The organism is Kluyvera fluvialis, from assembly GCF_059725275.1.
The window spans coordinates 2,069,966-2,127,305 of sequence record NZ_AP046142.1; the positions used below are offsets into that span (position 1 = coordinate 2,069,966).

54 protein-coding genes, 1 pseudogene and 1 riboswitch (2 of these 56 cut by a window edge) are annotated in these 57,340 nt (G+C 52.8%); of the genes and pseudogenes, 30 read left to right on the forward strand and 25 right to left on the reverse strand.

The annotated features are described in order from the left end of the window. Together pyk and AC6I4B_RS09860 are read right to left on the reverse strand one after the other, a co-directional pair. On the reverse strand, positions 1-1,056 hold the 5' portion of the coding sequence (gene pyk / locus AC6I4B_RS09855) for a pyruvate kinase (RefSeq protein WP_497771336.1). Its footprint begins 387 nt before the window's first position; 1,056 of the gene's 1,443 nt are visible here — the first part of the coding sequence; its start codon is at positions 1,054-1,056; its stop codon lies beyond the left edge, outside the window. A gap of 111 nt (positions 1,057-1,167) precedes the next feature. After that, entirely contained in the window at positions 1,168-2,037 is an 870-nt protein-coding gene (locus tag AC6I4B_RS09860) for a MurR/RpiR family transcriptional regulator (RefSeq protein WP_497771337.1), read from the reverse strand. A 455-nt stretch (positions 2,038-2,492) separates the two neighbouring features. On the opposite strand from AC6I4B_RS09860, the gene zwf reads away from it, so the two are divergent. The 3 genes from zwf to AC6I4B_RS09875 all read left to right on the forward strand — a co-directional run bounded on the left by zwf (position 2,493) and on the right by AC6I4B_RS09875 (position 6,694). Continuing rightward, a complete protein-coding gene (gene zwf, locus AC6I4B_RS09865) occupies positions 2,493-3,968 on the forward strand; it encodes a glucose-6-phosphate dehydrogenase (RefSeq protein WP_497771339.1) in 1,476 nt (491 codons plus the stop codon). Positions 3,969-4,201: 233 nt separating this feature from the next. Beyond that, positions 4,202-6,013: a phosphogluconate dehydratase gene (gene edd / locus AC6I4B_RS09870; protein ID WP_497771340.1), complete on the forward strand. Its 1,812-nt coding sequence runs from the start codon at positions 4,202-4,204 to the stop codon at positions 6,011-6,013. 39 nt (positions 6,014-6,052) lie between these two features. After that, positions 6,053-6,694, forward strand: a complete 642-nt coding sequence (locus tag AC6I4B_RS09875) for a bifunctional 4-hydroxy-2-oxoglutarate aldolase/2-dehydro-3-deoxy-phosphogluconate aldolase (protein WP_497771342.1) — start codon at positions 6,053-6,055, stop codon at positions 6,692-6,694. 96 nt (positions 6,695-6,790) lie between these two features. Here the strand turns inward: AC6I4B_RS09875 and purT are convergent, their stop codons facing one another. Beyond that, positions 6,791-7,969 (reverse strand): formate-dependent phosphoribosylglycinamide formyltransferase, encoded by a 1,179-nt coding sequence (gene purT, locus AC6I4B_RS09880; protein ID WP_497771343.1) that lies wholly within the window; start codon positions 7,967-7,969, stop codon positions 6,791-6,793. A 181-nt stretch (positions 7,970-8,150) separates the two neighbouring features. Here purT and AC6I4B_RS09885 point away from each other — a divergent pair, with 181 nt between their 5' ends. Beyond that, positions 8,151-8,792: a tellurite resistance TerB family protein gene (locus AC6I4B_RS09885; RefSeq protein WP_497771345.1), complete on the forward strand. Its 642-nt coding sequence runs from the start codon at positions 8,151-8,153 to the stop codon at positions 8,790-8,792. Positions 8,793-8,874: 82 nt separating this feature from the next. After that, positions 8,875-10,926, forward strand: coding sequence for an oligopeptidase B (gene ptrB, locus AC6I4B_RS09890; protein WP_497771346.1), 2,052 nt, complete (start codon positions 8,875-8,877; stop codon positions 10,924-10,926). Here ptrB and exoX read toward each other — a convergent pair whose 3' ends face one another. From exoX to AC6I4B_RS09905, 3 genes are all read right to left on the reverse strand, one after another. Beyond that, on the reverse strand, positions 10,927-11,586 hold the full coding sequence (gene exoX / locus AC6I4B_RS09895; protein ID WP_497771348.1) for an exodeoxyribonuclease X: 660 nt from the start codon (positions 11,584-11,586) through the stop codon (positions 10,927-10,929). It abuts the gene before it with no gap. Positions 11,587-11,608: 22 nt separating this feature from the next. Then, the gene (locus tag AC6I4B_RS09900) at positions 11,609-12,277 is read right to left on the reverse strand and encodes a carbon-nitrogen hydrolase family protein (RefSeq protein WP_497771350.1); all 669 of its coding nucleotides are present in this window, start codon (positions 12,275-12,277) and stop codon (positions 11,609-11,611) included. 89 nt (positions 12,278-12,366) lie between these two features. Next, positions 12,367-12,597 carry a DNA polymerase III subunit theta gene (locus AC6I4B_RS09905; protein WP_497771351.1) on the reverse strand — a complete coding sequence of 77 codons (231 nt, stop codon included), beginning with the start codon at positions 12,595-12,597 and terminating at the stop codon, positions 12,367-12,369. Between the two features lie 137 nt (positions 12,598-12,734). On the opposite strand from AC6I4B_RS09905, the gene yobA reads away from it, so the two are divergent. The 3 genes from yobA to AC6I4B_RS09920 are packed head-to-tail and all read left to right on the forward strand — an operon-like array spanning position 12,735 to position 14,333. Beyond that, the gene (yobA, locus tag AC6I4B_RS09910) at positions 12,735-13,109 is read left to right on the forward strand and encodes a CopC domain-containing protein YobA (RefSeq protein WP_497771353.1); all 375 of its coding nucleotides are present in this window, start codon (positions 12,735-12,737) and stop codon (positions 13,107-13,109) included. Between the two features lie 2 nt (positions 13,110-13,111). Continuing rightward, complete coding sequence (copD, locus tag AC6I4B_RS09915) at positions 13,112-13,981, forward strand: copper homeostasis membrane protein CopD (protein ID WP_497771354.1); 870 nt, start codon at positions 13,112-13,114, stop codon at positions 13,979-13,981. A gap of 13 nt (positions 13,982-13,994) precedes the next feature. Continuing rightward, a complete protein-coding gene (locus AC6I4B_RS09920) occupies positions 13,995-14,333 on the forward strand; it encodes a YebY family protein (protein WP_497772090.1) in 339 nt (112 codons plus the stop codon). 523 nt (positions 14,334-14,856) lie between these two features. Here AC6I4B_RS09920 and AC6I4B_RS09925 read toward each other — a convergent pair. Then, entirely contained in the window at positions 14,857-16,317 is a 1,461-nt protein-coding gene (locus tag AC6I4B_RS09925; RefSeq protein ID WP_497771356.1) for an SH3 domain-containing protein, read from the reverse strand. 664 nt (positions 16,318-16,981) lie between these two features. Here AC6I4B_RS09925 and lpxP point away from each other — a divergent pair. Next, on the forward strand, positions 16,982-17,917 hold the full coding sequence (gene lpxP / locus AC6I4B_RS09930) for a kdo(2)-lipid IV(A) palmitoleoyltransferase (protein WP_497772092.1): 936 nt from the start codon (positions 16,982-16,984) through the stop codon (positions 17,915-17,917). A 34-nt stretch (positions 17,918-17,951) separates the two neighbouring features. On the opposite strand, the gene AC6I4B_RS09935 is transcribed toward lpxP, so the two are convergent. The 4 genes from AC6I4B_RS09935 to yebS form a co-directional block, all read right to left on the reverse strand. Beyond that, positions 17,952-18,191, reverse strand: a complete 240-nt coding sequence (locus AC6I4B_RS09935) for a YebV family protein (protein ID WP_497771357.1) — start codon at positions 18,189-18,191, stop codon at positions 17,952-17,954. Positions 18,192-18,304: 113 nt separating this feature from the next. Then, a complete protein-coding gene (gene rsmF, locus AC6I4B_RS09940) occupies positions 18,305-19,744 on the reverse strand; it encodes a 16S rRNA (cytosine(1407)-C(5))-methyltransferase RsmF (protein ID WP_497771359.1) in 1,440 nt (479 codons plus the stop codon). 78 nt (positions 19,745-19,822) lie between these two features. Further along, positions 19,823-22,456, reverse strand: a complete 2,634-nt coding sequence (locus AC6I4B_RS09945; RefSeq protein ID WP_497771360.1) for a PqiB family protein — start codon at positions 22,454-22,456, stop codon at positions 19,823-19,825. Continuing rightward, entirely contained in the window at positions 22,425-23,708 is a 1,284-nt protein-coding gene (gene yebS / locus AC6I4B_RS09950) for a membrane integrity lipid transport subunit YebS (RefSeq protein ID WP_497771362.1), read from the reverse strand. Before yebS ends, AC6I4B_RS09945 begins: the two co-directional genes overlap by 32 nt. A gap of 143 nt (positions 23,709-23,851) precedes the next feature. Here yebS and AC6I4B_RS09955 point away from each other — a divergent pair, with 143 nt between their 5' ends. From AC6I4B_RS09955 to htpX, 4 genes are all read left to right on the forward strand, one after another. Further along, complete coding sequence (locus tag AC6I4B_RS09955) at positions 23,852-24,349, forward strand: GAF domain-containing protein (RefSeq protein WP_497771363.1); 498 nt, start codon at positions 23,852-23,854, stop codon at positions 24,347-24,349. A gap of 97 nt (positions 24,350-24,446) precedes the next feature. Beyond that, entirely contained in the window at positions 24,447-25,139 is a 693-nt protein-coding gene (proQ, locus tag AC6I4B_RS09960; protein WP_497771365.1) for an RNA chaperone ProQ, read from the forward strand. Positions 25,140-25,158: 19 nt separating this feature from the next. Continuing rightward, entirely contained in the window at positions 25,159-27,207 is a 2,049-nt protein-coding gene (gene prc / locus AC6I4B_RS09965; protein ID WP_497771366.1) for a carboxy terminal-processing peptidase, read from the forward strand. A 195-nt stretch (positions 27,208-27,402) separates the two neighbouring features. Beyond that, a complete protein-coding gene (gene htpX / locus AC6I4B_RS09970; protein WP_497771368.1) occupies positions 27,403-28,287 on the forward strand; it encodes a protease HtpX in 885 nt (294 codons plus the stop codon). A 49-nt stretch (positions 28,288-28,336) separates the two neighbouring features. Here htpX and AC6I4B_RS09975 read toward each other — a convergent pair whose 3' ends face one another. Continuing rightward, a complete protein-coding gene (locus AC6I4B_RS09975; RefSeq protein ID WP_497771370.1) occupies positions 28,337-29,710 on the reverse strand; it encodes an MFS transporter in 1,374 nt (457 codons plus the stop codon). 178 nt (positions 29,711-29,888) lie between these two features. Here AC6I4B_RS09975 and kdgR point away from each other — a divergent pair, with 178 nt between their 5' ends. Beyond that, positions 29,889-30,680, forward strand: coding sequence for a DNA-binding transcriptional regulator KdgR (gene kdgR, locus AC6I4B_RS09980; protein ID WP_497771371.1), 792 nt, complete (start codon positions 29,889-29,891; stop codon positions 30,678-30,680). Between the two features lie 51 nt (positions 30,681-30,731). Here kdgR and AC6I4B_RS09985 read toward each other — a convergent pair whose 3' ends face one another. Further along, positions 30,732-30,971 (reverse strand): YobH family protein, encoded by a 240-nt coding sequence (locus tag AC6I4B_RS09985; protein ID WP_497771373.1) that lies wholly within the window; start codon positions 30,969-30,971, stop codon positions 30,732-30,734. Positions 30,972-31,139: 168 nt separating this feature from the next. On the opposite strand from AC6I4B_RS09985, the gene mgrB reads away from it, so the two are divergent. The 5 genes and pseudogenes from mgrB (at position 31,140) to rlmA (ending at position 33,736) form a co-directional block, all read left to right on the forward strand. Then, complete coding sequence (gene mgrB / locus AC6I4B_RS09990; RefSeq protein WP_497771374.1) at positions 31,140-31,283, forward strand: PhoP/PhoQ regulatory lipoprotein MgrB; 144 nt, start codon at positions 31,140-31,142, stop codon at positions 31,281-31,283. 73 nt (positions 31,284-31,356) lie between these two features. Then, positions 31,357-31,650, forward strand: coding sequence for a YebO family protein (locus tag AC6I4B_RS09995; RefSeq protein ID WP_497771376.1), 294 nt, complete (start codon positions 31,357-31,359; stop codon positions 31,648-31,650). Positions 31,651-32,400: 750 nt separating this feature from the next. Further along, a pseudogene (locus AC6I4B_RS10000) lies at positions 32,401-32,544 on the forward strand (DUF2627 domain-containing protein). 12 nt (positions 32,545-32,556) lie between these two features. Next, positions 32,557-32,766, forward strand: coding sequence for a transcription antiterminator/RNA stability regulator CspE (gene cspE, locus AC6I4B_RS10005; protein WP_001062678.1), 210 nt, complete (start codon positions 32,557-32,559; stop codon positions 32,764-32,766). 172 nt (positions 32,767-32,938) lie between these two features. Next, the gene (gene rlmA / locus AC6I4B_RS10010; protein WP_497771377.1) at positions 32,939-33,736 is read left to right on the forward strand and encodes a 23S rRNA (guanine(745)-N(1))-methyltransferase; all 798 of its coding nucleotides are present in this window, start codon (positions 32,939-32,941) and stop codon (positions 33,734-33,736) included. Here the strand turns inward: rlmA and mntP are convergent. The 5 genes from mntP to manX all read right to left on the reverse strand — a co-directional run bounded on the left by mntP (position 33,733) and on the right by manX (position 37,884). Continuing rightward, positions 33,733-34,302, reverse strand: a complete 570-nt coding sequence (gene mntP, locus AC6I4B_RS10015; RefSeq protein WP_497771379.1) for a manganese efflux pump MntP — start codon at positions 34,300-34,302, stop codon at positions 33,733-33,735. The genes rlmA and mntP overlap by 4 nt on opposite strands. A 1-nt stretch (position 34,303) precedes the next feature. Further along, positions 34,304-34,483: riboswitch (yybP-ykoY riboswitch) on the reverse strand. 198 nt (positions 34,484-34,681) lie between these two features. After that, entirely contained in the window at positions 34,682-35,140 is a 459-nt protein-coding gene (locus AC6I4B_RS10020; protein WP_497771380.1) for a DUF986 family protein, read from the reverse strand. Between the two features lie 54 nt (positions 35,141-35,194). Further along, positions 35,195-36,046: a PTS mannose transporter subunit IID gene (locus AC6I4B_RS10025; RefSeq protein ID WP_497771382.1), complete on the reverse strand. Its 852-nt coding sequence runs from the start codon at positions 36,044-36,046 to the stop codon at positions 35,195-35,197. A gap of 12 nt (positions 36,047-36,058) precedes the next feature. Then, complete coding sequence (locus AC6I4B_RS10030; RefSeq protein ID WP_497771383.1) at positions 36,059-36,859, reverse strand: PTS mannose/fructose/sorbose transporter subunit IIC; 801 nt, start codon at positions 36,857-36,859, stop codon at positions 36,059-36,061. A 62-nt stretch (positions 36,860-36,921) separates the two neighbouring features. Then, entirely contained in the window at positions 36,922-37,884 is a 963-nt protein-coding gene (gene manX, locus AC6I4B_RS10035; RefSeq protein ID WP_497771385.1) for a PTS mannose transporter subunit IIAB, read from the reverse strand. A 455-nt stretch (positions 37,885-38,339) separates the two neighbouring features. Here manX and yoaE point away from each other — a divergent pair, with 455 nt between their 5' ends. After that, positions 38,340-39,902 (forward strand): CNNM family cation transport protein YoaE, encoded by a 1,563-nt coding sequence (gene yoaE / locus AC6I4B_RS10040; protein ID WP_497771386.1) that lies wholly within the window; start codon positions 38,340-38,342, stop codon positions 39,900-39,902. An 8-nt stretch (positions 39,903-39,910) separates the two neighbouring features. On the opposite strand, the gene pdeD is transcribed toward yoaE, so the two are convergent. The 4 genes from pdeD to pabB form a co-directional block, all read right to left on the reverse strand. Next, on the reverse strand, positions 39,911-41,479 hold the full coding sequence (gene pdeD / locus AC6I4B_RS10045) for a cyclic di-3',5'-guanosine monophosphate phosphodiesterase PdeD (protein WP_497771388.1): 1,569 nt from the start codon (positions 41,477-41,479) through the stop codon (positions 39,911-39,913). A 136-nt stretch (positions 41,480-41,615) separates the two neighbouring features. Continuing rightward, positions 41,616-42,980, reverse strand: coding sequence for an L-serine ammonia-lyase (sdaA, locus tag AC6I4B_RS10050; protein ID WP_497771389.1), 1,365 nt, complete (start codon positions 42,978-42,980; stop codon positions 41,616-41,618). Between the two features lie 164 nt (positions 42,981-43,144). Then, a complete protein-coding gene (locus AC6I4B_RS10055) occupies positions 43,145-43,723 on the reverse strand; it encodes a CoA pyrophosphatase (RefSeq protein ID WP_497771391.1) in 579 nt (192 codons plus the stop codon). 2 nt (positions 43,724-43,725) lie between these two features. Next, positions 43,726-45,081, reverse strand: coding sequence for an aminodeoxychorismate synthase component 1 (pabB, locus tag AC6I4B_RS10060; protein WP_497771392.1), 1,356 nt, complete (start codon positions 45,079-45,081; stop codon positions 43,726-43,728). A 134-nt stretch (positions 45,082-45,215) separates the two neighbouring features. On the opposite strand from pabB, the gene AC6I4B_RS10065 reads away from it, so the two are divergent. Both AC6I4B_RS10065 and AC6I4B_RS10070 read left to right on the forward strand, forming a co-directional pair. Continuing rightward, positions 45,216-45,395 (forward strand): YoaH family protein, encoded by a 180-nt coding sequence (locus AC6I4B_RS10065; protein ID WP_497772093.1) that lies wholly within the window; start codon positions 45,216-45,218, stop codon positions 45,393-45,395. 4 nt (positions 45,396-45,399) lie between these two features. Further along, entirely contained in the window at positions 45,400-46,128 is a 729-nt protein-coding gene (locus AC6I4B_RS10070) for a phosphodiester glycosidase family protein (RefSeq protein ID WP_497771394.1), read from the forward strand. A 30-nt stretch (positions 46,129-46,158) separates the two neighbouring features. On the opposite strand, the gene AC6I4B_RS10075 is transcribed toward AC6I4B_RS10070, so the two are convergent. Both AC6I4B_RS10075 and AC6I4B_RS10080 read right to left on the reverse strand, forming a co-directional pair. Continuing rightward, positions 46,159-48,156, reverse strand: coding sequence for a heparinase II/III domain-containing protein (locus tag AC6I4B_RS10075; RefSeq protein WP_497771396.1), 1,998 nt, complete (start codon positions 48,154-48,156; stop codon positions 46,159-46,161). After that, entirely contained in the window at positions 48,156-49,394 is a 1,239-nt protein-coding gene (locus tag AC6I4B_RS10080; protein WP_497771397.1) for an alginate lyase family protein, read from the reverse strand. The genes AC6I4B_RS10075 and AC6I4B_RS10080 overlap by 1 nt, the downstream gene beginning before the upstream one ends. A 526-nt stretch (positions 49,395-49,920) precedes the next feature. On the opposite strand from AC6I4B_RS10080, the gene AC6I4B_RS10085 reads away from it, so the two are divergent. The 7 genes from AC6I4B_RS10085 to AC6I4B_RS10115 are packed head-to-tail and all read left to right on the forward strand — an operon-like array spanning position 49,921 to position 55,687. Continuing rightward, positions 49,921-51,210, forward strand: coding sequence for an ABC transporter substrate-binding protein (locus AC6I4B_RS10085; RefSeq protein ID WP_497771399.1), 1,290 nt, complete (start codon positions 49,921-49,923; stop codon positions 51,208-51,210). An 11-nt stretch (positions 51,211-51,221) separates the two neighbouring features. Continuing rightward, positions 51,222-52,163 (forward strand): carbohydrate ABC transporter permease, encoded by a 942-nt coding sequence (locus tag AC6I4B_RS10090; RefSeq protein WP_497771401.1) that lies wholly within the window; start codon positions 51,222-51,224, stop codon positions 52,161-52,163. Between the two features lie 9 nt (positions 52,164-52,172). After that, positions 52,173-53,012: a carbohydrate ABC transporter permease gene (locus AC6I4B_RS10095; RefSeq protein WP_497772095.1), complete on the forward strand. Its 840-nt coding sequence runs from the start codon at positions 52,173-52,175 to the stop codon at positions 53,010-53,012. 10 nt (positions 53,013-53,022) lie between these two features. Next, a complete protein-coding gene (locus AC6I4B_RS10100; protein ID WP_497771403.1) occupies positions 53,023-54,117 on the forward strand; it encodes an ABC transporter ATP-binding protein in 1,095 nt (364 codons plus the stop codon). A 7-nt stretch (positions 54,118-54,124) separates the two neighbouring features. Continuing rightward, positions 54,125-55,264, forward strand: a complete 1,140-nt coding sequence (locus tag AC6I4B_RS10105) for an alginate lyase family protein (protein WP_497771404.1) — start codon at positions 54,125-54,127, stop codon at positions 55,262-55,264. 21 nt (positions 55,265-55,285) lie between these two features. Further along, complete coding sequence (locus tag AC6I4B_RS10110) at positions 55,286-55,420, forward strand: hypothetical protein (RefSeq protein WP_497771406.1); 135 nt, start codon at positions 55,286-55,288, stop codon at positions 55,418-55,420. Between the two features lie 27 nt (positions 55,421-55,447). After that, positions 55,448-55,687, forward strand: a complete 240-nt coding sequence (locus tag AC6I4B_RS10115; RefSeq protein WP_497771407.1) for a hypothetical protein — start codon at positions 55,448-55,450, stop codon at positions 55,685-55,687. Here the strand turns inward: AC6I4B_RS10115 and AC6I4B_RS10120 are convergent. Further along, positions 55,651-55,995, reverse strand: a complete 345-nt coding sequence (locus AC6I4B_RS10120; protein WP_497771409.1) for a RidA family protein — start codon at positions 55,993-55,995, stop codon at positions 55,651-55,653. The genes AC6I4B_RS10115 and AC6I4B_RS10120 overlap by 37 nt on opposite strands. A 128-nt stretch (positions 55,996-56,123) precedes the next feature. Between AC6I4B_RS10120 and yoaA the strand changes: the two genes are divergently transcribed. After that, on the forward strand, positions 56,124-57,340 hold the 5' portion of the coding sequence (gene yoaA, locus AC6I4B_RS10125; protein WP_497771410.1) for a DNA repair helicase YoaA. The gene runs 694 nt beyond the window's last position; only the first 1,217 of its 1,911 coding nucleotides appear in the window; its start codon is at positions 56,124-56,126; its stop codon lies beyond the right edge, outside the window.

Sequence of the window (57,340 nt, forward strand, 5' to 3'; positions counted from 1 at the left end):
GTGCTTAGAGACGTTGATGCTAGGGATTTTTTCCGCACCCAGACAAACGCGCGCCATCGCCGCGACGGTTTCAGACGGATATTGACCGGCCGCAGTTTCCGCAGACAACATCACCGCGTCAGTCCCATCCAGCACGGCGTTCGCCACGTCCATGACTTCTGCACGGGTTGGCATTGGGTTGGTTATCATTGACTCCATCATCTGAGTCGCGGTGATAACCGAACGGTTCAACTGACGCGCGCGGCGGATCAGCGCTTTTTGGATACCGACCAGCTCAGGGTCGCCAATTTCTACGCCCAGGTCGCCACGGGCAACCATCACCACGTCAGAGGCGAGGATAATATCGTCCATCGCATCCTGGCTGCATACCGCTTCCGCACGCTCAACTTTAGCCACGATTTTGGCATCGCAGCCAGCTTCGCGCGCCAGACGACGGGCGTAGTTGAGATCTTCACCGCAGCGCGGGAAAGAGACGGCCAGGTAATCAACGCCGATTTTTGCAGCCGTCAGGATGTCGGCTTTGTCTTTCTCGGTCAGGGCTTCTGCGGAGAGACCGCCGCCTAACTTGTTGATGCCTTTATTGTTGGACAGCGGGCCACCGACGGTCACTTCGGTGAACACTTTCATGCCCTGAACTTCCAGCACTTTTAACTGCACGCGGCCATCGTCGAGCAGCAGGATATCGCCCGGGACAACGTCAGCAGGCAGTCCTTTGTAGTCGATACCGACTTTCTCTTTGTCGCCTTCACCTTTACCCAGGTTGGCATCCAACAGGAATTTGTCGCCGATATTGAGGAAAACCTTGCCTTCTTTGAAGGTTGATACGCGAATTTTGGGTCCTTGCAAATCGCCAAGGATGGCTACATGACGCCCCAGTTTTGCTGCAATTTCGCGGACTTTGTCGGCGCGCAACTGATGATCTTCAGGCGAGCCGTGAGAAAAGTTCATTCGTACGACGTTAGCCCCTGCGGAAATAACCTTCTCAAGGTTGTTATCGCGATCGGTTGCTGGGCCTAACGTGGTGACGATCTTGGTTCTGCGAAGCCTTCTGGACATGTAATACTCCGTTGACTAGTACAACTCAGGTGTTGCGTGAACAGGAATTCGGCAATGTCGCCTGCGTGGCGTTACCGAATGCTTTAATTGGTGACGCTATAATTATCGCTTTTAGTGATTATCGCTGTGTGTCGATAATTCTTTATCAAACCGCGATTCCTTTAATGCTTCTTTGACTCGCTTCAAGTTATCCCTGAATTTTGCCCCTCGACGCAGGGTAAAGCCAGTTGCGAGGACGTCAATTACGGTTAGCTGGGCTAATCGGGAAACCATTGGCATATAAATGTCGGTATCTTCGGGGACGTCAAGTGTGATGGCGAGGGTGGCTTCTCGCGCCAGCGGTGTCCCGGCGGAGGTAATGGCGATAACCATGGCATCGTTTTCGCGCGCGACCTGGGCGATTTCGACCAAACTTTTGGTTCTGCCGGTATGGGAAATCAGCACCACCACATCATCGTCGCTGCAATTCATACAGCTCATTCGTTGCAAAACGATGTCATCAGAATAGATGACTGGCACGTTAAAGCGGAAAAACTTGTTCATGGCATCGTGCGCCACGGCGGCGGAAGAACCCAAACCAAAAAAGGCAATTTTTTTTGCCTGAGTGAGCAGATCTACCGCGCGGTTAACGGCCGACATATCTAAAGATTGGCGAACGTGTGCCAGGCTTGCCATCGCCGATTCGAATATTTTCGCCGTGTAGGCTTCTACGCTGTCATCTTCATCAACATTACGATTAACATACGGTGTACCGTTGGCGAGGCTTTGGGCAAGATGCAATTTGAAGTCAGGGAAACCACGCGTTTCCAGGCTACGGCAAAAACGGTTGACGGTCGGTTCGCTAACATCAGCCTCCAGGGCGAGCGCCGCAATACTGGAATGAATGGCCTGTTCGGGAGCCGCGAGGATGACCTCCGCGACTTTTCGCTCGGATTTGCTAAGGTTTTCCAGTTGGGACTGGATTTTTTCCAGCATGTTCATCGTGACATAGCGCTCATAGAGTGAAGCTCGTCATTATTCAGATGTGGCTGCGTTCCAACCACTCGAATAATGTAGAGTAGAAGCGATTCCATTAATGGATGAAATCTGTTGGCGTTTTAGCAAGAATATACGCCTGAAGTCAGGTGAAGGGTGGATAGTAACAGCAAAAAATGTTGTTTTTTTTCATAACATGATCAACGTCGTATTTTAACAGACGTTGTTCAGGCGAGAGAACGAATAAAACTGGCTGATTGCCCCATATTGCGGCAGCAATGGTTCCGATTTGTGCGATCGGTAGCCGATAGGGGCGTTAAAGGCTTTCGGCAATTTCGTAAACACAGTACAGTGCATCGTAAGAAAATTACAATGATACTCGTCGTTTTTTAGGAAAAACCGGAGAGGCGACGGGTATATAGCCTGGCATAGAACCAGGATCTTTAACTGAGGAGAATGACATGGCGGTAACGCAAACGGCCCAGGCATGTGATCTGGTCATTTTCGGCGCAAAGGGCGATTTAGCTCGTCGAAAACTGCTGCCTTCCCTGTATCAGCTTGAAAAAGCCGGCCAGATCAATCCAGACACCCGGATTATCGGCGTAGGTCGTGCCGACTGGGACAAAGCAACCTACACTAAAGTTGTCCGCGAAGCGCTTGAAACCTTCATGAAAGAGAAAATTGATGAAGATTTGTGGGACACCCTCAGCGCGCGCCTGGATTTCTGCAATCTGGACGTTAACGACACCGGTGCATTCTCGAGCTTAGGTGAAATGCTCGATCAGCAAAATCGCGTCACCATCAACTATTTTGCCATGCCGCCAAGCACCTTTGGGGCTATCTGCCGTGGTCTGGGCGAAGCGAAGCTCAACGCCAAACCGGCGCGCGTAGTGATGGAAAAACCGCTGGGTACGTCGCTTGAAACCTCGCGTGAAATTAACGACCAGGTGGGCGAATACTTTGAAGAGTGCCAGGTCTATCGTATTGACCATTATCTGGGCAAAGAAACGGTTCTGAACCTGCTGGCGCTGCGATTTGCTAACTCCCTGTTTGTTAATAACTGGGATAATCGCACTATCGATCATGTCGAAATTACCGTCGCAGAAGAAGTGGGCATTGAAGGCCGCTGGGGTTACTTTGACCAGGCGGGACAGATGCGCGATATGATTCAAAACCACCTGCTGCAAATTCTCTGTATGATTGCGATGTCGCCGCCGTCAGACCTGACCGCCGACAGCATTCGTGACGAAAAAGTGAAAGTGCTGAAGTCCTTGCGCCGGATCGATCGCAGCAATGTGCGTGAAAAAACCGTGCGCGGCCAGTATACCGCTGGTTTTGCCCAGGGGCAGAAAGTTCCAGGCTACCTGGAAGAAGAGGGCGCGAACAAGTCCAGCAGCACCGAAACCTTCGTCGCTATCCGTGTGGATATCGACAACTGGCGTTGGGCGGGCGTACCGTTCTACCTGCGTACCGGTAAACGTCTGCCGACTAAATGTTCTGAAGTCGTGGTGTATTTCAAAAACCCAGAGCTGAACCTGTTCAAAGAAACGTGGCCAGAACTGCCGCAAAACAAACTGACCATCCGTTTGCAGCCGGACGAAGGCGTTGATATTCAGATCCTGAATAAAGTTCCGGGTCTTGATCACAAGCACAACCTTCAGGTGACGAAGCTTGATCTGAGCTATTCCGAAACCTTTAATCAAACGCATCTCGCCGATGCTTATGAACGCCTGCTGCTGGAAACCATGCGGGGCATCCAGGCGCTGTTCGTGCGTCGCGATGAAGTTGAAGAAGCGTGGAAGTGGGTTGACTCCATTACTGAAGCGTGGGCAAGCGATAAAGATGCGCCGAAACCTTACCAGGCTGGCACCTGGGGGCCGGTGGCTTCCGTGGCGATGATCACCCGTGATGGCCGCTCCTGGAACGAGTTTGAGTAAATAACGGCGTTAATCCAGAAGGGTTATTTTACCGGTAACATGATCTAACACAGCATGTCGCGTTATTTTTACGCATTTAAGCCCCGGGTGGATTCACCACCGGGGCTTTTTTTATTACACTATCGGTAGACACTTGCCCCTGCGCTGCGCCATACGGGCATTTCCAATCAGTCAGATGAATGTGAATGCGGTATTAGGCTGTGGCCTGGACAGAAAAATTTTAAGGAGCCTTTATGAACTCTGTAATGTTACGCGTAACAAATCGCATTATTGAACGCTCTCGCGATACGCGCGCTGCTTACCTGGAACGTATTAATCGGGCAAAAGCTGAAACGGTTCACCGCTCACAGCTTGCCTGCGGTAATCTGGCGCACGGTTTTGCCGCTTGTCAGCCAGAGGATAAAGCGTCGCTGAAAAGTATGCTGCGTAACAATATCGCGATCATAACCTCCTATAACGACATGCTTTCTGCCCATCAGCCTTACGAGTATTACCCGGATCAAATCCGTAAAGCGCTGCACAGCGTTAACGCGGTAGGTCAGGTTGCTGGTGGCGTTCCGGCCATGTGCGATGGCGTGACTCAAGGTCAGGATGGGATGGAGTTGTCCCTGCTGAGCCGTGAAGTGATTGCAATGTCGGCGGCGGTTGGCCTGTCTCATAACATGTTTGACGGCGCCCTGTATCTCGGCGTGTGTGACAAAATTGTCCCAGGGCTTGCGATGGCTGCGCTCTCCTTCGGCCATCTGCCGTCCGTATTTATCCCATCAGGCCCGATGGCGAGCGGCCTGCCGAATAAAGAAAAAGTCCGTATTCGCCAGCTGTATGCGGAAGGTAAGGTGGATCGTAACGCGCTGCTGGAATCTGAAGCCGCGTCTTACCACGCACCGGGGACTTGTACTTTCTACGGTACGGCAAACACCAACCAAATGGTGATTGAATTCATGGGGATGCAGTTGCCAGGTTCTTCATTCGTACATCCAGATGCGCCGCTGCGCGCAGAACTGACCGCCGCTGCTGCGCGTCAGGTTACACGAATGACCGGTAACGGTAACGAGTGGATGCCGCTGGGTAAAATGATCGACGAAAAAGTGGTCGTGAACGGTATCGTCGCACTGCTGGCAACCGGTGGTTCAACCAACCACACCATGCACCTGGTCGCGATGGCTCGCGCGGCGGGCATTATCATCAACTGGGATGATTTCTCCGAACTATCTGACGTTGTGCCGCTGATGGCGCGCCTGTACCCGAATGGCCCTGCCGATATCAACCACTTCCAGGCGGCAGGCGGCGTACCGGTGCTGGTGCGTGAACTGCTGAACGCTGGCCTGCTGCACGAAGACGTGAACACGGTTGCTGGTTTCGGTCTGTCTCACTACACCATGGAACCGTGGCTGAACGAAGGCAAGCTGGACTGGCGTGAAGGGGCAAGCGCATCGCTGGATAGCGACATCATTGCTACCTTCGACAAACCGTTCTCCAAACACGGCGGTACTAAAGTGCTGAGCGGTAACCTGGGTCGTGCGGTAATGAAAACCTCCGCAGTGCCAAAGGAAAACCAGGTTATCGAAGCCCCAGCGGTGGTATTTGAAAGCCAGCACGATGTACTACCGGCGTTTGAAGCAGGCTTACTGGATAAAGATTGCGTGGTTGTTGTGCGCCATCAAGGGCCTAAAGCGAACGGGATGCCAGAATTACATAAACTTATGCCGCCACTTGGTGTATTATTGGACCGTTGTTTCAAAATTGCGTTGGTCACTGATGGACGTCTGTCCGGTGCATCCGGTAAAGTACCATCAGCTATCCACGTAACCCCTGAAGCCTATGACGGTGGGCTGCTGGCGAAAGTCCGTGACGGCGACATGATCCGCGTCAATGGCCAAACTGGCGAACTGACACTGCTGGTCGATGAAGCTGAACTGGCTGCGCGTCAACCGCATATTCCTGATCTGAGCGCTTCGCGCGTAGGGACAGGCCGCGAGCTGTTTAGTGCATTACGGGAAAAACTGTCCGGTGCAGAGCAGGGCGCAACCTGTATTACCTTTTAAGATGACACGATTTGTAGATCTGGCGAGAGAAAATTTCTGATGAAAAACTGGAAAACAACTGCTGAAGCAATCCTGACCACTGGCCCGGTAGTACCGGTTATCGTGGTGAACAAACTTGAGCACGCAGTACCGATGGCAAAAGCACTGGTTGCAGGTGGTGTACGCGTTCTGGAAGTTACGCTGCGTACCGACTGCGCAATGGATGCTATCCGCGCTATCGCCAAAGAAGTCCCGGATGCTATCGTCGGCGCGGGTACTGTGACCAACGCTCAGCAGCTGAAAGAGGTTACTGACGCGGGTGCGCAGTTTGCTATCAGCCCAGGTCTGACTGACGATCTGCTGACAGCGGCGACCGCAGGCACTATCCCGCTGATCCCTGGTATTAGCTCTGTGTCTGAACTGATGCTGGGTATGCAGCACGGTCTGAAAGAATTCAAATTCTTCCCGGCTGAAGCTAACGGTGGCGTGAAAGCGCTGCAAGCCATTGCTGGCCCGTTCTCCCACATCCGTTTCTGCCCAACTGGCGGTATCTCTCTGAAAAACTGCCGCGACTACCTGGCGCTGAAAAGCGTTCTGTGTGTGGGTGGTTCATGGCTGGTTCCAGCAGACGCGCTGGAAGCGGGCGACTACGACCGCATCACTAAACTGGCTCGCGAAGCTGTAGAAACGGCGACCCTGTAAGGTGTCGGCGCTATCCGGTGTCATTGCCGGATAACGAAAAAAGCGGATTGCGCAAGCAACCCGCTTTTTTTTATCGCTAAGCATTGCCTCCTGGCGTTACCCTCGAACAATCACCGAGGCTGCCGCGCTTTTTGCCCGTTCTACCGCTTGCTCAACGCTTTCTGCGGTTGCCAGCGCAACGCCCATCCGGCGCGAACCGTCAATCTCCGGCTTAGCAAACAGGCGCAACTGTACACCCGAACCCAGCGCATGTTGGACGTTATCAAAGGTGACGTTATTGCTGGTTAACTGTGGCAGCAGCACCGCAGACGCCGATGGGCCATACTGGCGAATCGCGCCAACAGGCAGCCCTAAAAACGCGCGAACGTGCAGGGCAAACTCGGAAACGTCCTGTGAAATGAGCGTCACCATGCCGGTATCGTGCGGGCGTGGCGACACCTCGCTGAATACCACATCATCGCCGCAAACAAACAGTTCTACGCCAAACAGGCCGTAACCACCCAGCGCCAGAACCACGTCGCGGGCAATATTCTGGGCGCGCGACAGCGCCAGATCACTCATCTGCTGCGGCTGCCAGGACTCACGATAATCGCCATCTTCCTGGCGATGGCCCACGGGGGCGCAGAAGTGAACGCCATCGACGGCATTCACGGTGAGTAGCGTAATCTCAAAATCAAAATTCACCACGCCTTCAACAATCACGCGACCCGCGCCCGCACGGCCACCCTGTTGGGCGTATTGCCACGCCTGCGTCAGTTGATCCTGATGGCGAATAAACGTCTGCCCTTTACCCGATGAACTCATGACAGGCTTGATGATGCACGGCAGACCGATATCCGCTACCGCCTGACGGAATTGCGCTTCACTATCGGCAAAATAGTAGGCGGAGGTTGGCAGCTTGAGCGTTTCTGCCGCCAGACGACGGATCCCTTCACGGTTCATGGTCAACTGCGTGGCGCGAGCGCACGGCACAACGTGCTGGCCCGCTTGCTCCAGTTCAACCAGCATGTCGGTAGCGATAGCCTCGATTTCCGGTACTATATAATGCGGTTTTTCCCGCTCAACCAGCGCTTTTAGCGCAGAGCCATCCTGCATATTAATGACATAGGAGCGGTGCGCGACGTGCATCGCTGGTGCGTCGGCGTAACGATCGACGGCGATCACTTCTACCCCTAAACGCTGGCATTCGATTGCCACCTCTTTGCCTAACTCACCTGAACCCAGAAGCATTACGCGCGTCGCCGCAGGACGCAGAGCTGTGCCTAATAACGTCATGACCTATTCCACCGTCTAACCAAAGTTTGGCGCATTATAAACGAAAACGTTTGCGTCTGTCTTGTTGTCGAAAACTGAGTGACGTTATCGTCTTAAATTTGCGCATCTTTATACGGAGCAGACATATTCTGACATCGCCTCGCTTAGTCTGAATAATTAACGTATTTCTACCGGAGGACATATGTCAGGCTGGCTTAATCAACTGCAATCACTGCTTGGGCAAAAATCGGGTGAGGGGAAAAATGAACTTAGCAAAATGCTGGTGCCAGGTGCATTAGGCGGTCTTGCTGGGTTGCTGCTCGCCAGTAAGTCGTCACGCAAAATCCTGGCGAAGTATGGCACTGGCGCACTGCTGGTGGGCGGCGGTGCGGTCGCTGGTAGCGTGTTATGGAACAAGTATAAAGATAAACTGCGCGGCAATCCGCAAACGGAAATGAAATACGGCGAGCCTCCGGCGCCCGTGGATGTGCGTACCGAGCGCCTGATCCTGGCGCTGGTTTTCGCGGCGAAGAGTGACGGGCACATTGATGCCCAAGAACAGGCCGCCATTGAACAACATCTACGCGAGGCGGGTGTAGAAGAGCAGGGGCGTGCGCTTATTGCGCAGGCTATTGAACAGCCGCTCGATCCACTGCGTTTGGCGCGCGATATTCATAATGAAGAAGAGGCGCTGGAACTCTATTTTGTCAGCTGTGCCGCGATTGATATCGATCACTTTATGGAACGTAGCTATTTGAATGCGCTGGGTGAGGCATTGAAGCTGCCACTGGAGGTGCGTGAAAGCATCGAACAGGATTTACGCCAGCAAAAACAGCAACTTTAAACACTTTATTAAAGGTTTTACTTGCATCGTCGTTTATTTTGTCCACCCTTATAGGGAGTGACTATTACGGAAGAATAACGAGATGCCACCTAAAGCAAAACGGATCCCCCACACCATGACAGTGCATGGTGATACGCGCATTGATAACTACTATTGGCTGCGCGATGACACACGTTCAAAACCTGCGGTGCTCGACTATTTACAGCAAGAGAACGCCTATGGCCGCCAGGCGATGTCATCGCAAAAGAGCCTGCAGGATCGTGTGCTGAAAGAGATTGTAGACCGCATTCCTCCACGCGAGGTTTCTGCGCCGTATATCAAAAATGGCTACCGCTATCGCCAGGTGTACGAGCCGGGGCGCGAGTACGCGATTTATCAGCGCCAGGCGCTGGGTGAGGAGCAGTGGTCGCTACTGATTGATGAAAACAAACGCGCTGCGCACAGTGAGTTTTATACCCTGGGCGGCCTCAACGTCGCGCCGGATAATAATCTATTGGCGGTAACCGAAGATTTTCTCTCGCGCCGCCAATACGGCCTGCGCATTCGCCACCTGGAAAATGAAACGTGGCTGCCGGAAGTGATTGAAAATGTCTCGCCGGGCGTCGTATGGGCCAATGACTCGCGCGCGCTGTACTATGTTCGCCAGCACCCAACCACGCTGCTGCCGTGGCAGGTTTGGCGGCATCAGGTCGGTGCTCCGGCAACGCAGGACGAGCTTATCTATGAAGAAGCGGATGAAACCTTCTACGTAAGCCTGCACAAAACCTCGTCGCGCCAATATGTGGTGATTGCGCTTTCCAGCGCGACAACCAGTGAAATGCTATTGTTGGATGCCGACCAACCGGACGCCAGGCCGCGCGCCTATCTACCACGCCGTAAAGATCACGAATACAGCCTCGATCACTATCAACAGCAGTTTTATCTGCGCTCTAACCGTGATGGGAAAAACTTCGGCCTGTACCGCAGCGCCGGATGGGAGGAAAGCGAGTGGCAGACGCTGATTGCCCCGCGCAGCGACGTGATGCTGGAAGATTTCACCCTGTTCCGTGATTGGCTGGTGGTGGAAGAACGTGAGCGTGGTTTAACCCGATTGCGGCAAATTCACCGTCATCGCCAGCAGGAAACGGCAATCGCTTTCGATGATCCGGCGTACGTCACCTGGATTGCCCATAATCCGGAACCTGAAACTGCCTGTTTGCGTTACGGATATTCGTCAATGACCACGCCAGATACGTTGTTTGAACTGGATATGGACAGCGGAGAGCGCCGGGTACTAAAGCAGCAAGAAGTTAAAGGCTTTGACGCCAGCCGCTATCGTAGCGAACGTTTTTGGATAACTGCTCGCGATGGCGTCGAAGTGCCAGTCTCGCTGGTGTATCGTCATGAACATTTCCGTCGTGGTAAAAACCCGCTGTTGGTTTACGGTTACGGCTCTTACGGCGCCAGTATGGACGCCGATTTCAGCAGTAGCCGTTTGAGCCTGCTCGATCGCGGGTTTGTCTTTGCCATTGCCCATATACGCGGCGGCGGGGAGTTAGGGCAGCAGTGGTATGAAGACGGGAAATTCTTGAAAAAGAAAAATACCTTCAATGACTATCTCGATGTTTGCGATGCGCTGCTGGAAAAAGGTTACGGCGACCCTGCGCTCTGTTATGGCATGGGCGGCAGTGCTGGGGGGATGCTGATGGGCACGGTCATTAACGAACGCCCGGAACTGTTTCATGGCGTGGTCGCGCAAGTGCCGTTTGTCGATGTGGTCACGACCATGCTTGATGAATCCATCCCGCTAACGACCGGTGAATTTGAAGAGTGGGGCAACCCGCAGGACCAAACGTACTATCGCTATATGAAGTCCTACAGCCCGTATGACAACGTTCGACCTCAGGCTTACCCGCATTTACTGGTGACGACCGGCTTGCACGACTCACAGGTGCAATACTGGGAACCGGCGAAATGGGTGGCAAAACTGCGTGAGCTGAAGGTGGATGATAACCTGTTGCTACTGTGTGCCGACATGGACTCAGGGCACGGCGGGAAATCCGGGCGTTACAAAAGCTATGAAGGCGTTGCGCTTGAGTTCGCATTCCTGATTGCCTTGGCGCAGGGAACTCTGCCAGGGTGTACTGAACGCTAGTTACTTATCGAGGTAGTGTTTGAGCGTAAGGCGAAGTTCCGGGCTCATGCGGTCGAGGTTATTAAACAGCCACCGCAGATAGCCCGGGTCGTTCTTCGCCACCTCGGAGACTTCCTGCCCACGGTATTTGCCGAAGGTAAAGGTGCGTAGCAACGCTGGGCGGCCTGTTACCTCAACCATTTGCTCCGCCGTCCAGCCAGAGGTTTGCATAATATCAATCAACAGCGCGGCGGTAATGTAGCAGTCATACAGCGCTCGGTGGTGATGCAGCCCCGGCGGTGTCGCCACGCTGAGCTTGCGTGATTTATACAGCGCCATATTGCTGTATTTTATGCCGGGCCACAGGCGGCGCGCCATTTTCATGGTGCAAATCCATTCGCCGTCCATTTCGGGCAGTACTCGGCGGTCAAAGCTGGCGTTATGCGCGACATACCACGGGCTACCCTGGTAAAAAGGCACGACGTCCTCAATCCACGGTTTATCGGCGACCATCTCTTCGGTAATGCGATGAATAGCCATTGCCTGCGCGCTGATGGGGCGGTCGGGGCGAACCAAATGGCTCATGGGGTTGACTATCTGACCGTCAATAACATCAACGGAGGCTATCTCAACGACGCCTCCTTGTAGATCGCAGGTTTCGGTATCTATTACGCGCAGCATGGCAGGCTCCCAGCCAAAACGACTAGCGTAATGGAATGATCTCACCTTGCCAACCCTGAGCGCTTTTTCTGCCGGTCAACAGCAGTTCACCGCTGTCGGCGCGCACGATGAGCTGGCCGTTTTCATCCCATAATGCACTGCCACCGGAAAAACGTCCGCTGGCGTAGTTCGACTTTAATACGGCAATGGCGTACTTGTGGGCAAAACGCTGCAACCGCTGGGTGATGCGCTGCTGCTGAGGCTCCGCCATCCCGCTTACTGTCGCCAGTAGCGAGGCCTGCGCAGACAGTTCGCAGCCGTCCGCGTTTAGCTCAAAGACACTGACCTGATCCGATTCTGGTGCCAGGCACGTTCCGTGGCCTTGCTGATGCTTAACCGGCTTGTCGCTGGAGGGGGCAAAAATCACGATACCTTTGATGCGTTTGCCGCCGCTTTCGACCGGCAGCCCGGCAATAATGGTCATTTGATGACGCTGGGCGGCATCGCTTAACGGTTGAAGCTGGTTATCACACGGCGGCGCGGGCAGCGTCTGCTCATCGTCAGGGCCTGTCAGCGATAGTTCAGGGAAGATTAATACCTTGCACGCCTGTTCGGCAGCGGCATCAATAAAACGGAGGTGGTGGGCGATATTTTCGGCAACATCTCCCTTGCGTGGCGCATATTGCGCTGCTGCTACAGTCCATGTCAGCATAGTTGCATCCTTCAACACGTTGTCAGTGGGCTTTTATTCTGTGTCATGCTATCAAACTGGACGTAAGGAACTGTCACTAAAGGTAAGCATTATTTGCTTTTTGGCTCATACGGCAGACGAGAGAGGTTGACCGACGCCAGGCGATGGGCAATCAGACGCTCGCGGAACCAATCGCGCAGATGGGCGGGTTGTTCACGTTCAACCACTTCGGCAATGACCGGCATGTTATAGCGTTCTTTGAAGGCAACGCCTGCGGCGGCAAGATCGACGTTCACTTTGTCCATCTCTTGTTGAGGTAAGGCAGCCAGATTGATTTGCATGATTTTCTCCTTGGTATAGCGCACAAAAGTTACTAAGAGTATCGCAAAATGGCAAGTCCAGGGGGCGCTCATCTCGACTCGAACATTATACAGCGTTATTCTTTGGGTTATATAGATAACAAAAAGGAATGATGGAAATGAAATTCACCGCACCCCGCGCGTTCTGCGCCACGCTGTTTCTGCTCGGCTCTTTCGTCGCATCGCCTGTCTGGGCGCACGCTCATCTGCAACAGCAAACACCGGCTGCCAACTCAGAGGTCAGCCCTGCGCCACAAACAATCACGCTGACCTTCACTGAAGGTGTCGAAGCGAATTTCAGTGGTATTACCCTTAAAGGCCCGACCCAGCAGACGTTAGCCACCGGCAAGGTAACCCGCGCCGCGAATGACAAAACGCAGCTTATCGTGCCGATAAGCGAAACGCTGGCGTCCGGGTTGTATACCGTCGAATGGCACGTTGTTTCCGTCGATGGACACAAAACCAAAGGTCAGTATCAATTTAGCGTTAAATAATCATGCTGACGGCACTTTATATCGGGCTGCGATTTGCCCACTTTGCCTCGCTGATGGTGGCCTTTGGCTGCACGTTATACGCGGGTTGGTGGTCACCGCTGGCGCTACGCCGACTGTTGATACAGCGCTTTTCTCATCTGTTACGCGGCGCATTAGTGCTGAATGTGCTGACGGCCATGCTGATGCTGATGGCGCAAGGTGGCCTGATGGGCGATGGTTGGGGAGATGCCTTGCAGCCTGACGTCTGGCTGGCGGTGTTGCAAACCCAGTTCGGCGGCGTTTGGCTGTGGCAGATTGTGTTGGCGTGGGTGGCGCTGGGGGTTGTGTTGGTGCAGCCACGGCAAATGATGCGCCTGCTTTTGCTTCTCAGTGCCGCGCAGTTTATTCTGCTGGCCGGAGTGGGACATGCGGCGATGTCCGACGGTGCGGTAGGGGCGTTGCAGCGCATTAACCATGCGGTGCACCTTCTCTGTGCTGGCGCGTGGGTTGGCGGGTTGATACCGTTTCTCTACTGCTTACGCCTGGCAAACGGGCGCTGGCGTCAATTGGCTATCACCACCATGATGCGTTTTTCACGCTATGGACATTTGGCAGTCGCCGGAGTTATTGCCACTGGGATTATCAATAGCGGGCTGATTCAGGGCGGTTTCACCACCACTACGCCATACGGTGTGGCGGTGTGGCTGAAAGGTGGACTCGTCGCGCTGATGGTGCTGATTGCACTCGTAAACCGCTATTTATTGGTGCCAAGAATGTCGGCAAACCTGGCGCAGACTCAGCGCTTTTTTGTCCGCACGACGCAGGCTGAAATTATTTTAGGGGCACTGGTGCTGGCAGCGGTAAGTCTGTTTGCCACCTGGGAGCCTTTTTGATTAAACGAGCGAAATTATGAAAAAAATCATTCTCTCTTTGTTGTTATTAACGGCTTCTGGCTCAGCGTTGGCGGCACAAATCATTACTGTCAGCCGTTTTGAAATGGGTAAAGATAAGTGGGCGTTTAATCGTGAAGAGGTGATGCTGACCTGTCGGCCTGATAACGCGCTGTATGTCATTAACCCGAGCACGCTGGTGCAATACCCGTTAAACGATGTGGCTGAAAAGCAGGTGAAAGAGGGGAAAACGCAGGCGCAGCCGCTGAGTATTATTCAGGTCGATGACCCGCATAAATCGGGTGAAAAAATGAGTTTGGCGCCGTTTATCGAACGAGCACAGAAACTCTGCTAATCAGCAGAATATCTGTTTAATAATCAATAAAAAACCGCAATCATTCTCGCGGAATGGCTGCGGTTTTTTTTATCTTATGCCGTTTCTTCGACGAAAATTTTCAGCTCACAGTGGATGCGGACTGGAAAACCTGTCACGGTCATCTATTCTTATAAAGCAAGGCGACTTAGCCTGCATTAATGCCAACTTTTAGCGCACGGCTCTCTCCCAAGAGCCATTTCCCTGGACCGAATACAGGACTCGTATTCGGTCTCTTTTTATCTATGCAATTCTATGGGGTATTTCGGTTATCACACTAACTTCCCCGAAAATCCGCCGAAACATCCATATCGTCGCTAAACCATACCATACTCCGCACTACGTGCGTCCAGATAAATTTGCGTTATTGTTAAAATTTTGTGTGTTGACGGCGGCGTGTTTGGCTATATTGCTATTTTCATCAAACCCATATGGGCCATGACGGAAATTTCGTGAGTGCGCTTGAACCCACAAACGGCTGGCTCAAGCGCGTGGTGCTGGCCCGCTATTCAATAAATCCTAGCTTAAATTGCTCTTTAGCAGCCAGTGACTGTAGCTCCGGCTTCTCCGGGTAAGTGGCTAGTAGCGGGAAGAATACCGATTCGCCAATAATACTCCGGCTGTTGGCATCGGCCGGGCGTAGCCCCCATACATTCTGGTAGGTCATCGGTACGGTCTGACCGTTAATGACCGTATTACCGATGTACAGCATGATATGCCCTTTAATGTAGACGAGCGTGGTAAACGGCCTGCCGTGTGCAGTTAGATAACGTAGCCGTTCCTCGGTATCTTCCTTACTGAGATCGACAATCCGGGTTGCGGCCTGTATTTGTGCCGCCGAATTTCTAGGAAGAAGGATGCCAAAAGGCATCATTAGACTGCGTATTTCACTAGAACAGTCATTATAGAAATTATAATTACCCCAGCCATACGGTTTACCGCTCATCGACCGCATCAGCGTAGCAATATTTTTAGGTGTCATTTTCCACGGCATGGCGACAAAGGAGCCTTCGTCTAGCTGTGCCTGGTCAATCTGTGCGCGACCATCACTTTTACGTACTGGTACTGCAACCTCAAAAAAGCCGGAAGTTTTTTTCGTGAAGGGTAAAAGCGTACCGGGGCGAGCCGTAAAATAATACTGCCCGCTTCCCTGGACGGAAACGGAATCTTCGATAAATGCGCCGAGATTTTTACCAGCCAGCGCCAGCCATTTGGTCACGAACGGCTGATCCGCGCCAGCGATATCTTCGCTTTGCACCCACCCGGTGACGGTAGGGGATAAAATGTATTTCCAGCGTTTGTCACGGCTATCTGCCAGCACGTATACGGGAGTGCCGGGGCGAACAGAAGATTCCTGTAAATTGTCAAAAGGGTATCCCTGCCCGGCGTGACGGGGATCGTCGTAAGCGGGATCGATAGTCGGAAGCACCCTGACCAGCGTTTCCCTGACGGCAATCCCTCGTCCCGAAGCGTGGTAAACATGATCAATAGCGGTAGTCGCGTTATCTCTTATTTCTAGCTTCCAGCGTTCCGAGTGAACGCGGAAGTTTTCACCCCAGGAGACACTTTGCTCCTTAAGATACCTTTTGATACCGGCATCACGGGCACTTTCTACTCCCTTACTCAGAACTGATGAAATGTAGTTTGGGTTCCAGGGGGACTTATCGTTGGGTCCCATCCCAAAATAGTGGGATTTCAGTTCGGTAAAATAGCGTTGCTGCACGACAGCATCCATCACAGGGAAGAGCATATCCGGGCCGGGAGGGAGCCATTTATCGACTAACTGCGGGTATTTATCCAGCGGGAATAACGATTTGGTTGGGTCGATATAGTCTGCCGACGCCTGACCTGCGGCAGCGGTGTCGTTTAACTCATGACCGGACGGAACAGAGTGACACGCCGCGAGTAGCAAGGGGGCAATCAGGAAAAAGGGCTTTATTCCTTCTGGTATTGGGATTGGTTTCATACAGTCTCTCCGATAATGGCTTTGTTACTCAGCCCATAGCACACCGATACCCGGTTTCGGGCGTATGTATTGCAGAAACGACGCATCCAACATTTTCTGTTTTCGGTTGACGCTTTTCTGTTTGCGACCAGCGAGACGGTATTTTTGAGCCATACCTGCCCGTGGTGATTGGGCACGATACCCACCAGCAAGGCGACCATAAATCAGTTGATGGCTGTATTTGACAGCGTTGGTTAGTGCGCACTGAAGGCCGGTACGCGGAAGATTGACAACTGCACACAGGCGTATCGAGCTGTCTATCCAGCGATTGTTTTCGGAAAAATAGAGGGGCTGCGCGGGGGACTGGGCGTTTTTACGGAATTATATTCACATAATAAATATGTTGCTAATTATAATAATGTACAGCAATAACAGAAAATTTTCGTTTAGGGTAATAAAAAGATCTATTTTTTTATAGAGAAAAGGCGCATGATCGCGGCGAGTTTAGCCACAGCCTGCCACGCCACGCCTTTTTCTGTCTTTGTACCGTTTTGTAAATAAACGTCGGGCAGTGAATTTGTCGAACGTAGAACTGTCGAACACTTATACGTACCGCATAAAGACAGATGAACGGAATCGTTTTTTCCTTACGCGTTACCCGTGCTCCACGTTACTGGAAAAGATGATGTTCAAAAATTTCGATTTCCGCTTGCTTCACCCACGTAATGGGCTGAAGTGGTTCGCGCTCGCGCTCTTATGGCTGGTGGTACAGCTTCCCTATCCTGTATTGCATAAACTTGGTACTTCCGTTGGTAAAGCCTCGCGCCGTTTCTTAAAACGTCGTGAGCAAATTGCTACACGCAATATTGAACTCTGTTTCCCGAAGATGGATGCGGCTGAGCGGGAAAAACTCATCGAACAAAACTTTATGTCGCTCGGCATGGGGCTTATCGAAACCGGCATGGCCTGGTTTTGGAGCGATGCGCGAGTACGCAAATGGTTTGATGTTGAAGGCTACGCCAACCTGACAGAAGCGCTGCAACAGCAGCGCGGCGTGATGGTGGTGGGCGTCCATTTTATGTCGCTGGAATTAGGCGGCCGCGCAATGGGTCTGTGTCGTCCAATGATGGCAACCTATCGCCCACATAACGATCCGCTGATGGAGTGGGTTCAAACCACCGGGCGTTTGCGTTCCAATAAAGCAATGATTGACCGCCGCAACCTGCGTGGTCTGGTGCAGGCATTGAAAGCGGGTGAAGCCGTTTGGTTCGCACCGGATCAAGACTACGGCCCGAAAGGCAGTGTCTTTGCGCCGTTCTTTTCCGTCAGTGAAGCGGCAACCACCAACGGTACGAATGTGCTGTCACGGTTGTCCGGCGCAGCCATGCTGACCGTGACGATGGTGCGTAAATGTAATAAGCGGGGTTATACCTTGCACATCAGCAAAGCGATGACCGATTATCCTTGTGGCGATGAAGTTACCGCCGCAAGCTATATGAATAAGATTATTGAACGCGAGATTTTACGTGCGCCAGAGCAATATCTGTGGGTGCATCGTCGGTTTAAAACCCGGCCTCGGGGAGAAGCCTCGTTATATAAAGTGATACCACATGCTAAATAATAAATAACCCGCCTGTAGGCGGGTTCTTTTTGGGTTAAACAAGGCGCATAACCCAGGCGTCAGAACGTTGGTCGTAATGTTTGCGATAGAGAACATTACGTTCGCCATCAAGAAGGGCCGGAATGCTGGTATCGGCGTCCCAGGCATCGAGCTGCATACATAAGTCAGGATCGGATTTACAGGGAATGCTTAACGTTCGCTCGCCGTGCTGCTCCGGGTGCAGCACGGCATCATCAATTTCGAATGCGCCGATGCGTACGCTGGTTTTACTCATAATGATCTCCGTTAATCTGCTGAGTTGTGTGGTACGACCAGTTTGGCCGTACTTATTTCAGCGTAGTCAACGTAGAGGATTCTGCCAGTAAAAACGTGCGCTTTTTAGGCGTGCTATTCTGACCTGCTGGCAAACAGCTTTCCGTCACGCACTAATTCTCGCGGATAGCTGTTTTTCAACCGTGAGTTAATGCGTTTCGCAAGCCCCAACGGGAAGCCCTGGAAGGTGACAATTACATCATCGTGTGCTGGTGGCTGTTGCGGATAAACATCGCGCCCGCGATACCACTCCTGCGCGTCGTCGAGCGTGAGTTCATGCCCCAGTGTTTCGACATTCGCCAGCGCAATAACCGCTTCATGCTGCCAGCGGAAGCCTTTGTTATGCGTCTCGGCAAGCTTGATACCAATGCGTGAGAAACGCACTTTGCCCAATAGAGGCTCTATTTCTGTCGGGAACAGCCAGATTTCTTTGTCGCGCTGCCACAGCGTTAGCGCGTCATCCCATTCAATACCCACACTGCGGGCGGCGCTAACCACGGTGGTCGACTCACGGGTTTTCATCGGCGAAAACGGGAATTTGCCCACTTTGTAACCCGGTGCGGGTAGTGGCGGGATGGCTGCTGTTTTGTGCAGCCGGGCGACAAAAAAACCTTCACAGTCATAAATCTGAGGGAACACGTGCAGGAAACCTTCTGCCGTTAGCGCCTGTTCCGCCGTCGGGAATAAATCACCCAGCGGGGTGATTTCAACGGCGTCAGGATAGCGCTCCAGCAGCCAGGCAATCACCGCTTCGTTTTCATCGCGGTTCAACGTGCAGGTGGAATACACCAGCGTACCGCCTGGGCGTAGCGCATGAAACGCGCTATCGATAAGTTCTCGTTGGGTGCTGGCGATGTCCTGATTACTGGCGAGCGACCAGTTTTTCAGGGCGTCAGGGTCTTTGCGTACCACGCCTTCGCCGGAGCAAGGGGCGTCGAGCAAAATAGCGTCGAAACATTCTGGCAGCGCCGCGCCAAACACCCGGCCATCAAAGTGGGTCAGGGCGGTATTGGTAAGGCCGCAACGGCTGATGTTGGCGTGGAGCACTTTCACGCGACTGGCGGAAAACTCGTTCGCCAGCAGCATTCCACGATTGCCCATTCGGGCGGCGATTTGCGTGGTTTTTGACCCAGGTGCTGCGGCCACGTCCATGACCCGCTGAGGTTGCAAGCCGTGGGCAAACAGAGCAGCGACAGGCAGCATGGAGCTGGCTTCCTGAATATAAAACAGGCCGCTTAAATGTTCTGCGGTACTGCCCAGCGGCAATGCCTCTTCGTCATCTCGTTCAATCCAGAAACCTTCCGCACACCAGGGAATGGGCGTTAACTGCCAGCCATAAGGCGCAACCAGCGCCAGGAAATCTTCAACCGTAATTTTCAGCGTGTTGACGCGAATACTCCGGCGCAACGGGCGTTGGCAGGCATCAATGAACGCTTCAAAAGAGAGGTGAGCAGGCATGGCCTCACGCATTTGCGCAAGGAATTCATCGGGAAAATAGACAGAGTTTTGAGCCACTGGCGAATACCACAAGGAGATAAAGAGCGCGCAGTCTACCATAAAACGCGCCGGTGACGGACACCGGCGCGTTGTGGGTTAACGTGGCAGGGCAGTGCCCCATTCACGCCATTCTTTGGGTTCAGACTCCAGCAGCAGGAAGTGTTTGCCTTCCTGGGCTTTTGGCGCTAACGGCGTGCCCGGCGGTGTCGCGAATGCAATACCGCCGCGAATGAACTGGTTAAATGTACCGGTTTTCACCACACCACCTACCAGGCCAAAGTCGAGGCTGTAGCCGGAGGCTAGCCAGAACACCGAGTTATTGCGCAGCAGGTGCTGGTAGCGCTGACCGATCCGCAATTCCACCATTACGCGGTCTGACAGGCTGCCCAGGTGCAGACCGGTGACGGTGCCCACTTCAATACCACGGAACAGCACCGGCGTACCAATGCTCAGTGAGCCAGCCTCTGGCGCTTCAACCACGACATTCAGGCCGTTGAGGTAGCGAGAATCGGCGATCGTCGCCTCTTGCAACTCAAAGTCACGGCGCAGGTCGCCGTGCCCGGGTTCAACGTTGACGTACGGTTGCAGCAGCGTATCAAGATGTTCTACGCCCGCAGCAGAAATTTGCGGGGTGATAACCGAGAAGCGCGTCCCACGGCGAGCAAAGGTATTCACATATTCCGGGTAGAGCACTGCGCTGGCCTGGACTTCGTTGCGAGACGCGTTCAGCGCCAGGCTTTGAATTTGCCCAATATCAATCCCCAGGTAGCGAATTGGCATACCCGCTGCCAGTTTATCGGCATCGAAAGCGTGCAGAGTAATTTGCCCACCGACCGCACGAGCTGCAGTTTCTGATGGGAATAACACCCGTTTATCACCCTTGCGATTGCCCGCGCTCGCCTGGTTAATGTTGTCAAAGCTGACCGCGCCTTTCAGCGCTCGCGACAGCGGCGATGCCTGCACCGTCAGGCCACTGCCGTTTAGCTGCACTTTCGCGCCGCCTTCGGCCCAGAACACGCTGTTTGGCGTCAGCAGCGAGCGGTACTCCGGCTTAATGTGTACCGCAATGTCAAAAGCGTTAGCCCGAGGTTGAACAGAGGTCACTTCACCCACTTCAAATTTGCGATATAACACCACGGAACCACTCTGGATATCCGGCAGTGTTTCCGCGCTGAGCACCAGTGTGGTGGTGGGGAAGTCGCTCAGGCTGTTTTCCTGCGCTTTCTCGATATTGGCGTACAGCGGATAGCTCTCTTTCATGGCTCCTTTTTCGCCTGGCAGAATGCGAATGCCGCCGCTCAGCCACTCGTTAGCGCTGGCGCCAAGGAACTCAACGCCATCAATACCGACTTTCACATCCATTTTGCTGTTGACCACAAACTTGCTGTCGCCGTGCACCAGATCGCGATACTGCGGGTCAATGGCAATCGCAAAACTCACGCCTTTGGCGCTCAGCGTTCGTTCCAGCACTTGGCCGATTTTCACTCCATGCAGCATAATTGGCTGCCCACCTTCAATACCGTAGCTCTCTGGTGCGGTGAGCGTCAGTGTCATCACGCCGGGTTGTTGCAGCAAGGTTTTGTCGGAAGCCAGCACCGTGAAACGGTCTTTAGGTTCACCGTCGCCGGGCACTAGTTCAAAGGTGCTGCCGGTCAGTAACATGCTGAGATTCGGGTTATCCAGCGACAACTTCGGTTGATGCAGTTCAATTCGGGTATTGGTGCGCAGCAGCGAAACCACACTGGGGTCAACGGTCATTTCACCGGTGACGGAGCTGTCCGGGTTAAGAGTTAATTTGGTCAACTGACCCACTTCCAGCCCTTGATATAGCATGGAAGTTGAACCAGCTTTCAACCCATCACCGCTAGGTAATTGCAACTGAACGATAACCCCGCGCTGGCTGTGGGCGAGGTCTTCATACAGGCCGAACTCATCATTCTGCGCGGCGGTTTTCGAGTCTGGCGGCGAGTCAAAGGCAATCGCGCCATTCACCAATGCCGCTAGGCTTTCTAATTGCACTTTCGCACCGCTGAGCGCAACGTCGGCTTTTATCCCGGATACGTTCCAGAAACGGCTGCCTTTTTTCACCAGGTTAGTGAAACGCCGCTCAATCAATACGTCGATGGTCACGCCCTGATTGTTCGGATTGATGGCGTAGTCATACACGCGACCGACCGGAATTTTGCGGAAATAGACCAGCGACCCGCTGTTGAGCGAGCCGAGATCGGGCGCATGGAGGTGAATCATCAGCTCGCCGTTGTTGAGCCGGTATTTGGGCTGCGTGTCCAGCGCGGTGAAGTGTTCGCTTGGCTCGCCTTTGCCCGGCATCATGCCGATATAGTTACCACCGACTAGCGCATCCAATCCTGAAACCCCAGCCAGCGAGGCCTTCGGCGTTACCAGCCAGAACTGCGTGTCGGAACGTAGGGCGTCTTCCATGTCGCTTTTAATACTCGCGCGGACCTCAATTTTGCTGCGGTCCCGGGCGAGGCGGATATCCTGCACCGTACCGACCTCCACACCCTGGAAACGGACTGGCGTGCGTCCGGGAACAATACCGTCCGCCGACATAAAATCGATGGTAATGGTTGTGCCGCGATCTTCATAACTGTTCCAGATAAGCCAGCCAGCAATCAGTAAAGCGATAACTGGTAAAAGCCAGAACGGTGAAATGCGACGTTTTGTTTTAATTCGCGCCTCAGTCGGTGAGGCGGGCGTTTCCTGACTCATGTGCGTCCCAAAGTAAGCGGCTGTCCAGCCATTCAACAGCAAGGATAGTTAATATTACCGCCGCGCCAAAATAAAACGCAGCGGGGCCCATCGTGAAAGCGAGAAGCTGATCGCGATTAATGAGCGACATGGTTAATGAAATGACAAACAGATCCAGCATTGACCAGCGGCCAATCCAGGTGACAAAACGCAACATTAAAATGCGCGCGCGTAAACCTTGCTGGCACTTGAAGTGAATACTAATCAATAACGTCAGTAGCACCAGAACTTTAGTGAATGGCACCAGGATACTGGCAAAAAACACCACCGCAGCCACGGCGACATTGCTGTTAGCCAGCGACATAATCCCCGACATAATGGTGTCTTCCTGCCGCCCGCCGTTGACGTAAATAATCGAAATAGGCAGCAGATTGGCGGGGATGAGGAACACAATCGAACTCACCAGCGCCGCCCAACTTTTTTGCAGACTTTGCCGACGGCGGTAGCGCAGAGGGGTATGACAGCGGTGGCAGCGCCCGCGTGCATCGGTAAAACCGGTGTGGTGGCAGTTCAGGCAAACGCGTAACTCAGCGTCCGGGCGCGTGGCGGGGCGCTGCGGATAAAAACGCTCCCACAGTTGTTCTACGTTCAGGTGAATTAACGTCAGAATGCTGAGTACGACCAGCGAAATAAACGCCAGCAGGCCAATTCCTGGCTGGAGAAACGCGTAATCCTGCACTTTGATAGAGGCGACAGCGATACCCACAAGGTAGATATCCAGCATCACCCACTCTTTGAGTTTATCGAGCATCAGCAGGACAGGGCGGAGATTCATCCCTAGAATGTTTCCTAGCCACAGATAGGCGATAGCTATCACCAGTACCGCAGGTGCGGCGACGGTGCAGAAGAAGACCATGGCTGCGGTGATGGGGTCGCCACGATCGGTCATCTGCCAGATACCCTGTAACAGGTCAGCATCAATACGCACCCCGAGCAGGTGCAGACGTAGCAACGGCTCGCTCCAGGCGAAAGGCATAAGCAGTAACATGGCGATTGCCATTGCGCCCAGGCGCGTTAATGACCAATCGCGGCCATCACGCACTTTGGCGTTGCAGCGAGGGCAGTAAGCGCACTGCGATGATTTTACGACCGGTAACCGAAAAAGCATATCGCACTGGGGGCAACGTTGATAATGTGCCCCTGGCAACGGTGTGCTAACGGTCTGAATGCGTATTTTTTTCGTCGGCGTTATATGTGATGTTTTAAGTGCCATTTATTACATTGATAAATGAATGTATAACTCTATCTTAACCTAAGTACGGATTCATCTTGAGCATGAGCGCACTTAATGCGTATTTTATAAGGCGCTAGAGGAAGTAACGTATCAGTAACATTGTAAACAATAGTGATTGAATAATGACCAAAACAGAGTTTTACACGGATCTTAACCGTGATTTTCAGGCATTGATGGCAGGTGAAACAAGTTTTTTAGCGGTAATTTCTAATACCAGCGCGCTGTTATACGAGCGCCTGTCTGATGTGAACTGGGCCGGTTTTTATCTGTTGGAAGGCGATACGCTGGTTCTGGGGCCGTTCCAGGGCAAAATTGCCTGCGTGCGTATCCCGGTTGGTCGTGGCGTCTGCGGTACTGCTGTTGCGCAAAATCGCGTACAGCGCGTTGAAGATGTTCATGCATTTGATGGTCATATCGCCTGCGACGCTGCCAGTAATTCAGAAATTGTCCTGCCATTGCAGGTCAATAATCAGGTTATTGGTGTGTTGGATATCGACAGCACGGTGTTCTCGCGCTTTAGCGAAGAAGACGAACAGGGCTTAACTGAACTGGTCGTGCACCTTCAAAAAGTGCTTGAAGCCACCGATTATCAAAAATTCTTTGCAACCGTCGCAGGATAATCAACGGATAACGTAGCATTTAGCGATGGCGTCATTATAATGTCGCCTGTTCATGCCTGCGGCTTGTTGGCTACGTCCGTTGTAATCAGGAAATTTCATGGAAAATCAACCTAAGTTGAACAGCAGTAAAGAAGTTATCGCATTTCTGGCCGAACGTTTTCCGCAGTGCTTTAGCGCGGAAGGTGAGGCTCGCCCCCTGAAAGTCGGTATTTTTCAGGATCTCGTCGAGCGTGTTGAAGGGGAAATGAACCTCAGCAAAACTCAACTGCGTTCCGCATTACGTCTTTATACTTCAAGCTGGCGCTACCTGTACGGTATCAAACCAGGTGCAGTACGTGTCGATCTCGACGGTAATCCTTGCGGTGAACTGGATGAGCAGCACGTGGCGCACGCGCGTCAGCAGCTTGAAGAAGCCAAAGCCCGTGTTCAAGCGCAGCGCGCTGAACAGCAGGCTAAAAAACGCGAAGCGGCTGCTGCTGCGGGCGAACAAGGAGATGCGCCACGTCGTGAGCGTAAACCTCGTCCTCCAGTGCGTCGCAAAGAAGGTGCTGAGCGTAAACCACGTGCCGCTACTGCGAAGCCAGCAGCGAAAGCCGTACGTGAAGTGCGTGAAGAAAAGCATACGCCGGTATCCGATTTGTCTGCACTGAGCGTTGGTCAATCGCTGAAAGTTAAAGCAGGCAACAGCGCGATGGATGCAACCATTTTGGAAATCACCAAAGACGGCGTTCGCGTTCAGCTTACTTCTGGTATGTCAATGATTGTACGCGCAGAACACTTGGTGTTCTGAAACGGAGGCCGAGCCAGGCATGAACACATTTTTTAGGCTCTCCGCGCTTGCTGGCTTGTTGTTATTAACAGGCCAGGCCGTAGCGGTGGAAAACATAACCCGTGTTGATCAACTTCCTGTTTTAAAGGAAGAGACGCAACACGCCACGGTGAGCGAGCGCGTAACCTCGCGCTTTACCCGTTCTCATTACCGCCAGTTCGATCTCGATCAGGCCTTTTCGGCTAAAATCTTCAACCGCTACCTGAACCTGCTGGACTACAGCCACAATGTGCTGTTGGCTGGCGACGTTGAGCAATTCTCAGCGAAAAAAGGGCAGATTGGCGATGAGTTACGTTCGGGCAAGCTTGACGTCTTTTACGATCTCTACAATTTGGCGCAGAAACGCCGCTTTGAACGCTACGAATATGCGCTGAAAGTGCTTGAACGCCCGATGAATTTCACCGGCAATGATACGTTTAACCTCGACCGCACCAAAGCGCCGTGGCCAAAAGATCAGGCCGAGCTGAATGCTCTGTGGGATGCTAAGGTTAAATTCGATCAGCTTAGCCTGAAACTGGCGGGCAAAGACGACAAAGAAATTCATGACACCCTGGCTCGACGCTATAAATTCGCGATTCGTCGCCTGGCGCAGACCAATAGTGAAGATGTGTTCTCGCTGGCAATGACCTCTTTTGCTCGCGAAATTGATCCGCACACCAACTATCTCTCCCCGCGTAACACCGAACAGTTCAATACCGAAATGAGCCTGTCTCTGGAAGGTATCGGTGCGGTGCTGCAAATGGACGATGACTATACCGTCATTAATTCGATGGTGGCAGGTGGCCCTGCGGCGAAAAGCAAGGCAATTAGCGTTGGCGATCGCATTGTTGGTGTCGGTCAGTCTGGCAAAGCCATGGTGGATGTTATCGGCTGGCGTCTTGATGACGTCGTCGCGCTGATTAAAGGGCCGAAGGGCAGCAAAGTGCGCCTGGAAGTGCTCCCAGCCGGTAAGGGGGCGAAAACCCGTATCGTCACGTTGACCCGCGAGCGGATTCGTCTTGAAGACCGCGCGGTGAAAATGTCGGTGAAAACCGTCGGCACTGAAAAAGTGGGCGTGCTGGATATCCCTGGCTTCTATGTGGGCCTGACTGAAGATGTGAAAGTGCAGCTTCAGAAGCTGGAAAAACAGAATGTCAGCAGCGTTATTATCGACTTACGCAGTAACGGCGGCGGCGCGCTGACCGAAGCGGTATCGCTTTCTGGTCTGTTTATTCCGTCCGGCCCCGTGGTGCAGGTTCGTGATAACAACGGCAAAGTGCGTGAAGACAGTGACAACGATGGCGTCGTTTATTACAAAGGCCCATTGGTGGTGCTGGTAGACCGTTTCAGTGCTTCGGCGTCGGAAATCTTCGCTGCCGCGATGCAGGACTATGGCCGTGCGCTGATTGTGGGTGAGCCGACCTTCGGTAAAGGGACAGTGCAGCAGTATCGCTCACTGAACCGCATTTACGATCAGATGCTGCGCCCAGAATGGCCTGCGCTTGGCTCTGTCCAGTACACCATTCAGAAGTTCTACCGTATCAACGGTGGCAGTACGCAGCGTAAGGGTGTTACGCCGGATATCATGATGCCAACCGGGAGCGAAGAGACAGAAACCGGTGAGAAGTTTGAAGACAACGCACTGCCGTGGGACAGCATTAATGCTGCCACCTATGTGAAGTCTGGCGACATGAAACCGTTCGAGCCTCAGCTGTTGCAACTGCATAGTCAGCGTATTGCGGCTGATCCAGAGTTCCAGTACATCGCCAAAGATATTGCGCGCTTCAATGCTTTGAAGGATAAGCGCAGTATTGTTTCTCTGAACTACGCACAGCGTGAGAAAGAGAACGAAGAGGACGATGCTACCCGTCTTGCGCGCGTCAACGATCGCTACAAACGGGCAGGCAAGCCGCTACTGAAGAAACTGGACGACCTGCCGAAGGATTACAAAGAACCGGATCCGTACCTCGACGAAACGGTTAATATCGCCATTGATTTGGCGCGGCTTGAGAAGGCCAGCCCCGCAGAGCAACCCGCTGTGAGCAAATAACTCTCTAACAGGCACAAGCAATTGTGCCTGTTTTTTTTAGCTCTCTCGTCTTCACGTCAACAACTATGCTACAAAATGTAAAGTTGTGTCTTTCTCGTGACTTAGCCTAATGTAATCGTTGAAAATCGCCGGATTGCCCCTACGATATGGGTAATCGCATAGTGCGTTTTGTTATGAAGAGGTTAAAAGTAAATTATGATGCGAATCGCGCTCTTCCTGTTGACCAACCTTGCTGTGATGGTTGTGTTTGGGCTGGTGCTTAGCCTGACAGGAATTCAGTCGAGTAGTATGACTGGGCTGTTGATTATGGCGCTGCTGTTTGGTTTTGGTGGCTCCATTGTCTCGTTGATGATGTCGAGATGGATGGCGTTGAAATCTGTCGGTGGGGAAGTGATTGAGCAACCGCGTAATGAGCAGGAACGTTGGCTGCTGAATACCGTGGCTCGTCAGTCCCAGCAGGTGGGCATTGCCATGCCGCAGGTGGCGTTGTATCACGCGCCGGATATTAATGCGTTTGCGACCGGTGCACGCCGTGATGCCTCGCTGGTTGCAGTCAGCACCGGTTTGTTGCAGAACATGAGCCGTGACGAAGCCGAAGCGGTCATCGCCCATGAAATCAGCCATATCGCTAACGGCGACATGGTTACCATGACGCTGATTCAGGGGATCGTGAACACCTTTGTTATCTTTATCTCGCGAGTTATCGCGCAGATTGCTGCCGGTTTCCTCGGTGGTAACCGTGATGATGGCGAAGAGAGCAGCAATGGCAACCCGCTTATCTACTTTGCGGTAGCCACGGTGCTGGAACTGGTGTTTGGTATTCTGGCGAGCATTATCACCATGTGGTTCTCGCGTTACCGTGAATTCCATGCGGATGCCGGGTCAGCTAAATTGGTCGGTCGCGAGAAGATGATTGCCGCGTTGCAGCGTCTGAAAACCAGCTATGAACCGCAGGAAGCCAGCAGCATGATGGCGTTTTGCATTAACGGTAAATCGAAGTCACTGAGCGAAATGTTCATGACGCACCCACCGTTAGATAAACGTATTGAAGCGCTGCGTAGCGGCGAATACATGAAATAAGCGAAAGCGCCTCAGTTGAGGCGCTTTTTTTAGCTGTGTTTAGCTGTGTTTAGCTGTGTGCACGTGGCTGCGTGATGCGCAGACCGCTAAACACCATCGCCACCACCGCCAGCGAACCGGCCAGCAACAGTGAAACGTGTGTGCCGCCGTTGCCAAATAAATTAAACATTAACGCGACCAGTGCAGCACCGGTACTTTGCCCAAGCAGCCTGGCCGTGCCCAGCATCCCGCTGGCTCCACCGCTACGGTTTCGCGGCGCGGATGCAATAATGGTGTGATTGTTCGGTGACTGGAACAGACCAAAGCCCGCACCACATAGCAACATACGCCAGATGATATCGATATCGCTCGGCGATGAGGGCAGCAGTGCCATCCCAAACAGCCCACAAGCCATGACGCCCATCCCTATCGCCCCGAGTAGCCCGGCGTGTACGCGTTCAATCAAATAACCAGCCAACGGTGCCATCACCATCGTCGCCAACGGCCACGGCGTTAACAGTAAACCGGTTTCCACTTCGCTGCGTCCCACAATACTTTGCAGGAAGAAGGGCAGCGATACCATCGCCAGCATCTGGGCGCAGAAAGAACAGATAGAGGTACAAATTGATAGTGAAAACAGTGGAATACGCAGCAGGTCAACCGGCAGCAGCGGTACGGGAAGATGCAACTGGCGGCGCACGAAAAAAAAGCCGACTACCAGTAATGCCGCCAGTTCTGCCAATACCAGCGTTATTGATTGCCCTTGAGCAAAACTGCTGAGCGCGGTGATTAACAGACCGAAGGTTAATGCGTTCATCACAGCGCTAGGTAAGTCGAAACGCTGCGTCTGGCTGCGTGTGCCATTAGCGGGCAGGAAGCGCACAGCCAACAGCCAGGCAATAATACCTAACGGTACGTTAATTAAAAACAGCCACTGCCAGGAGGCGAGCGAGAGGATCGCGGCGGCAATGGTCGGCCCTGCGGCGGAAGAGACGGCCACCACGAATGAGTTGATCCCCATTCCTCGACCGAGCTGGCGCTGCGGATAAATCAGCCGTATTAGCGCAGTGTTCACGCTCATCAGCGCAGCCCCCCCTAAACCCTGGGCGACGCGGGCAATCGTCAGCATCTCCAGCGAGTGCGAGAACGCGCACAGCAGCGATGTCAGCGTAAATACGATAAGCCCGGCTTTATAGATGCGATGATAACCAATCATGTCGCCGAGAAAAGAGAGCGTGAGCAGCGATATCACAATAGCAATTTGATAGGCGTTAACTATCCAGATAGAGGCTGCGGGTGAAGCGTTCAGGTCGCTGGCTATGGTCGGCAGTGCGACGTTGGCAATAGCACCATCCAGTACCGCCATCGTAATACCAATCACAATAGTCAGAATGGCACCGTATCGTTGAGGGATCGGCAGGCCATCAATCAGGGGTTTTGTCATGGAGCGAAACTTGTTTTTGAGGAAATTATTAACTGAGAAATGATTCTAGCATTGATTAATCATTAGAATGTCGAAGATTTGTAACCAGGTCACAGAAGTTTCATTGCTACGAAGGGATTGCGAAATTATAATAAAAACCGGTTCTAATATTTATAAAACAGTTGCGATGAGGTGATAAATGTCAGCAGCGGATTTGGACAAACAGCCAGATTCTGTCTCTTCGGTACTAAAAGTGTTTGGTATCCTGCAAGCACTTGGCGAAGAACGCGAAATTGGTATTACTGAACTTTCGCAGCGTGTGATGATGTCGAAAAGCACCGTTTATCGCTTTTTGCAAACCATGAAGTCATTGGGATACGTTGCCCAGGAAGGGGAGTCCGAAAAGTATTCACTGACGCTAAAGCTGTTTGAGCTGGGTGCTCGTGCGTTACAAAACGTTGATTTAATCCGCAGCGCGGATATCCAGATGCGTGAACTCTCTCGTCTGACGAAAGAGACGATTCACCTGGGGGCTTTGGATGAAGACAGCATTGTCTATATCCATAAAATCGACTCAATGTATAACCTGCGCATGTACTCCCGCGTTGGTCGCAGGAACCCGCTGTACAGTACGGCAATCGGTAAAGTGCTGCTCGCCTGGCGCGAAACTGACGAAGTGCGTCAGATTCTCGAAGGTGTCGAGTATAAATGCAGTACCGATCGTACCATTGCCAATACTGATGAGCTGATAACGGTGCTGGAGCAGGTTCGTAAGCAGGGTTACGGTGAAGATAACGAAGAGCAGGAAGAGGGGTTACGCTGCATCGGCGTACCCGTATTCGACCGATTTGGTGTGGTGATTGCGGGCTTGAGTATCTCTTTCCCAACGCTGCGTTTCTCCGAAGAACGCCTGAATGAGTATGTAGAGATGCTGCATACGGCTGCGCGTAAAATTTCAGAGCAAATGGGCTATAACGACTACCCATTCTAAGCCTGATACAAAAAGCCCGGTTCACAGAACCGGGCTTTTTCTTGCCTATTTTTACCCCTGATCAACAACGCTGGTGCTTTTACGCAGCAGTGGGCAACTTGGGCGTCCAACCAACCCGTTATCTCCGTGGAGATAAAACGCAGTGCTAAAACCTTGAGCGGTCAGATATTTACACTGTAGCCCTAAACCCCCTGCGGTTTTCTGGCTACCCATCAACACGCCGTAACCGCTCAGGAGCACCCCGATAGACACGATTGCCAGAAAGATGACGATTCTGATAAACAGGCGCATAAGAATTCCTCTTCTATTATTTCTTTCATGAATGCCACATTACGGGAATCACGGATTGACACAAGTCTATGATTCCTAAAAGCGTGATATGCCGCTACAGTTAGCCACGGTTTAAGGTTAGCATGCTAACTTAGCTGTATCTGAATAAGAATTCATGCGGAGAGTGGAGTGAAAAAGTTTCGGTGGGTATTACTGGTTGTTGTGATTGCCGCTTGCCTGCTGCTATGGACACAGATGATCAATGTGATGTGCGATCAGGATGTTCAGTTTTTCAGCGGCATTTGCAGCATTAACAGGTTTATACCCTGGTAAAACATTTTTGCCGTCAACGATTTCCTTCCGTAATGTGAGTGGTAGAATAGATCGTTCCTTTTGAGGTGGTAAAATGAGTGATCTTGTAAGTTCTGGGGCATTAAATCTGGCATCTCTGGCTTTTTCTTTCCTGCTGTTGTTGGTCGGTCTGGTGTTATGGTTCTTTGTGAACCGCGTCAGCTCTCGTGCTAACGAACAAATCGAACTCCTTGAATCGCTGCTCGATCAGCAAAAGCGCCAGAACGCGCTGCTGCGTCGGTTGTGTGATGCCAACGAGCCAGAGAAAAAGGAAGTGGTGGCAGCGAAAGCTGAAGACGCAGAAAACGACAGTAATGATGAATTTATTCGTCTGGTCGCTGAGCGATAGTTATCTATGATGCATTCCGCGCAGCCTGTGAAGGGCTGCCGGATTGGTAGACGATGCACTGATGCGGTGCGCCATCTTTATCTTCCCCAATATCCTTTGTCTTCTACACGGCGTTGCGGCATTTTTGCGCAAATAACAAAAGCGGCTGCTGCCCTCTAACGGTTACGATGCTATTCATTTCGTTATGTTATTGTTATTCATAACTCATTGGTTACTTCTATTTAAACGCGCGATAAATATGACGAATCGTATTAACGTTATTAAACGTGTGTTTAATTAATCACCGCATAATCTCTTTGCCATCAGCGAAACGTTTTTATTGCCTTACGATGAGGCAATGTCACTAAAGTTTCATTATTTTGGTGCATAATAGTCTGCACTATTAACGTTGTTCTGGCAGATTGATTCCCGTCAACCACTCGTATTTATAACCAGATATCGAAAAGTATGTGAAAAAGTTATAGCAGAATGAATCTAAGGATATAAATTTTTTGGCTGCGACTGGGTTATTCTGGACGTGGAAAAAATGTTGGTCTATGTAAAAAAAGTCTTACGTTACCGTAAGCTATGTCACTGTTAAGGCCTGCTAACATTTAGTGGGTGGGATGTTTATTTGGATGTAAAACCGTGCCCGGACAAATGATTTGTCAGGAATTGTGCGGCCGATCGAGACACGTTTAAAAATGGCTTGCCATTATTTACGTTGTATGTGATAACACGTTTTGGGTTAAACGAGGTACAGTTCTGTTTATGTATGGCATTATCAGTAAAGAAGTTCTGAGTAAACACGTTGACGTTGATACCGCTTCTCTGCCGAACCTTATATTAGTGCCTCATGCAGTCATGTCTCAGTTTTATCTATGAAAACGCCTGCGGGCGCAGAAAACACTCTAAGGAATTTTGCAAATGGCAAAGATTAAAGGTCAAGTTAAGTGGTTCAACGAGTCTAAAGGTTTTGGTTTCATTACTCCTGCTGACGGCAGCAAAGATGTATTCGTACATTTCTCTGCAATCCAGGGTAACGGCTTCAAAACTCTGGCTGAAGGCCAGAACGTTGAGTTCGAAATTCAGGACGGTCAGAAAGGCCCAGCGGCTGTTAACGTAACCGCTATCTGATTCGACAATCACTGATCTTGCGGCGCGTCTGCGCATCATTATCAGGCATAAAGCCTCGCTAAAGCGGGGCTTTATCATTTTTATCCCCACCTGTTTTTAACCGCCGCTTCACCTTCCGCCATCGCCTGAATAGCGGTACACTTTCGCCCTTTGAAATAAAGCCGGAGTCGTTATGTCCTACAGTTGTCCGCTCTGCCACGCGCCGCTTACGCGCAGCGGCAATAGTTACCTTTGCCCGCAGAATCATCAGTTTGATCGGGCGAAAGAGGGCTACGTTAATCTTCTACCGGTACAGCATAAACGCTCGCGCGATCCGGGCGACAGTGCGGAAATGATGCAAGCGCGTCGCGCATTCCTGGATGCTGGACATTACCAACCTCTGCGCGATGCTATCAGTGAAAAACTGCATCGCATTCAGCCTGAACAGCTACTCGATATTGGCTGTGGGGAAGGGTATTACACCCACGCCTTTGCTGCGGACGCACAGCACACGTGGGGGCTGGATGTCTCTAAAACGGCGGTTCGCTATGGGGCGAAACGCTACCCGCAGGTTAATTTCTGTGTGGCCTCCAGCCAGCGCCTGCCATTTGCCGATAACAGTATGGATGTGGTCATTCGCATTTATGCACCGTGTAACCCACAGGAGTTGAAACGTGTAGTGAAACCGGGCGGTTGGGTGATGACCGTTACGCCAGGCCCGCGCCATCTTGTGGAGATGAAAGGGCTTATCTACAGTGAAGTTCAGCTTCACGCGCCGCATTCTGAGGTACTTGAAGGGTTTACCCTGCACAGCCATGATACGCTGGCGTATCCGATGCAATTGAGCGGGGCGGAAGCGGTGACATTGTTACAGATGACGCCGTTTGCATGGCGAGCGAAACCAGAAGTGTGGGAAACGCTGAAAGGGCTGGAGAGGTTTGACTGCCAGACAGATTTTGCGATTCACGTCTGGCAGCGAGAAGCGGATTAACCCATGTAGTGGGCGTACATAATTTGTACGCCAATGGCGATTAACACGACACCGCCCAGAATTTCGGCTCGTTTGCCCAGCATCGGGCCGATAAATCGGCCAACCATCATCCCAAGCGTTGACATCATAAAAGTGGCGCAGCCAATCGCGACGGCAGTGGTGATGATATTTACCTTCAGGAACGCCAGACCCACGCCGACAGCCATCGCATCGAGGCTGGTGGCAATCGCGGTGGTGACCAGCAGCCAAAAGCCGTGGCGACGCGGAGCTTCTTGCTCTTCATCATCGTCACCACCGCGAATCCCTTCCAGCATCATTCGACCGCCGAGGAAAACCAGCAGAATAAAGGCCACCCAATGGCTCCACGCCATGACAAACTGGCTCGCCAGCATCCCCAGACCCCAGCCGATGAGCGGCGTGAGCATCTCGATGACGCCGAAAATAAGACCTGTACGCAGTGCTTCAGAAAATTTAGGTTTATGCAGTGTAGCGCCTTTACCAATCGATGCGGCGAATGCATCCATCGACATACCTAAGGCGAGAAGAAGTGTAGCGGTTAAATTCATGAAGATGTCCAGACCGGGAAGTTTCCATACGACACATTCCTGCCCCCAGTAATCAGCAGTTAATGCGTCTATGGTCTCGCTTGATTACGATGTAATCCGTACGCACCACGTTTTTCAACGAGTATGTTGACACGTACATTTCCAGTAGGATGGAAATCAGCTACTCCCCAACGACGGGCGCAACCTTAACATATTTTTAGAATATAAAACAACTCTGACTATTGCATATTTTATCGTTTAATGATAACGATTTTCATTTGGATCTATCGCGTAATCAAGAGGTTAATAATTATGAGCGATATAGCGGGGAATAAACAAAGCCAACGCTGGACGGGTTTGCTCAAAAATAATGCAAACATAGCGTTGGCTATATTTTAAATCATTGAGAATTAACGAGAAGTTTATAGATCTTTTCGAGGTCGTCAATATTCTTTACACGGACAAGCAAACGCCGTTGTTCTAATTGCATCACCAGAACACCATCTTCCGATAAATTCATTTTTTGAATGCGGCTGTATTTTATCCAGGCATTAGCAAAGAAGAAGCCTTCGGTTTTGAAGATTATTTTCGGGCTGCGGATCCAGAACAGATAAAATCCCATCAACGCCAGCGCACATAATAACCATGTGGTAATGAGCGCGCCGTGGCGGGTCATATTGTTGTAAACCAGAATGACAATCAGCACGACGAAGATAACGCTGTCGATGCGGCTAGAGCGCAGGAGAGGGACGGAAAGCAGCGTAGTGCCGTGACGGCGGGGCATGATGAACTGGTCATAAATGGCGAATGCCAGCAGTGCGATGATGAATAGAACCAGTACCAGATCCGTTAATGTCATTAAGCCTCCGAATAAAAAAAACCGGGGGCATAGGCCCCCGGCGTACAACGGTTATTACAGACCCAACAGGCCGACAGCGTAGCCCGCGATACCGATGACGAAGAAGCCAACGATAATCCACAGTGGGTTCACTTTCTTACGCAGCAGCCACATACATGCGAAGGTCAGCAGCAGTGGCACCAGGCCCGGCATTAACTGGTCGAGAATGGTTTGCACGGTGGTCACGCGCGTTTGACCATCCTGACCGGTAATGGTTGACACCACCAGCGGAATGTTAACGTGCGTCCACTTGTTAACCAATGCCCCCATGACAAACAGGCCGAGGATTGACGCCCCCTCGGTCAGTTTTTGCAGGAAGCCGCCGCCCATATCTTTAACGATATCGACACCCTTACGGTAGCCATAAGCGACGCCGTAATAACGGGTTGCCAGACGGACTACGTTGAACAGAATAAAGAACAGCAGAGGCCCAAGCAGGCTGCCGCTCATCGCGATACCCGCCCCGAGTGCTGCAAATACCGGGCGAACAGTACCCCAGAAGATCGGGTCACCCACACCGGCCAGCGGGCCCATCAGACCGACTTTGATACCGTTGATTGCGGCATCGTCAATCTCTGCGCCGTTAGCTCGTTGCTCTTCCATCGCCAGCGTAACGCCAAGAACCGGCGCGGCGACATAGGGGTGAGTGTTGAAGAATTCCAGGTGACGCTTGATAGCCTGTTTACGCGCATCGTTATTCTCTGGGTACAGACGACGGATCGCCGGAACCATAGAGAAGCAGAAGCCCAGCGCTTGCATACGTTCGAAGTTCCATGAACCCTGGAACAGGTTCGAACGCAGGAACACACCACGAATATCGCCCGGAGTGAGTTTTTTCTCAGTGGTATTTTTAGTTATATCAACCATGTCGCTCACCTGCTAGTCCAGTTCGTTATCAAGGGAGTTCGCGCCAGCAGCCGGAGCCGCAGCACCCGCAGAGCGGTTGTATTTCGGGCTCAGCTGAATGTACAGAATTGCCATTACCGCACCAATTACACCCAGTGCCACCAGGTTAAAGTTGGTGAAGGCCGCAGTGACGAAGCCCAGGTAGAAGAACGGCATCAGGTAGCCTGCACGCATCATGTTGATAACCATCGCGTAACCGACCACGACAATCATACCACCTGCGATGTTCAGACCGCTGGTCACCACTTCTGGAATGGCGTTCAGCATGTTCTGTACTTCGCTAGTACCGACGGAAACGGCCACAACCACTGCTGGGATAGCGATACGCATCGCTTGCAGGAACAGGGACGAAACGTGAATCCAGGACAGCGCCGTCAGGTTGCCGTTTTCGGCCGCCTTATCTGCTGCGTGCTGGAATGCCACGGTAATAGTACGCACGATAATGGTCAGAACCTGGCCTGCTGCTGCCAGCGGAATCGCCAGCGCGATACCAGCACCGATGCTCTGATGACCGGCAATAACCAGAATGGTAGAAATAATGGAAGCCAGAGCGGCGTCAGGGGCAACGGCAGCACCGATGTTCATCCAACCCAGGGCGATCATTTCCAGAGTACCACCGATAATAATACCGGTTTTCATATCCCCAAGAACGATACCGACCAGGGTACATGCCACCAGCGGACGGTGGAACTGAAACTCATCAAGGATCGACTCCATACCAGCGATACAGGCGACGATGAATATCAGCACAATTTGAAGAGTGGTAATCTCCATTGTACTTCTCCTATTTACGTAAGACTAAAGTGTGAAAGCTGAGTCGCAATCAACGAGAAGGCTTATTTGCCAATCTTGTTGATCAAATCCATCATTTTCAGTTTCGGATCGTTGGAAACTTTACGGACTTCCAGCTCAATACCACGGGCATCCAATTTCTTGAACGCTTCGATATCTTTTTCATCGACCGAAACCGCGTTATTCACCTGTGTTTTACCCTGACGGAATGCCATACCGCCGATGTTGATGGAGGTGAATTTCACACCACCTTCAGCAAGGCGTTCGACGTCTGTCGGATTGGTGAACAGCAGCATCACACGTTCACCCGCGTATTTCGGGTTGTTATAAACGCGGAGCATCTTCGCAACATCTACGACGTGTGCCGTTACGCCCGGAGGAGCAACCTGGGTCAGCAGAGTTTTACGTACGGTATCCGCAGCCACTTCGTCGCTGACGACGATAATTCGGCGGACGTCAGTTTCTTTCGTCCAGCGGGTAGCAACCTGACCGTGAATTAAACGGTCATCGATACGCGCCAGGCCGATTATCATGTAGTCATTTGCACCCATAGGCTTCAGCGGAGCAGGCGCTGGCGCTGCAACTGGAGCCGGTGCGGCTTTCTCTACCGGTTTTGCTTTCAGCGCTTTCACGCCTTCGCTACCGGTTTCAACGGCCAGAGCAACCAGTTCATCGAAGCTCGGATTATCGTCACGGGCCATGAAGGTTTCGACCAGCATCGGGACGTTGACCCCGGCGATCACTTCATAGTTTTCTTTATCGACAACAATGCGACTGGCGGCGTTGAACGGGCTACCACCCCAGGTATCGACAAGGAACAACACACCCTTGCTGGTATCCAGTTTCGCCAACTGCGCGTTGTATTTTTCGATTAAGGTTTCTGCATTCTCGCCTGGCACGAAATCAATCCAGCCCACATTTTCCTGCTCGCCCAACAGCATTTCTGTCGTTTTCAGCAGTTGTTCTGCTGCCCAACCATGTGTGCCTATTACAATAGCAATCGTCACTTGCTACCTCCTTTTATTATCGTGTGTATCAGTAGGGCTGATACCTTTTGGGCCGATGTCCTAACCGAATCGATTCAGACAAGGGTTGGAAAGAAAAATTAATAACTACCGAGAATTATTTTAGACAGCGAAAGAATAATTAATGTGATGAAGATCCGTAATTTAGTTAATGGGATGCAATTATTTTGAGGTGTAAAAAATTACCTTACATTTTGCAAAGACTGGTAAATCTCTGCCAAAATGCCATTTAGATTTGCTATGTTAATGCCTCGTTTAATCACACAGGAGTATAGGGCATCAGCCCGTAGTATGGATCGTCACCGACGCCTTTTCGCACTAGCCCGCTGTTGCGGCACTTCTTTCGGCCCTGAGCGCCACACTTTTCTATCGCCTCATATCGTCTCGCTGCCACATGACACAGCGATGATTTGTCACGTCTCTCATTGGAGTGGTTTATGGAACTATTAATGGACCCGTCAATTTGGGTGGGATTGTTGACATTGGTGGTGCTGGAGATTGTTCTCGGCATTGATAACCTGGTGTTTATCGCGATTCTTGCCGATAAACTGCCGCCAAAGCAGCGTGACAAGGCTCGCCTGATTGGCCTGTCGCTGGCGTTGGTGATGCGTTTGGGCCTGCTTTCGGTCATCTCCTGGATGGTTACGCTGACCGCACCGCTGTTCAGCGTGTGGGGGCAACCATTCTCAGGCCGTGATTTGATTATGCTGCTCGGCGGATTATTCCTGCTGTTTAAAGCCACGACCGAACTCCATGAAAGGCTGGAAAACCGCCAGCATGATTCGGGCCACGGCAAGGGCTACTCCAGCTTCTGGGTGGTTGTCCTGCAAATTGTGGTGCTGGATGCGGTCTTCTCGCTGGATGCGGTGATTACTGCGGTCGGTATGGTGAACCATTTGCCGGTGATGATGGCGGCGGTGGTGATTGCGATGGGCGTGATGCTGCTGGCCTCTAAACCGCTGACGAACTTTGTCAACCAGCACCCGACGGTAGTTGTGCTGTGTCTGAGCTTCTTGCTGATGATTGGCCTGAGCCTGGTGGCTGAAGGGTTTGGCTTCCATATTCCGAAAGGTTATCTGTATGCGGCGATTGGTTTCTCGATAATCATCGAGCTGTTTAACCAGATTGCGCGACGTAACTTTATTCGTCACCAGTCAACGCTGCCGCTGCGTGCGCGTACGGCTGACGCCATTCTGCGCCTGATGGGCAATCGCAAGCCGGTGAACGCCGTTGCGCAAGAGGAAGGCCATCAGCCCACGATACCGGTCCCGGAAGGGGCGTTCGTGGAAGAAGAACGTTATATGATTAACGGCGTGCTCACGCTGGCTTCCCGCTCGCTGCGTAGCATCATGACACCACGCGGCGAAATTAGCTGGGTAGACGCTGACTTGAGTACCGAGGAAATCCGCCAGCAACTGTTGTCGTCGCCGCACAGCCTGTTCCCGGTGTGCCGAGGCGAGCTGGATGAAATTATTGGTATCGTTCGTGCCAAAGAGCTGCTGGTTGCGCTGGAAGCGGGTGAGGATGTGCAGGCGATTGCGGCGGCTAGCCCGGCGATTATTGTGCCGGACACACTAGACCCGATTAACCTGCTGGGCGTGCTGCGTCGGGCGCGCGGTAGCTTTGTTATCGTCACCAATGAGTTTGGTATGGTGCAGGGGCTGGTTACGCCGCTGGACGTGCTGGAAGCGATTGCCGGTGAGTTCCCTGACGCGGACGAAACGCCGGAAATTATTGCCGATGGCGATGGCTGGTTAGTGAAAGGCTCTACCGATCTGCACGCGTTTCAGCAGACGCTGGGGCTGGATAACCTGCTCGACGGCGACAATGAAATTGCCACTGTCGCCGGGCTGGTGATTGCCGTTAACGGTCAGATCCCGCCGGTGGGCGAGGCCATTGAACTGCCATCGCTGCACATTACGGTGACCGAGGCGAATAATTACCGTGTCGACCAAGTCCGCGTGGTGAAGCTAAGTTCACCGCACGACGACGAAGAGTAAGGTAAGAATCAGCCGCTTTCCAGGGGGGAAGGCGGCTGATGTTGCGCCAGCCACTGCGGAAATTCCTCCAGCGGCATCGGCTGGGCAAACAGATATCCTTGTAACAAATGCACGCCGTGGCGCTGCAAATAGTTCGCCTGTTCACGTGTTTCAACGCCTTCCGCAATCAACTCAATATTCAGACGCTGCCCCAGTGCAATAATGATATCGGTCACCGTCGAGTTGACGGCATCGGTTCCTATCGCTTCTGTGAATGATTTGTCTATTTTTAGCACATCCGGGTGCAGCATCTCTAACCATGAAAGCGAACTATTACCAGTGCCAAAATCATCGATAGCCAGCTTGATTTGCTGGTTGCCCAACTCTTTGCGCAACGCGTAATTCACGTCATGTAACGCATCGCGTTCGGTTAGTTCGATGGTTAATTGCTGAACCGGCTGAAAGCTAAACCAGTGGTGCTGCAAGTCCTGTAGCAGCTGGTCATTGATAAAGTGCGCGGCTGCCACGTTGATACCAATCTGGAACTGAGGATCGTCGGGGAATAAGTGCAGTTTTTCCGCCGTTTCACGAATGACATAGCGAGTGAGCGGAATAATCAGATTTTGCGTTTCCGCAATCGGAATAAACACATCGGGATCGACCGAGCCAACGCGCGGATTGTTCCAGCGCAGCAGGATTTCTACGCCAATGCAGCGCTGCATTCGGGCGTCCATCTGGGGCTGGCAATACAGACTAAATTCTTTAGCGGCAATGCCCATATTGATTTCACGGGAAAAACTCAGCCGTCCGGCGGTCACTAGCCACGCCACCCATGTAAACAGTACGCTCATGATAATAGCGAGCGGCAGGTCGGTGAACAGATTGGTCAGCGCGAGCTGTGCCGCTCCTGGGCTAAGCGCGGTTACGCTGAACGGAAACCTGTCCGAACGCCGAGTGTAGGAACGGTTGCCTTCAGTAACCAGTTGCGAAGTAATACCGATATTGTGCTGATAATGCTGGTCGCCAACGTTGAGGCTAACGTGGTTAATCAATGGCGGCGAGGGTTCCAGAATAATATTGCTGATCAAATCGATATTGATAGACACCAGCACGCCATCCTGCCCGTCAGGCGATGCAGGAAACCACTGAATGAGTATCGGAGTGCCTTTCAGCAAGGAATGATCGGTGGCTAATTGCAGCAGCGGTTGGCGATTGGGCAGCGATGCCTGAAGGGTATGCACCGCAACATCGCGCGGCCCCAGTGCGCTGGAGCAATACAGCTTGCCGGACTTAATCAGCGCAATCGAACGCACGGTTTGCAGCGCCACCGCCAGCTTACGCAACGGCAGATGAATGGTTTCACACGGTTGGCCGACCAGGGAAATCATCTCTTTTCGCTGATTTTCCAGCGGCTGCAATATTTTATTCAGGCTCTCGACCGAGCGGCTGGTGAGCGTATCAATCTGTTTTTGATTTACGCCACGCTGCGAAATAAATCGGGTTCCCAGGGTGAGGGCAAAGGCGCTTATGGCGACAATCACACAAACAGCGATTCGCTTACGTAGATACTTTCGGATAATCCATTGGGCTGTTTGCATGTCCGATGCTCGGTGCGCATATATTGATAATGAAAATACCAGTGACGACAGAGCAAGTGTAGTGGGCAGCGAAAAAAGTGAGTGAAAATATGGAAATAAATCACCCACCCGTATTAGGGGTGGGTGGAATGACGTATTAGTCGCACTGAACCTTAATCGCCAGACCGCCGCGCGATGTCTCGCGATATTTGGCGTTCATGTCTTTACCGGTTTCGTACATGGTTTCGATAACTTTATCGAGCGATACACGAGGTTCGCTGGTGCGGCGCATGGCCATACGGGAGGCGTTAATCGCCTTCACGGATGCAATCGCGTTACGTTCGATACACGGAACCTGAACCTGTCCAGCCACTGGGTCACAGGTCAGCCCCAGGTTATGTTCCATGCCGATTTCTGCCGCTACGCAAACCTGTTCCGGGCTTGCGCCCAGCAGTTCCGCCAGACCGGCTGCCGCCATAGAACAGGCCACGCCCACTTCGCCCTGGCAGCCCACTTCCGCGCCAGAAATAGACGCATTCATTTTGTACAACGCGCCAATGGCTCCGGCTGCGAGGAAATAACGAATATAAATATCCGGGCTAACCGGCTCAATAAAGTGGTCGTAATAGGCCAATACCGCCGGAACAATCCCACAGGCGCCGTTGGTTGGCGCGGTGACTACGCGCCCACCGGCGGCGTTTTCTTCGTTGACGGCAAGGGCGAACATATTGACCCAATCCACCACATTCATCGGGTCGTTAGACAGTTTGTCGTTGGCGACCAGCAGACGACGCAGCGCTGAAGCACGGCGAGGCACACGCAGTGGCCCTGGCAGCACGCCTTCGGTATTCATGCCACGATCGATACAGGCGCGCATGGTCTGCCAAACATTGGCGAAGTAATCTTCGATTTCTTGCTTGCTGTGCAGCGCCAGTTCGTTTTGCATCACCATGCCGGATAACGACAGGCCGGTGTCCTTGCAGTATTTTAGCATTTCGCTCGCCGAGGCAAACGGGTAGGGAACCTGCACCTCATTGCTGGCTTCTTTGCCGAAATGTTCTTCATCGACGATAAACCCGCCGCCGATGGAATAATAGGTTTTGCTGTAGACCAACGTATCGCCCGCCCAGGCGTGGATCTGCATGGCGTTTTCATGCAGCGGCAGGTTGTCGCTACGAAAACGCATACCATCATCGGCAGGGAAATCGACTTCCCGGCGGCCTTGCGCCAGCAGCAGACGCCCGCGCGTTTCAACATCGCGGATAAACGCGGGAATGGCATCAATATCCACGGTATCCGGCTGGTTTCCCGCCAGACCCATAATGATAGCGATATCGGTGTGGTGGCCTTTACCGGTTAAAGAGAGTGAGCCGTAGACGTCAACTGCAACGCGCGTCACGTCATCAATCAGTCCCTTTTCGACCAGGTCATCGACGAACTGCTTGCCAGCCTTCATCGGCCCTACAGTATGGGAAGATGAGGGGCCAATCCCCACCTTAAACATGTCGAATATACTAATCACGATAACACTCCTGACAGGGTTGCCGCGTTGTTGCGGCAACGATGTAATAATTGCGCATAGTGTATGAGGGAACCCAGAAATCGGCTGAACTATTCACATGAATTTAATTAATGAATAGCAAAGATTTTACTAATGCCGAAATCCAGATTTTAAGGTAAGTATAGTCAGGGTTTTAGGCCCACTTGTAGCGCTAGCTCACGAATGATACCCGCCGTCATACCCCAGACAAAATAGTGCTGATACCAGGAGAGCCAGACGCGATGCGAATTGCCACGGCGATGAATATCGAGCGGGTGATAGCGCCCCAGACGTAGCGCCTCGGCAAGCGGCATTTCAAATACCGACGCCACTTCATCTTCACTGGCGTGATAATGCAAATTCGGCGGGATAACGCCCAGCACGGGCGTCACCTGGAAACCGGTCACACTATCGACCGGAGGAAGAACGCCAATCACATCGACGCATTCCGGTGGAATAGCGACCTCTTCCTGCGCTTCACGCAGTGCGGCGGCAATCAGCGAGGCATCGCTACTGTCAACCGCACCGCCGGGAAACGCCACCTGTCCAGGATGTTTGCGCAACCGCGCGGAACGCTGGGTTAACAGCAATCCCGGCTGCGGGCGACGGACAATCGGAATCAGCACCGCCGCCTGACGGGCATTAAGCGCCGCGCGGGTGGTTTGTGGGCGAAGTAGCTGAAAGCGGGAAAGAAAGTCATCCAGATTCAGCGAACTATCTTCCATGTTCAGGACTCCAGTTGATGTAGGATACGGTTAACTTTATCAAATGTTTCCTGATATTCCGCCTCTTCGTCACTGTCGGCGACCAGGCCACCGCCAGCGGAACAGAACAGCGTACTCTTTGTCGCCGTAATGGTTCGAATAGTAATACTGGTGTCCATGTTCCCGCAGGCGCTGAGATATCCCACGCTGCCACACCAGGCGTTACGGCGCTGTGGCTCCAGTTCGTCGATGATTTCCATCGCCCGCACTTTCGGCGCGCCGGTAATCGAACCGCCGGGGAACGCCGCGCGTAGCAAATCGGTCGCGTGTAGCGAGGGTGGCAGGGTAGCCGTAATTGTGCTGACCAAATGATGCACCGCCGGGAAGGGCTCCACCACAAATAGCTCAGGAACCCGCACGCTGCCTGGCATTGCCACGCGGCCAATGTCGTTGCGCATCAGGTCAACAATCATCAGATTTTCGGCCTGATCCTTCGGTGAACTTGCCAGCCGCTGCGCCTGGTGCGCGTCGGCTACGGGATCTTCAAGACGCGGCAACGTGCCTTTAATTGGGCGAGTCTGGATGTGCCCCTGCTCAAGCTGAATAAAACGCTCAGGCGATAGGCTCAGAATTGCGCTGTCATCAAAACGCAGGAAGGCGCTGAACGGCGCGCGGTTGGCGCGATTCAACTGCACAAATGCTGCCCATTCATCGCCCTGGTAACTGGCCTGGAAGCGTTGCGCCAGATTCACCTGATAACAGTCGCCGCTGTGCAGATAAGCCTGCACCTGGCGGAATTTTTCGCCGTACTGCTGGCGGCTCATATTCGAGCGCCATGCTGAGGTCAGAGAAAACGCCGGGCGCGCGGGCGTTTTCTGTTGCTGTAGCCACGCTAAACGGGCGTCGATATCGCCATAGCTCAGTAGCGTAACCCTCTGCCGATGATGGTCAACGATCAGCGCCCAATCATAGATGCCGATCGCCATATCCGGCACGTTTATATCGCGCTGAGCCTGTTGCGGCAAACGCTCAAAGCGGCGGCCCAGGTCATAGCCGAAAAGCCCTACCGCGCCGCCAATGAACGGCAAATCTGCGAGAGGTTGGTTGGCAAACTGGCATTCGTCCAGCGCCTGTTGCAACAAATGCAGCGGGTCGTCTGTTGAGCGCACGGTTTCACCTGCGGCGTGGCACTCGGTGATATCGCCATAGGTCAGCAGCGTTTTACAGGGTTGCGCAACCACAATGTCGTAGCGGCTGTGCGGGTGGTCGGCATAACCGGAGTGCAACATCATCGCCCACGGTGAGGCGCTTAACGGCGCAAAATAAAATTCTGCGGCGTCCTGTCGCCAGGGAAGCGTCATGGTTGAAGGGTGTAACATCGTTTTCTGTCCAGCCTGGTCTGCACTGCCCGCTGGCTAATGTTGGGGCAGCATGAAATAATAAACGCTCTATCTTTCTGGCTGAGCCTGGAAGATTTTGCGTACAAACGCGCACAATGTAGCAGGAGTCAATGATGTTTGCAGGATTACCTTCACTGAGCCATGAACAGCAGCAAAAAGCCGTCGAGCGTATTCAGGAACTGATGTCGCAGGGGATGGCAAGCGGTCAGGCCATTGCGCTGGTGGCTGCTGAATTGCGTGCGAATCACACAGGCGAGAGGATTGTCGCCCGTTTTGAGGACGAAGACGAGTAAGCCTATGGCCTCATGGCTGAAGCCCTTACTTTTTGTTCTCGCGCAGACGCCGCTGCTGGCGGCGGCTGCCGGAACATGCCAACTCACCGATCCCTCTCTCACGTTACAAAGCTACACCGCGGATCCACAGCGACAACGCATCGCCATGTACTGGCAAAACGCCGAGGGTAAAGCCTGGGGTTCGCTGCGCGCGTTATTGCACGATATCAACGCCGATGGCCGTGTACAGATGGCGATGAACGGCGGTATTTACGCTAAAGCCTACGCGCCTCTTGGCCTGTATATCGAAAAGGGACACAAGAAGGTGGCGCTTAATCGCGCGTCTGGCGGCGGTAATTTTTTCATTCGGCCTGGCGGCGTTTTTTATTTGCGCGGTAAAGAGGCTGGGATCGTTAGCATTGATAAGCTCAAGTCTGTCAAAGGCATGGAGTATGCCGTCCAGTCAGGCCCGATGCTGATTGAAAATGGGGTGATTAACTGGCGGCTAAAACCCTCTGCCAGTTCGCGCAAACTGCGCAATGGCGTGGGCATCACCGCACAGGGGAAGGTGGTGTTTATGCTCAGCGAGCGGGAAACTAATTTCTATGATTTCGCCTGTTATGCGAAATCGCGGCTGAATGTCCGGCAGATGCTGTATCTCGACGGTACGATTTCTAAAATGTACACACCGAGCCGTGGTATTCCGTGGCAGTATCATCCTTTCGTGACGATGATTACCGTCGAAAACCGTTAAACGCGCCTTCCGTTGCCGGAAGGCGGCGGGTTAGATAATCACATCCGGCAATTGCTCCGGGTCGTCGTGCAGCGTCACGTGCGTGACCTGCTCGCCGCGCCACAGCGTAAGCTGAGTACCTATCGGCGTGTGATGCACATTCACTTCCGTTAACGGCGATTTTTTCGCCAAATCCCACACCCCGACAAAACGAGCCTGCGGCAGGTGGTTGCGCAACACCAGATAGCTGAGGTCGCTTATGGCGGGGTTATCGGGCGCAAGCCCTTGCCACAGCTCGCCGTCACCGGATAACCACAGGGCAAAAGTATCGCCTCCATGCGCGAAGTGGCGTGGCTGGCAGCCGTGCAGCGGTGTGGTGGTGGAGGCTTTCATCTCACGCAACGGGCCGCTGAGAGCAAACGGCTGCGCTTCACCACTTTGATCCAGCGCCTGAGCGGCCAAATGCAGCGTCCAGTCGAGCTGTTGGCGATGTGGGTTCTCTACCGTAGACAGGTCAATCAGCACGTCATCAAGCCACAGCAGGCGGCGGCGGAAGCGCACATCTCGCCAGGCATTGGCGTCCCATTCCACTCGCGTATGGCTGTTGAGTTCAGGCGCTGGTTTTGCCCAGTCTACTTCGGTGTCGAGCCACAAGAAATCATCGCCCATATGCCAATTTAGCACCTCCGGGTTGGCCGGTGGCTGATTGCTCTGGTTGACCGTCAACGTATTGTGGGTGGCGCTGTTTTTGTAATAGTCATAGTGCATTTGGGCGCCATAACCTGTCGTGCCCAGATCCGGCAGCAGCCAGCCGTCATTTTGCCATAGCATCAGGCCGAGCCGGTCGTAATGGTCATGTTCGCCGCCCCACGGGCTGTGTTTAATCAGCACCGCCTGGCGTTGTTGTGGCCTACGCCATAGCGTTAACCCCGCGCCAGGGGCAAACAGCGACTGCTGTGGGATCAGGTCGAGCGTTTTTTCCGGCAGGGGCTGGTCACGCCACAGCAGGGTTTCACGCTCATCCGGTTCTGACTCGGTGAACTGCAATACGGCGGCGTACAGCGGCTCGTGCCAGATAAACCACGCAAACTCGTACAGATCCCGGTGATGCAGTTTCTCCTGCCCTGCGAGACAATCGTTCAGGCGAGGGAACGTGCCGTCGGGTAGCAGCAATGAGAGCGGGAAGCTCAGCATTTGCGGATACCACGGGCCATCAATCAGGCTCCAGCGCGTGCCGCGCGCCAGCTTCTCAAAGGCAAAGAAACCTTGCAGTGCGTAGTAATGGTAATGTACCGATCCTTCAAACCATAACCCTTCCGCCAGTAAACCGTTTTCTAGCTGCCAGCGCAGGCCGTAAGGCTGGTGAACGGCAAACTCCAGCAGGTTTTCGTCCTCCAGCACAAAGCCCAGCACCCCCAGCGCGGCGCTGATTTTGACTTCATGATTATGGATTTGCGGGCTACGGTGCGCGCGCAAAAACGTTGCCGCACAGCGCAGCAGATTGTCGCAAATATGCTGTCGCTCGGCAGCGTTCAGGCTTTCGCTGATAAAGTCGTAGCCCAGCGCCATATCAAGAATACAGTTGGCTTCGCACAGCGTCTGGGCGTTCATCTTGCCCGGGCCGTTGTGCGGAATATTACCGTGGACTTCATAGCCCGGATACACATCGGCATAGCCCATCAGCAGCGTGCGCACTTTATCGCGATAGCGCGTTTCGCCGGTTATCTGCCACAGCAACCCCAATTGCTGGCAGGCGCTGGCATTACGGCCATTCATTTCACGCCACCAGGCGCTGTCCCACGGCTCACCGCTGAACACTTCGCCATCGACAGGGCAACGGTGTTGATGCGCAGAATCGGGCATCCACGTCAGCCGCACGCCGTGGTGCGGACAAAAATAATACAGGTTCCAACTGGCAATCCCGGTTTGCGGGATACGCACTGCGGCATCAAGTATCGGTTGTGCATTCTTCACGAGCTGTTCAATCAGGCCGTTATTGCCGGCTGCACGTCTGGCAATGTCGGGCCATAGCCCAGAAAATTGTTTCATCAGTGGTTATCCTTGACCTCTGCCGATGCTGAAAGTGGGGTGATAAGTGTGGTGATATCGTCGGGGTATTTTTCTCGCAGCCAGCGGGCTTTCTCGCTGAATAGCGCGTCTTTCGGCCAGGCGTGGGCGGCGGTGGCCATATTGCGCAGCGCTTTTTTGTCATCCATTTTATCGAGATCTTTCCACGGCCACGGTTTATCGCTGTTAATAAACCCTGCAATGTACTGGTAGCCTTTGAGCAAGCTGTGATCGTCGAGGGTAAAGTTCCAAATATCGACGCCGGCCTTCTCGCCAAGACGGCCCAGGCGGTTGTAGGCTTCGAGATTAAAGTTGCTGTAGTGCCACGGGCGGGTACGCTCCAGCTCCGCCATCTGGCGGCCTTCCGTGTCAAATTGACCGGCGATACGGCGTAACTGGGTGATGTGCAGGCGTTTTTTCGCTTCATCTGTTTTGCCGCTGAACAGCGCAAACGTAGCGGCCTGCATATCGAAATAAGTGCCGTGGTTGTTATGCCAGTTTTCTTCTTCAAAGCCGTTCTGGCTGGTGGTCATCCAGTGATAAAACTCACCGAACCACTGCTTAAGGTGGTTAACGTCAGACTGGCTTAATGACCCAGAATCTTGCAGCAGGGCAATGGCATCGACCACATCAACCAGCGCGCGGCTGTCGATAATGCCAATTCCGCGTCCGGTGTTAATGCCTGGGATCGCCTGTGCATATTGCAGGTTCGGCGTCATGCGGGTTTTCTCATCCAGGAACCAGGTTTTCAACTGTTGCGCCGCTTTTTGCGCGTAGCGCTGATCCTGCGAGAAATACCAGGCCAGCGCCAGGGTCGAGACATCATTGCTCATTTTTACCAACCGATTTTTGTCGGTGGCGTCGCTGTTGGCGTCTGGGTTGGTCTGGCCGTCTTTGCGAATATACGGCAGACCATCTTTGGTATCGGGATTCGGCCACCAGTATGGCGGGAAACTATAGTAGTCATGCTTGTTGCCGCTGGCAGCCAGCAGCGTTTTATCCATCACAGAAAATAGCGGGTGTTTCAGCGCCTGGTCAGCTTTTTTCAACAATGCGCTTTCGGCTTGCAAAAATAGCGGATCTTTAGCCGCAATCTGCTGGCGGCTAAAGGCCAAATCTTTACCATCGAGCGTATATGGCTCGGCGGCATAAAGGGAGGCGCTGAGGCCAGAACACAGCAGCGCGATGCATAATATTCTTGGGCGAAGTATTGAACTCATAGTGATAACCCTTCTGCAAATATGAGAAAAGATAACAAGAGAATTATGTCCGTTGCGTATTTTCTGAAACGCAAAAGACCGGTGGCTTAATTAAAAATAACGTATTTGTAAATAGGTTGGCGTGCAGTGTAAAAGACAAAGTGATTTTTTTTGTGATATCCATCATGTTTATTGTGATGTATAAAAAATGACGGTATTACTGCAATCTGAGTCACGGTTTTTGGCGTTTTTCTATTTTTGTTTAAATATTTAACAAAAGCAGTAAAATGATAAGTTATTGGTTTTTAGGTATAAAATAATAATGTCACTTTTTATGTCACTTCCAGGTGTGATCTGATTCAACTTTTCTGTTTTTGAAATACGATTTCTTTTTTGTGTGGTTGTATTAGGAAATGCAATTCTATTTAATGTTTGAAAATAAATTTTTACGCATGTTGTATTAATACCAGAATGCTTTTTCAGCACCTGGAAATGCATTCTTTGCGAATTTAATTACCTTTGTGCCTACAATAAAGGATATGCAATCATGTCTGCGAATAAACTACGTTCAATATTACTTCTTTCTGCGCTGGGGTTAGGGATCGGGCAAAGTTATGCTGCCACTACCCTTAATGTCTGGATTCGTGCTAGCAATGACTCCAAAAACATCTACAAACAAGAAGCAGAGAAGTTTGAGCATAAGACTGGCATTAAAATTGAATACTTCAATGCCACGACCGATTTTGAACAGCGGTTAGCGAGAGCAACGGCAGGGAATGCCTTACCTGACCTGATCTTTAACGATGCGGCATCGCTGGGGCAGTTTATCCAGCTCGGCATTGCCGAAGAGATTATCCCTTCCAGCATTGAAGGCGGCGACCAGCTGTACCAAACTGCCTGGAACAGCACCCGTTATATTGATGGCAAATATTATGGCGTGCCGACCTCGGCTCAAACTTTTGCGCTGTTCGTGCGTAAAGACTGGCGAGAAAAACTGGGTCTGCCCCAGCCGAAAAGCTGGGACGATATTCAAACCCTCGCCAAAGCCTTTACCACCCAAGACCCAGATGGCAACGGTAAAAACGACACCTACGGCTTTATCGTTCCGGCATCCACCACGCGCGGCTATGCAAGCTGGTTTATGAGCAGCTTTATCTGGCAGGCTGGCGGCGACTTCGTGCAAGAGAACAACGGCAAATTCAGCGCCTCGCTGAATACCCCTGAAGTTAAACAGGCAATGACCTTTATGCGCACCATGATGTGCGAAAAAGTCACTCAGCCGGGGGCGATTAACGCTACCACCGCCGACGTGATCCCATCCTTCCGTTCCGGCCAAAGCGGCATGTTCTTTAGCGGCCCGTATCACATTGCGCTGTTTGATAAAGATCCAGGCAAAGACAACTTCGAAGTTGTCCCTGTCGTTGGGCCGAAAGGCGAAGCAACGCTCGCCGAGGGGACGACGGTATTCATGATGAAAAGCAGCAAACAGAAAGAAGCCGCGCGTAAATTTGTCGAATTTATGATTTCCCAGGAAGGGCAGGAAATCGGCATGGGTAAAGGCAGCCAGCATATTCCGGTGGTACGTCTGCCGGTGAACAAGAGTGTTGATGTCAAAGCCGTTTATCAGGACGCGCGCTGGGAAACCTTCGCCAAACTGTACAACGAACAAGGGCGCTACGTACCGCAAATTCCAAACTGGACGCCGGTACGCCAGGTGGTTGCCGATGGCTTTAACCGCATTTTCGCCGATTGTAATAGTGATATGACCGCCGAGCTGACCGCTATCGACGGCAAGGTTAATGTCGAGCTGGAAAAACAAAATGTGTTGGCTAAGTGAGGAAATGAGTTATGACGCTGCATGAGACGAAGTCCGCGCCGCTAAAGCCAGCTGCTTCGCCTGACGCCACCGGATGGCTGACGTCAAAACGGAAACGGGCGCTGATCCCCTGGCTGTTTTTAGCCCCCGCGCTGGTGATTTTTAGCTGGTTTAAGTTTATCCCGATGATTCAGGGTCTGGTGATGAGCTTTTACAAAGTGAATTTCAACCAGCCAAACGAGTGGGTCGGGTTTGATAACTTTACCCGCGCCTTTGCTGACGTGGAATTACATGCGGCGGTTGTGAATACGCTGTTGTATGTGCTGGTCACGATGTTTGCCGCAGCCATCCTGGCGTTTTTCCTCGCCATGCTGTTGGAAGGCCCGGCGCACCATCTGCGCTTTATCCGCACCGCCATTTTCTTACCGGCGGTTACCAGTGCGGCGATTGTCGCCGAAATGTGGCGCATCCTGTTCAACCCAACGCCGAACGGGGTGATGAACCACATTCTGAGCTGGTTTGGTGTAGCGGATCAGGGCTTCCTGGCCAGTTCCGACCAGGCGCTGTGGGTGATTATGTTGCTGCACATATGGAAAGCCGTGCCGTACAACATGGTTATCTTTATTGCCGGTCTGGCGGGGATTAGCCGCGATCTGTACGACGCCTCCAATGTGGACGGCGCGAACTGGTGGAACCGCCTGCGCTACGTCACGCTGCCTGGGATGATCCCGGCGCTGTCGGTGGTGCTGATGCTCTCCTTTATTCGTGGTTTCCGCGTGTTTGCGGAAGTGTACGCCACCACCGGCGGCGGGCCTTCTAACGCCACGGAAATGGTGATGACCCACATCTATAAACTGGGTTTTGAGCAGTTCGACTATGGCTATGCTTCTGCGGTGTCGTTCCTGTTATTCACCTTCACGGTGATTCTAACCATCTGTCATTTGACGCTGAAAAAACGTATCGCACGTTACTAAGGAGCCATGATGTTAAGTAAACGTTGGGATACCGCAGGACGCTGGTGCATCTACGCACTGCTGCTGATTGTCTTCGTCGGGCCGTTCTGGGGTATTGTCGCCACCGCCTTCAGCGGCGCGCCGGTTAAGCCGGGCGAGCTGCTGGCCTGGCCGCAGGAATTCTCGTTCGATAACTTCATTTTTGCCTGGCAGGATATCGGCGTGTGGCAGTACCTGCTGAACTCCATTCTGGTGGTGTTCTTCGGCACGGTGCTTCAGGTGTCAGTGAGTGCGCTGGCTGCTTATGCCCTGGCGCGTAAGAAGTTCCGTGGCGTGGCGTTGGTCAGCCTGGTGATCCTCTCCACCATGATGCTGCCAGAAGAGGTGATCGCCATTCCGTTGTACATGATTATTAACTGGCGCCTGCCGTTTATCGACGCCTCGCTGTACAACAGCTACCTCGGGATGATTCTGCCGGTTGTGGGGTGGGCATTCTCTATCTTCGTATTGACCGAGTTTATGTCGGCGATTCCGAAAGAGCTGGAAGAGGCTGCTCGTATCGACGGCGCGAATGAATGGCAGATTTTCTTCCACGTGATTCTGCCGCTGGTGAAACCGGCGCTGGGGACGGTGGTGACGTTCGGCTTCATCATGATTTGGGATCAATACCTGCTGCCGCTGATTGTGGTCAACCAGGACAGCCTGAACACCATTCCGGTCATTCTCGGCACGTTGCGTACCGATGAAAGTATTACCCCCAACATTTTTATTGCCATCACGTTACTGGCGATGCTGCCAAGCATCATCGTCTATCTGGGCCTGCAAAAACATTTCAACCGCGGGATTATGTCTGGCGCGGTCAAAGGATAAGGAGCTACCAATGGGATCCGTTGTACTGAATAGCGTGCGTAAGTCTTATGGTGATGCGCATGTCATTAAAGATGTGTCGTTAACTATCCCGGACGGTGAGTTTTGCGTCCTCGTGGGGCCGAGCGGCTGCGGTAAATCAACGCTGCTGCGCATGATTGCCGGGCTGGAGGAGATCTCCGGCGGGGAAGTACACATTAATGAGCGTAACGTCACGGAAGTTGAACCGAAGCTGCGTGATATCGCGATGGTGTTTCAGAGCTATGCGCTGTATCCGCAGATGACGGTGCGGGAAAACATGGGCTTCGCGCTGAAAATGGCGCGACTGCCGAAAACAGAAATTAACGAAAAGGTGAACGAGGCGGCGTCGCTGCTGGGGCTGGAACCGCTGCTGGAACGTCTGCCGAAAGATCTTTCCGGCGGCCAGCGCCAGCGTGTAGCGATGGGCCGCGCGATTGTGCGTAAGCCGCAGGTATTCTTGTTTGATGAACCGTTATCCAACCTCGATGCCAAGCTGCGTACTCAGGTGCGTGGTGAGATTCGCGAACTGCACCGCCGTTTAAAAACCACGTCGGTGTATGTCACCCACGACCAGATTGAAGCCATGACCATGGGGCAGATGATTGTGGTGTTGCGGGATGGGCGCATCGAACAGGCGGGAACGCCGCTGGAGCTGTATGACAAACCGGCAAACCTGTTTGTGGCAGGCTTTATCGGCTCACCGGAAATTAACCAACTGCCGGGGGAAGTCGTGCTGAACGGCAACGTCACCAGTCTGCGCCTGAAAGACGGTTCACTGCTGGCGCTACCGGCGGGAATGCAGGTGAAAAACGGCCAGCAGGTGGTGTACGCCATCCGTCCTGAACAGGTGAATGTAGTGAATGAAGCGCGTGACGATGCCCTGGCGGCGAAAGTCACCGCAGTGGAAAACACCGGCTCGGATATGCAGCTATTTTGCGATACCGGCGGCGGGGCGTTTACCTCGGTATTTAAACAGCGTCTGGCGGTAAAAGAGGGCGATAACATCTGGCTGCAACCGAAGCTCTCCGGTGTGCATCTGTTCGACGCCCAGAGCGGCCAACGCATTGAGTGCCTGGAGGGCGAATAAGGTGGCGATGAAGCTGTACACCCTTGATGAAACCTGTCTGGAGAATGCGCGCGCGGGCTTAAAGCAGCCGTTCTCGCCGCTGCAACTGGCGCTGAGCAAACTGGTAGCTGAAGCGGACGTATTAAGACGTGAATCACCAGAAAGCGTGGTACATAAAAAACTGCGCCCGGCCAGCGGTGACGCGCATGATTATTACAGCCTGGGAACCTATTGGTGGCCGAACCCACGGCGGCCCAATGGGCTGCCTTATATCCGTCGCGATGGGCACATTAACCCGCAGTGCGAAAATAATGATACCGACACCACGCGTATTATTCGCATGTGTGAGCGCTGTCTGACGCTGGGGCTGGCGTGGTATTTCACCGGTCAGCGGCAATACGCGCAGGCCGCCGCACAGCAAATTCGCTGTTGGTTTCTGGATGCGGACACGCGGATGAACCCGCATCTTAACTATGGTCAGGCGATTCCGGGGATTGTCTCCGGGCGCGGTACTGGGCTTATCGATACCCGTTTGCTGTGGATGGTGGTGGGCACCATCGGCCTGATTAATCCCGCGAGTGTGCTGGATACCGACGATATTATCGGCCTGCATCAGTGGTTTCGCGATTTTAACCACTGGATGTATTACAGCGAAATCGGTCATTCCGAATACGTTTGGCATAACAACCACGGCACCTGGTATGACGCGCAGCGCACGGTGAACGCACTGTTCTACGGCGATAAAGGTCTGGCCGCGCGGATTATCGAGCAGGGGATCACCCAGCGTATGGCGGCGCAAATCGACCAGGACGGCAAGCAGACGATGGAGCTGGAGCGTACGATTCCGTTCCATTACTCGCTGTTTAACCTGGAGGCGCATTTGCTGCTCAACCGTTATGCCGAGCATGTGGAGTTTGACCGCTGGAATACCATTCGTGACGGGCGTGGCGTGAAGCAGGGGATTGATTACCTGGTGCCGTTTATCCGTGAACCGGATCTCTGGCCGTACAGCGACCTGCAAGGGATTGTCTGGGATAGCGCGCTGCGCGTGTTGTTGCAGTCGGTGCGGGGATATCCGAAGCAGTCGGCAAGCTATCGCGACGTGCTGAAATGCCTGCCGCAAGAAACACTCCAGTTGAAAGAACAGCTGATGTGGTGTCCCGCCTAATCGCTGAACATGGCAGATGGCATGGACGTAGCCCACGTAGGCCTGATAAGCGAAGCGCCATCGGGCGATGGCAGCCACCGTGCCGGATGGCGGCGTAAACGCCTTATCCGGCCTACAGAACCGCCGCGTTTGTCGGCTGATAAGCACCGTTTGTAGGCCTGATAAGCGAAGCGCCATCAGGCAATGGCAGCCACCGTACCGGATGGCGGCGCAAGCGCCTTATCCGGCCTACAGAACCGCCGCGTTTGTCGGCTGATAAGCACCGTTTGTAGGCCTGATAAGCGCAGCGCCATCAGGCAATGGCAGCCACCATGCCGGATGGCGGCGCAAGCGCCTTATCCGGCCTACAGAACCGCGCGCCATCAGGCAACGCGCGGCGCGGTGGTTTACACCGCCGCGATAATCTTAATTTCGACTTTGTAACGCGGGTTCATCAATTTTGCCTGCACCGTGCAGCGCACTGGCGCATGGCCCGCAACCACCCACGCATCCCACGCTTTGTTCATTGCTGCAAAATCATCGCCATCGGCGAGGAAAATGGTCGCATCAAGAATACGCGACTTGTCGCTACCTTGTTTTTCCAGCACGGCGTCAATTTGCGCGAGGGTGTTTGCCGTCTGCTCAAAGGCATCGGCGTCCAGATTTTCCGGCACACCGGTGTAATACAACGTGTGGTTATGAATCACCACGTCAGACCAACGGGCTTCGGCATCAATACGTACAATGGTCATTTCAATTTCCTTATGTCAATCACGTAAACGCGCTAAGACTGCCACAATGTCGGCGCGGCGTCACGACTTCGGCTAGCATAAGCGGGGTTGGCCTGACATAATCACTGGGAATTTTTCTAGGGGGTAACGTGACGGACGATTTTGCAGCAGACGGCCAACTAGCGCAGGCGATAACCGGCTTTAAACCGCGTGAACCGCAACGCCAGATGGCACATGCCGTCGTGAAAGCGATTGACGAAGGCCAGCCGCTGGTGGTGGAAGCCGGTACAGGTACAGGTAAAACCTATGCCTACCTTGCGCCTGCACTGCGTGCGGGTAAAAAAGTGATTATCTCAACCGGCTCCAAAGCATTGCAGGATCAGCTCTACAGCCGCGACTTACCGACCGTCGCCACCGCATTAGGCTATACCGGCAAACTGGCGCTGCTAAAAGGGCGCTCGAACTACCTGTGTATAGAGCGCTTAGAGCAACAAGCGCTGGCAGGCGGCGACTTACCGGTGAACACGCTAAGCGACGTTATCCTGCTGCGTAGTTGGGCGAACCACACGATTGATGGCGATATCAGCACTTGTGCCAGCGTAACGGAAGACTCGCAGGCCTGGCCGCTCGTGACCAGCACCAACGACAACTGTCTTGGCAGCGACTGCCCGCAGTATCAGGACTGCTTTGTGGTTAAGGCGCGCAAAAAAGCGATGGATGCTGATGTCGTGGTGGTTAACCATCACCTGTTTCTGGCCGATATGGTGGTTAAAGAGAGTGGTTTCGGTGAGTTAATTCCCGAAGCTGACGTGATGATCTTCGACGAAGCACACCAACTCCCGGACATCGCCAGCCAATATTTCGGCCAGTCGCTTTCCAGCCGCCAACTGCTGGATCTCGCCAAAGATGTCACTATTGCTTACCGCACGGAAGTGAAAGACACCCAGCAACTACAAAAATGCGCCGACCGCCTGGCCCAGGCGACGCAGGATTTCCGCCTACAGGTTGGTGATCCCGGCTATCGCGGTAATTTACGCGAACTGTTGGCGGATAACGCCGTCCAGCGCGCGCTGCTGCTGTTAGATGATGCGCTAGAGCTGTGTTACGACGTGGCAAAACTGTCTCTCGGCCGTTCGGCGCTGCTGGACGCCGCATTTGAACGCGCCACGCTGTACCGCGCCCGCCTCAAACGGCTGAAAGAAATTAACAAACCGGGCTACAGCTACTGGTATGAATGCAACTCTCGCCACTTCACGCTAGCGCTTACGCCGCTGACGGTGGCCGATAAATTCAAAGAAGTGATGGCACAGAAGCCGGGGAGCTGGATTTTCACCTCCGCAACGCTGTCGGTGAATGACGACTTGCA

Excerpts from the sequence above, each read along its gene's own strand:
- AC6I4B_RS10090 (WP_497771401.1), top strand. The coding sequence starts at position 51,222 with ATGACGCTGCATGAGACGAAGTCCGCGCCGCTAAAGCCAGCTGCTTCG.
- AC6I4B_RS10065 (WP_497772093.1), top strand. The coding sequence starts at position 45,216 with ATGTTTGCAGGATTACCTTCACTGAGCCATGAACAGCAGCAAAAAGCC.
- AC6I4B_RS10095 (WP_497772095.1), top strand. The coding sequence starts at position 52,173 with ATGTTAAGTAAACGTTGGGATACCGCAGGACGCTGGTGCATCTACGCA.
- AC6I4B_RS10075 (WP_497771396.1), bottom strand. The coding sequence starts at position 48,156 with ATGAAACAATTTTCTGGGCTATGGCCCGACATTGCCAGACGTGCAGCC.
- purT (WP_497771343.1), bottom strand. The coding sequence starts at position 7,969 with ATGACGTTATTAGGCACAGCTCTGCGTCCTGCGGCGACGCGCGTAATG.
- AC6I4B_RS10055 (WP_497771391.1), bottom strand. The coding sequence starts at position 43,723 with ATGGAAGATAGTTCGCTGAATCTGGATGACTTTCTTTCCCGCTTTCAG.
- lpxP (WP_497772092.1), top strand. The coding sequence starts at position 16,982 with ATGTTCAAAAATTTCGATTTCCGCTTGCTTCACCCACGTAATGGGCTG.
- AC6I4B_RS09860 (WP_497771337.1), bottom strand. The coding sequence starts at position 2,037 with ATGAACATGCTGGAAAAAATCCAGTCCCAACTGGAAAACCTTAGCAAA.
- zwf (WP_497771339.1), top strand. The coding sequence starts at position 2,493 with ATGGCGGTAACGCAAACGGCCCAGGCATGTGATCTGGTCATTTTCGGC.
- AC6I4B_RS09900 (WP_497771350.1), bottom strand. The coding sequence starts at position 12,277 with ATGCTGACATGGACTGTAGCAGCAGCGCAATATGCGCCACGCAAGGGA.
- AC6I4B_RS09995 (WP_497771376.1), top strand. The coding sequence starts at position 31,357 with ATGAGTGATCTTGTAAGTTCTGGGGCATTAAATCTGGCATCTCTGGCT.
- AC6I4B_RS09925 (WP_497771356.1), bottom strand. The coding sequence starts at position 16,317 with ATGAAACCAATCCCAATACCAGAAGGAATAAAGCCCTTTTTCCTGATT.
- AC6I4B_RS10105 (WP_497771404.1), top strand. The coding sequence starts at position 54,125 with ATGAAGCTGTACACCCTTGATGAAACCTGTCTGGAGAATGCGCGCGCG.
- pabB (WP_497771392.1), bottom strand. The coding sequence starts at position 45,081 with ATGTTACACCCTTCAACCATGACGCTTCCCTGGCGACAGGACGCCGCA.
- AC6I4B_RS10110 (WP_497771406.1), top strand. The coding sequence starts at position 55,286 with ATGGACGTAGCCCACGTAGGCCTGATAAGCGAAGCGCCATCGGGCGAT.
- htpX (WP_497771368.1), top strand. The coding sequence starts at position 27,403 with ATGATGCGAATCGCGCTCTTCCTGTTGACCAACCTTGCTGTGATGGTT.
- prc (WP_497771366.1), top strand. The coding sequence starts at position 25,159 with ATGAACACATTTTTTAGGCTCTCCGCGCTTGCTGGCTTGTTGTTATTA.
- yoaE (WP_497771386.1), top strand. The coding sequence starts at position 38,340 with ATGGAACTATTAATGGACCCGTCAATTTGGGTGGGATTGTTGACATTG.
- yebS (WP_497771362.1), bottom strand. The coding sequence starts at position 23,708 with ATGGCACTTAAAACATCACATATAACGCCGACGAAAAAAATACGCATT.
- AC6I4B_RS10020 (WP_497771380.1), bottom strand. The coding sequence starts at position 35,140 with ATGACATTAACGGATCTGGTACTGGTTCTATTCATCATCGCACTGCTG.
- yobA (WP_497771353.1), top strand. The coding sequence starts at position 12,735 with ATGAAATTCACCGCACCCCGCGCGTTCTGCGCCACGCTGTTTCTGCTC.
- pdeD (WP_497771388.1), bottom strand. The coding sequence starts at position 41,479 with ATGCAAACAGCCCAATGGATTATCCGAAAGTATCTACGTAAGCGAATC.
- AC6I4B_RS10070 (WP_497771394.1), top strand. The coding sequence starts at position 45,400 with ATGGCCTCATGGCTGAAGCCCTTACTTTTTGTTCTCGCGCAGACGCCG.
- rlmA (WP_497771377.1), top strand. The coding sequence starts at position 32,939 with ATGTCCTACAGTTGTCCGCTCTGCCACGCGCCGCTTACGCGCAGCGGC.
- AC6I4B_RS09885 (WP_497771345.1), top strand. The coding sequence starts at position 8,151 with ATGTCAGGCTGGCTTAATCAACTGCAATCACTGCTTGGGCAAAAATCG.
- AC6I4B_RS10080 (WP_497771397.1), bottom strand. The coding sequence starts at position 49,394 with ATGAGTTCAATACTTCGCCCAAGAATATTATGCATCGCGCTGCTGTGT.
- AC6I4B_RS09945 (WP_497771360.1), bottom strand. The coding sequence starts at position 22,456 with ATGAGTCAGGAAACGCCCGCCTCACCGACTGAGGCGCGAATTAAAACA.
- AC6I4B_RS09875 (WP_497771342.1), top strand. The coding sequence starts at position 6,053 with ATGAAAAACTGGAAAACAACTGCTGAAGCAATCCTGACCACTGGCCCG.
- AC6I4B_RS10120 (WP_497771409.1), bottom strand. The coding sequence starts at position 55,995 with ATGACCATTGTACGTATTGATGCCGAAGCCCGTTGGTCTGACGTGGTG.
- AC6I4B_RS10085 (WP_497771399.1), top strand. The coding sequence starts at position 49,921 with ATGTCTGCGAATAAACTACGTTCAATATTACTTCTTTCTGCGCTGGGG.
- exoX (WP_497771348.1), bottom strand. The coding sequence starts at position 11,586 with ATGCTGCGCGTAATAGATACCGAAACCTGCGATCTACAAGGAGGCGTC.
- AC6I4B_RS09955 (WP_497771363.1), top strand. The coding sequence starts at position 23,852 with ATGACCAAAACAGAGTTTTACACGGATCTTAACCGTGATTTTCAGGCA.
- AC6I4B_RS10030 (WP_497771383.1), bottom strand. The coding sequence starts at position 36,859 with ATGGAGATTACCACTCTTCAAATTGTGCTGATATTCATCGTCGCCTGT.
- cspE (WP_001062678.1), top strand. The coding sequence starts at position 32,557 with ATGGCAAAGATTAAAGGTCAAGTTAAGTGGTTCAACGAGTCTAAAGGT.
- mntP (WP_497771379.1), bottom strand. The coding sequence starts at position 34,302 with ATGAATTTAACCGCTACACTTCTTCTCGCCTTAGGTATGTCGATGGAT.
- AC6I4B_RS09975 (WP_497771370.1), bottom strand. The coding sequence starts at position 29,710 with ATGACAAAACCCCTGATTGATGGCCTGCCGATCCCTCAACGATACGGT.
- edd (WP_497771340.1), top strand. The coding sequence starts at position 4,202 with ATGAACTCTGTAATGTTACGCGTAACAAATCGCATTATTGAACGCTCT.
- copD (WP_497771354.1), top strand. The coding sequence starts at position 13,112 with ATGCTGACGGCACTTTATATCGGGCTGCGATTTGCCCACTTTGCCTCG.
- AC6I4B_RS09935 (WP_497771357.1), bottom strand. The coding sequence starts at position 18,191 with ATGAGTAAAACCAGCGTACGCATCGGCGCATTCGAAATTGATGATGCC.
- ptrB (WP_497771346.1), top strand. The coding sequence starts at position 8,875 with ATGCCACCTAAAGCAAAACGGATCCCCCACACCATGACAGTGCATGGT.
- AC6I4B_RS10115 (WP_497771407.1), top strand. The coding sequence starts at position 55,448 with ATGGCAGCCACCGTACCGGATGGCGGCGCAAGCGCCTTATCCGGCCTA.
- AC6I4B_RS09985 (WP_497771373.1), bottom strand. The coding sequence starts at position 30,971 with ATGCGCCTGTTTATCAGAATCGTCATCTTTCTGGCAATCGTGTCTATC.
- proQ (WP_497771365.1), top strand. The coding sequence starts at position 24,447 with ATGGAAAATCAACCTAAGTTGAACAGCAGTAAAGAAGTTATCGCATTT.
- AC6I4B_RS09905 (WP_497771351.1), bottom strand. The coding sequence starts at position 12,597 with ATGCAAATCAATCTGGCTGCCTTACCTCAACAAGAGATGGACAAAGTG.
- kdgR (WP_497771371.1), top strand. The coding sequence starts at position 29,889 with ATGTCAGCAGCGGATTTGGACAAACAGCCAGATTCTGTCTCTTCGGTA.
- AC6I4B_RS10025 (WP_497771382.1), bottom strand. The coding sequence starts at position 36,046 with ATGGTTGATATAACTAAAAATACCACTGAGAAAAAACTCACTCCGGGC.
- AC6I4B_RS10100 (WP_497771403.1), top strand. The coding sequence starts at position 53,023 with ATGGGATCCGTTGTACTGAATAGCGTGCGTAAGTCTTATGGTGATGCG.